The sequence below is a fragment of the Mycolicibacter arupensis genome, assembly GCF_002086515.1.
Classification (GTDB): Bacteria; Actinomycetota; Actinomycetes; order Mycobacteriales; family Mycobacteriaceae; genus Mycobacterium; species Mycobacterium arupense.
The window spans coordinates 1-41597 of the sequence record NZ_MVHH01000034.1 but is presented as its reverse complement, the minus strand read 5'-3'; the positions used below and the strand labels follow the sequence as shown (position 1 = coordinate 41597).

The following is a 41597-nucleotide window of genomic DNA, read 5'->3' as shown; positions in this document are numbered from 1 at the left end:
ATGGGCTGCCCTTTTTCGTGCGCGCGACACGGCCCGTGACGCGGGCCGACACGCACTGCCCGGCCCCGTCACGGGCCGTGTCGCGCGCACGAAAAAGGGCAGCCCATCGGCTGCCCTTTCACATCACACGTACCGTCGAATCGCCCTAAGGCTCGAACCGGCGACGGAACCGATCTTCCATGCGGCTGGAGAAGGTGCCGCTGCTGCCCTTGACCCGCCGCTGTGCGTTCCCGCCCTGCTTAGCCGCACCGTCTTTGCCGGCGGGGACGTGGTTACCGGTGATGGCGAACACCACCCCGCCGAACATGACCACGAAGCCGAGCACGCTCAGGATCAGGAATCCGGGATTGCTGGTGGTCGCATAGAACGGGATGCCGGAGACCAGCATCACCAGGCCGGCCACGAACAGTGTCAGTCCCTGCACCCGCCGCCGCGTGGTGGGGGTACGGAGGGCTCCGCCGCGAACGCTGGACGCGAACTTGGGGTCCTCGGCGTAGAGCGCGCTCTCAATCTCATCGAGCATGCGCTGTTCATGATCGGAGAGTGGCATTCGTCCCTCCTTGCCGACGGCCGCTCATTAACACTGCCCACGGCGGTATACGGACTGTTGCGGGCAACTCACACTGATAATACGAGGTAGGCCTGCGCCGTACCACAGGCTTCACCAGCCGATTGTAGCGGCGGTCCAGCAATGTCGACCAACAACGGCCGACGCCGCAGGCCCGAACCCGGATAATGAACTCCGACACTCGGGCAACGCGCACTTCTGTCGGGAAAGGAACCCGCACGTTGGTGACCTTCCTCCGCGATCTGTCGCCACGGGACATGGCAGACCACCTGGGCGAGGCGCTGCGTGTCTACGTCAGCGCGATGGGCTATCCCCCGGGCACCGAGAGCCAGCGCGCCGCGATGTGGCTCGATCACACCCGTCGTCGCGGGTGGCGCGCAGTGGCCGCCTTCGGGGACAGCGATGAGGACGGTATCGGCGAGATCGATGCGCAGGCACCGAGCCCGGCGGAGGTGGGCGGCGCCCGGCTACTCGGGGTGGCCTACGGCTACTGCGGGGCCCCCGAGCAGTGGTGGCAGCAACAGGTGGTGTTGGGCATGCAGCGGCGAGGCCTGCCCCCTGCCGACATCGCGCGGGTGATGAGCAGCTACTTCGAGCTCACCGAGTTGCATGTGGCGCCGCAGGCACAGGGCAGCGGACTGGGTGAGGCGTTAGCGCGACGCCTGCTGGCGGGCCGGCCGGAGGCAGGTGTGCTGCTGTCCACCCCCGAGACCGACGGCGAAGCCAACCGCGCCTGGCGGTTGTACCGGCGGCTGGGTTTCCTCGACGTCATCCGCGGTCATCACTTCGCCGGCGACCCTCGTCCGTTCGCCATCTTGGGCCGACCACTGCCGCTGTAGCCGCCAAGCGCCGCGTCGCCGTCGCTGCGGCCACCGGGTCTGGCACGATGACGTCGTGCATCTTCGGCGTTCGCTTTGGCCCGTTCGGGGACTCGTTCGGGGGCCCGCGGCGGCGCCCGCCTCCCGACGAGTCGGCTATCGCCGCCTGGTGGCGCTGCTCGCACTGCTTCTCGTCACCGCACCGTTGGCCGGGTGCGTACGCATCCGTGCCACCATCACCGTCTCCCCCAACGACCAGGTCTCCGGCCAGGTCATCGTCGCCGCGAAGCCGCGCAATGACGACGACACCGGACCCAAGCTCAGCGCCGACGTGCCGTTTCCCCAGAAAGTCGCGATCTCCAACTACAGCAGGGACGGCTACGTCGGCTCGCAGGCGGTGTTCTCCGACTTGACCTTCGCCGAACTGCCGCAACTGGCCGCCATGCACCGTGATGCGGCCGGGGTGGACCTGTCACTGCGCCGTGCCGGCAACCTGGTGATCCTGGAAGGCCGAGTCGACCTCACCACGCTCAACGACCCCGAGTCCGATGTTGAGTTGAGTGTGTCGTTCCCCGGAGAGGTGACCTCCACCAACGGTGAACGCATTGGCGGAGACACGGTGCGCTGGCGGCTCAAGCCCGGTGTGGTGAGCACCATGAACGCTCAGGCCCGCTACACCGACCCCAGCACGCGCGCCTTCGCCCATGCGGCCCTGTGGCTGATCCTGTCGACATTCGCCGCAGCCGGAGCGGTCGCGGCGCTCGCCTGGTACGGCCGGGACCGCTCCCCGCGCTTCAGCTCCCCCGACGACAGCGCCGCCTGAGCGCGCGTCAGCGCGCCTGCGGCGACCAATAGTCGAGCATCTCCGCGAACGTCCGAAACGCCGCCGCGGACACCCCGTAGGTGGCCTCAAAATGGATGCTGAGCGGAAAGCCCAGGTCAGCGACGCCGTCGATCACGCGTTTGTACAGATCGACCATCATCGTGCGGCGCTGGTCGGGTTCACTGTCGGCGAGCTTCCTGACAAAGTCCTGCTCGGCAGCCACCGCCGCGTTGCCCGGGTCCTGGATCAGCCAGTTGATCAGCCCGACCCGGTTCTCGAAGGACGGTACGAAACCGAACGACAGCAACAGCTCCGGTCGCGCATCGCTGTGCTTGGCGAAGTCGGTCAAGAACGGCACGATCGCATCGGAATACAGCAGCTGGGTCAGACCGAACGTGGCCCCGCGCTCGCATTTGAAGTTGAACCGGCCGATCTCGTCGGTCCGCGTCGGAATCAGGATGACGCCGCGATTGGCCACGTCGTCGCGGAAGGTCGCCAGCGCATCGGTCGGCGGCACCCCGGAACCCTCGCCGTCGGCCATGGTGCGCGGGACTCCGACGAAGACCACACCCTCGATGCCCGCACCGGTCAGTTCGCCCAGCCTGCCCCGCAACTGCGCCTCGTCGGAGAACGCGGTGACCTGAGTGCACAGCCCAGCCATACCCGGCAGCTCAGGCCGAATCGCGTTCCAGAAGTCCAGCACGTCGAGCTTGGGCTTCATCTCGATCGGGCGGTCGTCGTCCTCGACGATCATCCCCGGCATCAGGATGTGCCGGATCTGTCCCTGCAGGCCGGTCTCGGCCGCGCATCGCACAACCTTGTGCGCTTCCTCGATCGTCTGCTCGGGACCCCGCTCCACATTCGGTGGGACGAGCTCGAGTGCGACGGTGTTCAAGGTCACCTGGTAGCTCCTCATGCATGACGGTCGGCAGAAGGCCGACGGTGCCGCGGGATGCGACGGCCAAGCTTCAGCGGCCGCCCGGCCGTCACCGGCCTGAGTCCCCCCGGTCGTGGTGGCACACTCTACGCTGGACCCACGCTGGGGGTCCCCGGCCGGGCAGCACAGAAAGGGGCGCCGAGCTGAGTTTCAAGGCAACAGCAGCTACGACACCGTCCGCCGCCGAACTGGCCGACGCCGTCACCGAACAGCTGCGCTCCCACCTGCGCACCCGCCGCACCGAGACCGCCTACATCGGCGACGACTACGAGGCGTTGATCACCGGCCTCGAAGAATTCGTGCTGGTGGGAGGCAAACGGCTGCGCCCGGCGTTCGCCTACTGGGGGTGGCGCGCCATCACCGGTCGAGACGCCGACGCCGGTGAGTTGTTGCTGTTCTCGGCCCTCGAACTGCTGCATGCCTGCGCCCTGATCCACGACGACGTGATCGATGCCTCAGCAACCCGCCGCGGCAATCCCACCACCCACCGCAAGTTCGCCGAACTACACCGTGCCCGCGGCTGGCGGGGCTCCGCCGACCAGTTCGGGATGTCGGCGGCCATCCTGCTCGGCGACCTATCGCTGGTGTGGGCCGACGACATCGTCGCCGGCGCCGATCTGCCCGCCGACGCTCAGCGCCGGGTGCGCCGGGTGTGGTCAGACATCCGCACCGAGGTGCTGGGCGGTCAGTATCTCGACATCGTCGCCGAATCATGCGGTGTGGACTCGATCGCCTCGGCGATGCGGGTCAACACCTATAAGACCGCCTCCTACACCGTGGTGCGCCCGCTGCAGCTCGGCGTTGCCGCCGCGGCCGACAGGCCCGACATCGAGGCGCTGTTCTACGAGCTGGGCACCGACCTGGGGGTGGCCTTCCAGCTGCGCGACGACGTGCTGGGCGTCTTCGGGGATCCCGCGGTGACCGGTAAGCCCTCCGGCGACGACCTGCGTTCGGGCAAGCGCACCGTACTGCTGGCCGAGGCCGTCGAACTGGCCGACAAGTCGGACCCGGTGGCGGCCGACCGGTTGCGCACCGCGATCGGCACCGCCCTCACCGAGGATCAGGTCCGCGAACTGTGCGCGACGATCGAGGCGGTGGGCGCACTGGCAGCGGTCGAAGACCGTATCGACCTGCTGACCCGCCGCGCCATGGCCGCCCTGGAGGCCGCCCCCATCGACGAGGTCGCCAAAGCCGGACTGACCGACCTGGCCCGTCGGGTCGCCGACCGGTCCGCCTGAGGAGTCCCGAAACCATGTCGAACCCCAGCACCGCACCGGCCCCCGACGTGTCCGATCCCTCCCCGCGCGGCCTCGCCCGCCTTCGTCTGTTCGCCACGAGCGAGCAAGCGGGTGCCGCGTGGCTCGGCTGCCTGGGCGCATTGCTGATCACCCTGGGCGGGTTGGGCGCAGGGAGCACTCGCATCCAGGATCCGGTGCTGGATTCCCTGCACCTGTCGTGGTTGCGCTTCGGCCATGGGCTGGTGCTGTCCTCGGTGCTGCTGTGGGCCGGTGTCGCGGTGATGCTCCTGGCCTGGCTCGGCCTGGGCCGGCGGGTGATCGAGGGCACGGTGAGCACCTACACCCTGATCGCCACCACCGGCTTCTGGCTGACTCCCCTGCTGCTGTCGGTGCCGGTGTTCAGCCGTGACACCTATTCCTACCTGGCTCAGGGCGCCCTGCTGCGCGATGGATTCGACCCCTACCACGTCGGCCCGGTCGACAACCCCAACACGCTGCTCGACGACGTCAGCCCGATCTGGGCGGCGACGACGGCGCCGTACGGCCCGGCCTTCATCCTGGTCGCCAAACTCGTCACGATGCTGGTGGGCAACAACGTGGTGGCCGGCACCATGCTGTTGCGCTTGTGCATGTTGCCCGGTCTGGCGCTGCTGATCTGGGCCGCGCCACGGGTGGCCGCGCGAGTCGGCGGCAGCGCCCCGGCGGCGCTCTACCTGGCCGTGCTCAACCCGCTGGTGATCATCCACCTGATGGGTGGCGTGCACAACGAGATGCTGATGGTCGGCCTGGTGATGGCCGGAATCGCACTGACCCTGGAACGGCGACAGCTGGCGGGGATCACCTTGGTGGCGCTCGCGGCAGCGGTCAAGGCCACGGCGGTGATCGCCTTGCCGTTCCTGGTGTGGGTATGGATGCGTCGCCTTCAGCAGCGCGATGCAGGAGAGCCGACGCTGGAGCCGCAGGACGGGCAGCGCGGCTATCCGGCGCCCGTGGCCTTCCTGATCGCTGCGGCGTCTTCGGCGGGAATCGTCGTCGCGGTGTTCGCGGTGCTCTCGGCCCTGGCCGGGGTGGGCCTGGGCTGGCTGACCGCGCTGCTGGCAGGCAACGTCAAGATCATCAACTGGCTGACGGTGCCGACCGCCGCCGCCAATCTGATCCACGCAGTCGTCGGACTGTTCGCGCAGGTCAACTTCTATGCCATCCTGCACGTCACCAGGATCGGCGGAGTCGCGGTGATCGCGCTGATGCTGCCGCTGCTGTGGTGGCGGTCGCGGCACGACGACCGTGCCGCCGTTGCCGGAATCGCCTGGGCCATGCTGGTGGTGGTGCTGTTCGTCCCCGCCGCCCTGCCCTGGTACTACACCTGGCCGTTGGCGGTGGCGGCCACCGTGGTTCGTTCACCGACCGCGATCGCTGCGATCGCTGCGGCGTCGACCTGGATCATGGTGATCTTCAAACCCGATGGCTCCCACGGCATGTACACCTGGGTGCATGTGATCGGCGCGACGGGGTGCGCGGTGTACGCCTGGTACCGACTGTCAACGGCACAGCGGGCGCCGACACCCGACGCCGCGTGAAAGACCCCGCGTGAAACTCAGTACGCCATGGCCTGCGCCCGGCGCATCACCTCACGGGCCTGGTGCGCATGCAGCGCATCGATCGGGCGGGCGTTGGGAATAGATTCGCGGACGCCGTCGCGGGTCAACGACAGCGACTCATCCGGGGTGAACAGCCACCGCACGATGTCGGTCGACTGATAGCCGCCGTCGTGCAGCACGGCCAACAGGCCGGGCAGGCTCTTGAGAATGTCCCCCTCTTCGGTGAAGAAGTTCCGCGGCACCCTCAGCGACCCCGCCCGCCGCACGGCGATCAGGTGGTTGTCACGCAGGTACTGATGCACTTTGGTGACGGGCACCGCCAGCATCTCGGCGACTCGGGGCAGGTCGAAAGTGGGTTCGTCGGGGTCAAGCACGTCTTCGGAGGCCGGAATGCTGCTCACGACACAAGTTTAGAACCGCCGGACCGGCCGTCCGCACACCTACCATGACCAGGTGACTTCGATGTGGGACGGCGACGGCGTGGAGGGCGCGCTGCTCGACGGCCGGTACCGGGTGGGAGCCCGGATCGCCACCGGGGGAACCTCCACGGTGTACCGCGGCGTCGACGAGCGCCTGGACCGGCCGGTCGCGTTGAAGGTGATGGACCTGCGATACGCCGGCGATCAGCAGTTCCTGACTCGTTTCCAGCTCGAGGCCCGGGCCGTCGCCCGGCTCAAAGATCCCGGATTGGTGGCGGTGTACGACCAGGGATTCGGCACCCCGCGAGACCCCGGGCAGCCGTTTCTGGTGATGGAACTGGTCGAGGGCGGGACGCTGCGGGAGTTGCTCAACGAGCGGGGCCCCATGCCGCCACACGCGGTCGCCGCGGTGCTGCGGCCAGTGCTGGGGGCACTGGGCATCGCACATCGCGCCGGTCTGGTGCACCGCGACATCAAACCCGAGAACATCCTGATCTCCGACGACGGTGACGTGAAGGTGGTCGACTTCGGGCTGGTGCGCGCCATTGCCGCGGCGGGAATCACCTCGACCAACGTCATTTTGGGCACCGCGGCCTACCTGTCGCCCGAACAGGTCCGCGACGGCAACGCGGGCCCCGCCAGCGACGTCTACAGCGTGGGCGTACTGGCCTATGAACTGTTGACCGGCCACACTCCGTTCTCCGGCGACTCGGCGTTGACGGTGGCCTACCAGCGGCTGGATCACGATGTGCCCCCACCCAGCGCCGCCATTGATGGCGTTCCCGCCGAATTCGACGACTTGGTCGCGCACGCGACCGCGCGGGACCCGCAGGCCCGCTTCGCCGACGGCCTCGACATGGCCCAGGCCGTCGACGTGATCACCGAAAAGCTGGCACTTCCGCCGTTCCGGGTGCCCGCCCCCCGCAACTCCGCCCAACATGTCGCAGCGCCGTCGCGGGGACACGAACCGGTGGCGCCGCCGCGCCAGACGCTGCACATGACGCGCGCACCGCAGGACTGGGTGGACGACACCGATACGCACTATGACCTGGTGACGGGCCAATTCGGCGGCGTCGAGCTGAGCCGGTTCGTTCTTGAACGCCAGCACGCACGCCGCATGGTGGTGATCTGGCTGGCCGTGCTCTTCGCCGTCACCACCGTTATAGCGGCGCTGGCATGGACCTTGGGCAACAATCTGAGCGCCCTGCTGTAGGCGCTGCGGTGCCCGGACCTTCACATTGCGTCAGTGGTCGTGGATGCGGCGCAGTCACGACCACCGACGCAATTTCAGCATTGCGTCCGGAGTGGCGGCCTCAGCCGCGCAGCATCTCCGCGACCAGGAAGGCCAACTCCAGCGACTGTTGGGTGTTGAGCCGCGGGTCGCAGGCCGTCTCGTAGCGGCCGCCGAGATCGGCGTCTGAGATGTCTTGCGCCCCACCGAGACACTCGGTGACGTCTTCCCCGGTGAACTCCAGGTGGATGCCGCCCGGATGGGTGCCCAGTGCGTGATGCACCTCGAAGAATCCCTGCACCTCATCGACGATCCGGTCGAAGTGCCGGGTCTTGTGGCCGGTAGAGGCCTCATGAGTGTTGCCGTGCATCGGGTCGCACTGCCAGATCACCTGGTGACCGGTGGCCTGCACCTTCTCGATGATTCCTGGCAGCAGGTCGCGCACCTTGCTGTTGCCCATCCGGCTGATCAGGGTCAGTCGCCCCGGAACATTGTGCGGGTCAAGGCGTTCCACGTACTCGACTGCCTGGTCGGGAGTGGTGGTGGGACCGAGCTTGACGCCGATCGGGTTGGCGATCACCTCGGCCAGCGCGATGTGTGCATGATCGAGCTGGCGGGTCCGCTCACCGATCCACACGTAGTGCGCCGAGAGGTCGTAAAGCTGCGGGGTACCCGCGACGTCGGCCATCCGGAGCATGGCGCGCTCGTAGTCGAGCACCAGCGCCTCATGGCTGGCGTAGATCTCGGCGGTCTGCAGTTCCCGGTCTGCGACCCCGCAGGCGCTCATGAACTTCAGGCCCCGGTCGATCTCGCCGGCCAGCGCCTCGTAACGCGCTCCGGCCGGAGACGTGCGAACGAACTCCCGGTTCCAGTCGTGCACCAGCTCCAACGACGCCAGGCCCGACGACGTCAGTGCCCGCACCAGATTCATGGCCGCGCTGGCGTTGGCGTAGGCACGCACCAGCCGCGACGGGTCATGCTCGCGCACTGCGGCGTCCGGGGCCAGCCCGTTGATCATGTCCCCGCGGTAGGACTTCAGCCCCAGCGAGTCGATGTCGGCCGACCGCGGCTTGGCGTATTGCCCGGCGATGCGTGCCATCTTGACCACCGGCATGCTGGCGCCGTAGGTCAGGACCACCGCCATCTGCAGCAGAGTGCGGATGTTGCCCTTGATGTGCGGCTCGGTGTTATCGGTGAACGTCTCCGCACAGTCGCCGCCCTGCAGCAGGAACGCTTCCCCGCGGGCGACCTGGGCGAGCTGCTCCTTGAGACGCTCGATCTCGGAGGCCACCGTGATCGGCGGGACGCTCTCCAAGACGGTGCGCATGGCCTTGGCCTGGTCAGCCGGCCAGCTCGGCTGCTGCACGGCCGGCCGCGCCAGCGCGGCGTCGAGGCGCTCGCGCAGGTCAGCGGGCAGCGGCGGCAGCGCCGGCAGCTGGTCGATGGGTACGTCAACGGTCCAGTTCACCCGACCATGGTAGCCGGGTGCCGACCCGCCCTGATCAGGCCAGTTCGCTGCCGGTGCTGATGGGCCAACTCCTCAACGGTCCGCTCCGCGTCCCGCATCGTCGTGGGCCGTGATCACCTGGAAGCGGCGCAGCTGGTCGCGGGCATCGACCAGCGCATCGTGACTGCCCGGCGACCGCGGCGGCAGCGGCGGCTGGCCCCGGTCTTCCCACAGCTGCTTGAGTTCGCGGGTGAAGCGCGGGATCCGGGCCGGCAGATCCGGCATGGTGCCCCACAACTGGCAGAGCACCACGTGGTCGTAAGCCCCCACCCACGCCCACAATTCGATCGGCTCGCCGCGCTCGACGCCGAAGAAGTCCTCCAGGTCCTCGCGGATTCGGCGCCGGCTTCGCCAGACCTTCGACGCCGGCGACGGCAGCTTGGTCAGTACGTTGGCGCGCACCCACGACCCGGCGCGATCCGGGTCGAATTCGGTGGAGACCGCGTAATATTCGCGGCCGTCCTCGGCGACCACGCCGATCGAGATCAGCTCGATGGTGCGGCCGTCCTCGATGAATTCGGTGTCGTAGAAGAATCTCATCGCCACGGCCCGCCTGGGCGGTGGATACGCGGAATCGAGACCGGCATGGTGGGCGCGGACGCCTCCGAGACCGCGCGGTTGGGTCCGGACCCGCCAGACGATCCCGCGGCGGCAGGTGGCCTGCCGATCGGCACGTGCTGGCGGGGAACCATGAACCGCACCGTCGGCGCCGATGCGGCACGCACCTCGCGGTCGAGTTCGGCGTCGACGGCCTGCTCGTCAGGCACCTGAGGCCGGCCCGCGATCGCGTCCTGCAGCCAGAGTTTGGCCGCGATCACCGGGCGGCGCAGCCGACGCTCCCGTTCCAGCGCACGACGCAGCCGCGGCTGATCGGGCAGATAGCGCCACCGGGCCCACGGCGCGTGCGGCCGAGACAGCCGCACCGCGCCCACCACCAGCAGCGGAAAGAAGAACATTCCGATCAATCCGGTCCACACCTTGCCTTTCAGCAACACCATCACGCCCAGCGGCAGCGCCGTCACCAGACCCACGAAGACCCCGAGCCGTATCAACAGCGACGACGTATCGTGCCACGTCCCCACCAGAAACGTCAGCGGGTGAAAGCCCAGGACCAACAATCCCGTGACCGCGGTGGCGGCGAACACGGCGTCGACCGACGCCCGGCCGTCCTCCTCCCAGTACACGTCCGAGAGGTGCAGGATCAGCGCGTACTCGTCAAGCACCAGGGCCGCTCCGATCCCGAAGGCGATCGCGGCCAGGCTGAACGCCGGTTCATGTGCTCCGGCCCCCATCGACACCAGCGAGACCCCCGAGGCCAACACCAGCACGACGCCGAACACCACATGGTGGATGTGCTTGGAGCCGAAATGCAGGTTGCGCGGTTGCCACCACCGCGGCGTGCCGGGCTTGCCGGCCTGACTGCGGATGTAGCGCACCACGAATCGGGTCACCAGAAACGTGGCCAAGAAGGCCAACAGACAGCACAGCAACGGCAGTCTGCCGCGGCCGATGATGTCGTTGCGGAACCAGTCGAGCACCTAATGGAACGTACGCCCCCGCGCCACACCACGCCCGGAACGCCACCGGTATGCCTTGCTGCAACGTCGCCACCCGATAGGCTGTGCCACGACATGACTACATCGCGGCCGCCCGACCCGGGCCGTCGGCACGGGGGCATCAGCGGTAGGGCCGTTTGGTGGATCTTCACGCTGCTGGCGATTGCAGCCCTGGGCTACACGACGTGGCGGGCGCTGGGCAGCACGCCGTACCACATTGACGTCGACGTCTACCGGATGGCGGCGCAGGCTTGGCGAGACGGCCGCCCCCTCTACGGCGACGACTGGTTCGCCACCCAGATCGACGGAACCGTTCTGCCGTTCACCTATCCCCCGATCGCCGCGGTGTTGTTCGTGCCTTTGACCTGGGTGTCGCTGGGTGCGGCCACCGCCGCGCTCACCATCATCTCCACCCTGCTGCTGGTGGTATCGATCACCATCGTGCTCAGCGGCCTGGGGGTGCACCTCGATGCCGGGGCCCAGACCGGTCCGCAATGGTGGCACCGCGGTGTGCTGGCGATGGCGATCGTGGCGGCGGCCATCGCGTTGGATGCCGAGCCGATCTGGGCCAACTTCGACTTCGGCCAGGTCAATGCGGTGCTGATGACCCTGGTGATCGCGGACTGCGTGCCGCGACGCACAGCGTGGCCGCGCGGGTCGCTGCTAGGTGTCGCGGTGGCGCTGAAATTGACGCCGGCGGTGTTCCTGCTCTACTTCCTGCTGCGCCGCGACACTCGAGCCGCGGTCACCACAGTGGCCTCTTTCCTGGCGGCGACACTGGTGGGCTTCGCCATGGCCTGGAGCGACTCCTGGCAGTACTGGACACATACCGTCACCGACACCGACCGCATCGGTGGAGCAACCCTGAACACCAACCAGAATCTGGCCGGCGCGCTGGCCCGGCTACCGCTGAGCGAGAACCTTCGCTCCCTGCTGTGGCTGGCGGGCAGCCTGCTGGTGCTCGCGGTGTTGCTGTGGGCGGCCCGCCGGGTGCTGGCCGCCGGCGAGCCCGTTCTGGCGCTGGTCTGTGTGGCACTGTTCGGCCTGGTGGTGTCGCCGGTGTCCTGGTCGCACCACTGGGTGTGGATGCTTCCCGCGGTGGTGGTGACCGCGGTGCTGGCCTACCGGCATCGCCGGGTGGTGTTGGGCGCGCTCAGCGCCGCGGGCGTGGCACTGATGATGCGCAGTCCGATCGACCTGCTTCCCGAGCATCACGAGTCCGGTGCCGCGTGGTGGCGGCAGCTGGCCGGCATGTCCTACGTGTGGTGGGCGTTGGCGGTGATCGTCACCGCTGGTGTGGCGCTTCGGCCGCAGCCCCGGCCGAATCCGGATCAGCCCGCTGCCGTCTCCGGAAACCGGGCGACCGGCTGACCCGAAGCTCCGTCCTGCTGGGGGGCACCGTTTTTGATGCTGGCCGCATAGATGTCGACGTATTCCTGACCCGACAGCCGCATCAGCTCGTAGATCACCTCGTCGGTGACGGCACGCTCGATGAAACGGTTCTCGGCCATACCCTCGAAACGCGAGAAGTCCATCGGCTCGCCGAATCGGACCGTGACACGACCGAACCGCAGCATCTTGGTTCCCGGCGGGTTGACCACGTCGGTGCCGATCATCACGACCGGGATCACCGGGACTCCGGTGTGCAGCGCGAGGCGCGCCAATCCGGTCTTGCCCTTGTACAGCCGGCCGTCGGGCGAGCGAGTGCCCTCCGGGTAGATGCCGAGGAGCTTGCCCTGCGCCAGAATCCGCTGGGCGGTGGTCAGGGCCGCCTGGGCCGCGTCGGCGTTGTTGCGGTCGATGGGCACCTGTCCCACCGCGGTGTAGAACGACCGAGTGAGCCAGCCCTTGATCCCGGTGCCGGTGAAGTATTCCGACTTGGCCAGGAACGTGATCCGGCGACGGACCACCAGGGGCAGGTAGAAGCTGTCCATGACGGCCAGGTGATTACTGGCGAGAATCGCCGCACCGTCGTCGGGGATGTTCTCCAGGCCTTCGACCTTGGGACGCCCGATCAGGGCCAGCAGAGGCCCGAAGAATACGTACTTGACCAGCCAGTACCACATGGCCCCTCCCTCCTGCCCCGCCGCGGCGGCCGTGTTCGCGCCAACTTTACCGACCGAGCGTGGCAAGAGCCACACGGTGATTCGTCACATCGGGAATTCCGCGGAATTCCTCAGCTTTCGTGCTTGTCGTCTTCGACGCGCACCGGAATGTGCTGATAGCTGGGCCGTGCCGCGGGCCGCTCGCCCTCGCCATCGCCACCCGGCGGACCGGAGTCCGGTGGGCGCGGCGCACCGCCAGCGTCGGCGGCCTCTCCGACCACCGCCCGAATCACCTCGTAGAGCGCGACGCTGTGCTCGGCGACGATGGTGAGCAGCGGGTGCTCCTCGCCGGACACCAGCGCCGCCAACGCGCAGACCGGGCACCACACCTGTTGACACTTCCCCGGGCTGTCGGCGGAGGCCGCCAGCAGCGCGGCGGCCCGCACGGCCGGGTCAAGGCGATCCAGGATCGCCTGGGCGAGCTTGCGCAACTCGGGCCCGAGCTCACCCAGGTCGGGGTGCGCGCCATCGGTCAACGCCGCACCTCCTCATCGCCACTCGCCGGCCACAGTTGCGGATCCGGCTGGAAGCGCACCGTCAGTTCGCTGCCACGCAGCGTTGCGTCCACGACCGTGCACCGCCGCAGCACCGACGCCAACCGCACCCGACGTCTGGTGCCACCCGCACCGATGATCAGATCGTCTCCGGATCGCCCCAGGCTCAGCGCACCGGAATCGACCTGGGCTAACTCTAGCCGGAGCCGGTAGATGGCCCCCAGCCCGGAACCGGACTCCCGGTCGACCACGGGCCGCACCGGGGCCGGCGGCGCCGTGCCGTCACGTCGGCGACTGTTCGCCAGCAGATCGGCCAGGGCTTTGGGGCCGATGGGCTCACCCGCCAGGTGCGGGACCAGCACCATTGCCACGTCCCCGATGGCATGATCGATCTGCTCAAGGACACTGCGCTGCTCACCGATCCGCTCGGCGTACCAGTCGAACGCCGGGTGGGCCGGCAGATTGGTGTAGACGTACGAATCGTCCTGCAACAAAATCTGATTGACGATCAGCTCGGCCACTCGCACACCCGTCAGCGACAACGCCCCCAAGGTTCGGACGGCTTCGGCGGCCACCACACGCTCTGCGGTCAACACCAGGTGGGCCGCCACCGACGTCTCATCGGTCAGCCGTTCGGCAAGCCTTTCGGCAGTAAAAGCGATCCGCTCGACCAACTCGACCAGGGCGCTCGATCGGGGGTCCTCGGCGCCACTGAGCCGGCGGTGCCGCGGCCAGGACCTTTCGACGTAGAGCGCCACCGTCGCGGGCAGCGTCAGCATCCGCATGGCATCGGCGGTGGATGCACAGTCGACCAGCACCCGATCCCACAGCCCGCTGTCCGCCAGTTCGCCCACCTCATGCAGACCCAGCACTTCCTGCACCCCGGGCAGCGCCGAAAGCTCTTCGGGGGCAACGCTACCCAGGTCCGATTCCGGGAAACGCCCGGCCAGCACCTCAACCACGTCGATCCAGTGCCGCTCCAGCAATGCCACCGTGTCCAGCGCCAGCACATCCAGGGATCCGCCTGCGGATTCGTCGTCGAGGACCACCCGGAGGGGGTCTCGGCCGGCGCTGGGCGCTACCTGCAGACCGAGCACGTCGCCCACCGAGTGAGCCTGGTCGGTGGAGATCAGCAGAACCCGATCGCCGGCGCTGGCCTGCGCGACTGCCGTCGCCGCCGCGCACGTGGACTTGCCCACGCCGCCTTTGCCGACGAACAGACTGATGGCAGCCACGGGAAGCGCTGTCGCCGACGCTGGTTCAGGCGGCCTCACTCAGCCTCTGCTCGCTTCTTCAGGTCCTTGAGCGCGGTGTCGGTCAGCCGACGCTCCGCCTTGCGCTTGAGCAGTCCGATCATCGGAATCATCAGGTCCACCGACAACTCGTAGACGACTTCGGTCCCAGATCCCTTCGGCGTCAGGCGATATTCGCCGTCCAGCGCCTTGAGCAGCGAGCTCGACGCCAAGGACCAGCGCACCGATCGGCGATCGGCCGACCAGTCGTAGTCCAGGACCATGGTGTCCTTGAGCACAGCGGCGTCGAGCACCAACCGGGCCACCTTCGGATAGCCGTCGGCATCGGTCTCAAGCACCTCGGCCTCGGTGTACTCCGAGACCCAGTCGGGGTAGGCGCCGATGTCGGCGATCACCTTCATCACCGTGTCCGGATCGGCCGCGATGAAGATCGTCTGAGCTGTCTTGTCCGCCACGTGGTTACTTCCCTAACTCGCTCGCGCCTGCCACCGGCCCTCGGCACAGACGCTACCTCGCCGCCTGGGGCCCGGGCGGGTCAACTCACGGCGACCGGCGCGACCCCCACCGGCCGGGATCGCTCCAGGCGGTGCTTGACCTCGAAGGCCATCCGCTTGCCCGCCACCCGTCGACGGTGGTTGAGCTTGGCCAGGTTCAGCCGCGCCAGTTGCCGACCGGTCACGCCGGTGGGTTCGGCATGCAGAAAGTAGTGAAGCAGCACACCGTCGAGCATCGGCTCCAGCCAGATCTCCATAGTGCCGGTCAGCGGCCCACCCACGGTCCACCGAATGCCCTTGTCGGCACGGTCTTCGACCACCTCGAGCTGCAGGTCGGGCCACCACCGCTGCCAATTGGACCGATCCGCGACAGCCGTGCCCACCTGCTCGCCGGAAGCGGCGACGAACGTCTCGTCGGCGACCTGGATACTGTTCATGGCCCGCAAGCGTATCGAACACTTTTCCGGCGCTGGGGGTCCGTCGGCGGATTCGCCGGGGCCGCGGAGAGTGAACCTCGTCACGGTCGTCCCCAGGAGCCGACTAGGCTGTGCGGATCGACACCCAGGCTGGCAAGAGAGGTCATCGCAATGCGTGAGTTCAGTGTTCCCGCGTCGTTCACCGTCGAGGAGCACGACAACGTCGCCGCGGTCGTCTTCGAACACGAACGCAACAGTCCCGACTTCGTCATCTATCAGCGGCTCATCGACGGGGCATGGACCGACGTCACCTGCGCCACCGCCGCCGCACAGATCCGCTCGGCCGCACTGGGACTGATCGGCCTGGGCGTGGAGGCCGGCGACCGGGTGGTCATCTTCTCGGCGACACGCTACGAGTGGGCCATCTTGGACTACGCCATCTTGTCCATCGGTGCGGTGACCGTGCCGATCTACGAGACCTCCTCGGCCGAGCAGGTTCGATGGGTGATGCAGGACTCGAGCGCGGTGCTGGCGTTCGCAGAGACCGACGCCCACGCTCAGATCGTCAACGAACTCGCCGGAGACCTGCCGGCACTGCGGCGGGTGCTGACCATCGACGGTTCGGACACCCCGGCCCTCGACGAGCTCGCGGAGGCCGGTGCCGGCCACGACCCCGCGGAGGTCACCGCCCGCCTTGCAGCGCTGCGCTGCACCGACCCGGCGACGCTGATCTACACCTCGGGTACCACCGGCCGTCCCAAGGGCTGCCAGCTCACCCACTCCAACCTGCTCCACGAGGTTCGCGGCACGCAGGCGGCGCTGCCCACGCTGATGACCTCCGGCCAGCGCCTGCTGGTGTTCCTGCCGTTGGCGCACGTCTTGGCGCGCGCCCTGAGCATCGCGGGCTTCGCCAACAAGGTGACCGTGGGATTCACCAGCGACATCAAGAACCTGGTGCCGATGTTCTCGGTGTTCAAGCCCACCGTGGTGGTGTCGGTGCCGCGCGTGTTCGAGAAGGTCTACAACACCGCCGCGCAGAATGCCGCCAACGACGGCAAGGGCCGCATCTTCGAGATCGCCGCCCAGACCGCCGTGGACTGGAGCGAGGCCCAAGATCGCGGCGGCCCGGGCCTGCTGCTGCGCGCCAAGCACGCTGTGTTCGACAAGTTGGTGTACCACAAGCTGCGTACGGCGCTGGGCGGCAACTGCCGCGCCTCGGTCTCCGGCGGAGCGCCGCTGGGTGAACGGCTGGGCCACTTCTACCGCGGTGTCGGCCTGTCGATCTATGAGGGCTACGGACTGACCGAGACCACCGCCGCCATCACCGTCAACCCCGTCGGCGGGATGAAGGTCGGGACCGTCGGCACGCTGGTACCCGGCAACAGCATGCGTGTCGCCGAAGACGGTGAGTTGCTGGTGCGCGGCGGCGTGGTGTTCCACGGCTACTGGCGCAACGAGCAGGCCACCGCCGAGGCGTTCACCGACGGCTGGTTCCGCACCGGCGACCTGGCCGCCATCGACGACGAGGGCTACCTGAAGATCACGGGGCGCAAGAAGGAGATCATCGTCACCGCCGGCGGCAAGAACGTCGCACCTGCGGTGCTCGAAGACCAGTTGCGGTCTCACCCGTTGATCAGCCAGGCGATGGTCGTGGGCGACGCCAAGCCGTTCATCGGGGCGCTGATCACCATCGACCCCGAGGCCATCGAGGGCTGGAAGGAACGCCACGGCAAGTCCAGCACCGCCACGCCGGCCGATCTGGTGACCGACCCGGATCTGATCGCCGAGGTGGATTCGGCGGTCAAGCACGCCAATCTTGCTGTCTCGCATGCTGAGTCGATCCGAAAGTTCCAGATCCTGCCGGTCGACTTCACCGAGGCCACCGGCGAGCTGACCCCCACGATGAAGGTCAAGCGCAACGTGGTGGCCGAGAAGTTCGCCGATGCGATCGAGGCGATCTACAGCAAGGGGGCATAGGCCCGGGGGCGGCGCAGCTCGAAGCGCCGCATAAACCCCGCGGTTCAGGCCTGCAGCAGGTCAGCCATGCGGGCGGCCAGCGTGTCCCAGCGCCAGTGCCCGATCGCCCATTCCCGCCCCGCGGCACCCATTGCGGCGGCACGGTCGGGGTCGGCGAGCAGGCCCGCGACGGCGTCAGCGATCTGGTCTACGGCGCGACCGTCGACCACCAGCCCGGTCTGATCATGCAGCACCGTCTCCGGTGCCCCGCCCGAGTCGCCGGCGACCACCGGTACCCCGGCGGCCGACGCCTCCAGGAACACGATGCCCAGACCCTCCACGTCCAGCCCCGCGCCTCGGGTGCGGCACGGCATCGCGAAGACGTCGCCAAGCTGGTAGTAGGCCGGCAGCTCGGCGGCCGGAACACCGCCGGTGAAGGTCACCGCTTCGGTCACCCCGCATTCCTGGGCCAGCTGGTGCAGTCTCTCGGCGTAGGGTCCGCCTCCCACGATCACCAACGCCGCCCCATCGACACGTTGCCGGATGGCCGGCAGCGCCCGGATCAGCATGTCCTGGCCTTTGCGGGGCACCAGCCGCGATACACACACCACGGTGGGACGCTCGCCGAGCCCATGCCGGGCCCGTAGTTCGGCGCGGGCACCGGGGTCGGGCCGGAAGCGGTCGGTGTCCACCCCCGGCGGCAGATGCTCCAGCGCGGCGTTGGGCCCGAAGGCCGCGGCGAACCGGCCGCGGGTGTAGTGGCTGACGAAAGTGACGGTGTCGCAGGACTCGCCGATGCGGCGCAGCACCGAACGGGCTCCCGGCAGCATCGACCAGCCCACCTCATGGCCGTGCGTGCTGGCGAGCACCCGGGTGGCGCCCGCGGTGCGCGCGCGCTGCGCCAACAGCGCCAGCGGGGCGGCCGCACCGAACCAGACCGTCTGGGCGTCATGCTCGGCGATGAGCCTGCGCATCCGCGAGTCCACCGCGGGACCGGGCAACATCAGCGTGCCGGGGTGCCGCACCACCTGATAGCCGGAGGACTTCGCGGCGTCATCGAAGGCGTCTGCCCCCTTCCACTGCGGGGCGTACACCGTGACCTCGTGGCGCCCGGATCCGGCGATGCGGCGCACCAGCTCTTCCAGGTAGCACTGGATGCCGCCGGGACGCGGCGGAAAATCGTTGGTTACCAGCAGGACCCGGCTCACTGCAGGGATGCTAGCCAAGCGCCCCACGCGGCGAGCAACGTGGGCAGGTCGACGCCAAGCACCAGCGGCACGGCCACCGCCGGAGCGACATGAGCCGGACCGCAGGCGGACAGGTAGAGCTCCCGAAGTTTGGCGCTCCCGAATCGGTCGGCCACGAACACGGCGAACTGCCACGCGCGGTCGTAGGCCTGCACGCGGCGGAGTCCGGGAGCATCCAAGTCGGCATCCGAGGGAAGCACCACAGGTCCCGGCAGGGCGCCCAGCCGGTTCGGGGCGGGCCGCGCGACGAAGTCGGCCACACCTTCGGTGAGCCAGCGCGGTGCGTCGAGCGCCGTGTCGGTTCGGGCGGCGTAGTGAAAAAGCTCGTGGGTCAACACGATGCGCAGCGCAGGGGTGGTCATGGCCTCGGCACCGGGCGCCAGGACGATCCGCTGACCATCAGCGGTGCGGCGCTCCGGATCCACCCGGTCAGCGACCGCGACCGCGGCGACATCAGACCATTGAGCCACATCGGCGGTGTCATCGCCGGTGAGCTCAACGAACTGTCGATCGGTGCCGGTGGCCGTGACCTCAATGCGGTGGGTCCAATCGGTGCCCCAGAACGCTTCGACCGCTTCGACCGCCGATCCGATCTCGGCTGCCACGCGCGACAGCAACTCCTCGCCGGAACGGCCACCGAGATTCTCCAGGACTACGGTGCGGCCGTCCCCCACGATCAGCGGCGCCGCGATGTGACGGGCAGACGTGACCAGCAGCGCCGCGGCGCTGATCAGCTGGACCGCCAGCAGCGCCGCCAGCAGGCGGCGGGCCCGTCGGCGCTCAGTAACGGCGGGCGTTGTGGATCGGGCCGGACGAGTTCATCGGCACCACCCGGACCGGCTGACCGTAGGTGGACGAGTGGATCATCATGCCGTCGCCGACGTAGATGCCGGAATGGGAGGCGTCCGAGTAGAAGGTCAGCACGTCACCGGGCTGCAGATCCGACAGCGACACCGCTTGCCCACCGTTTGCCTGCGCCTGGCTGGAGTGCGGCAGGTTGATCCCGGCCTGGTGGAACGCCCACATCACCAATCCGGAGCAGTCAAAGCCACCCGGCGCGGCACCGCCCCAGACATACGGGGTGCCGACCTGGGTCAGGGCCGCCTGAACAGCGGTCGCGGCGGCTCCGCCGCCCCCTGCATCCATCGGCGAGGGCGCAGCAGCCCATGGCATCGGGAAACCGGGGAATCCGGGCGCCGGCGGCGCGCCCTCGGGGGCAGGGGCTCCCGGCTCCGCTTCGGGCGCGGGTGCGGCTTCCGGTCCGGCCATCGCGGTGCGCTGCTCGGGGGTGAGCGCGTAGTACTGGGACTTGACCACCGAAATCTGCAACTGCAGCCGGCTCTGGCGCGCCTGCAGTTCGGCGCGCACCGCGGCAGCCTGCTCTGCGGCCGTGCGGGCGTCATCAGCAGACTTCGCGGAGGCCTGCTCGGCCTGGTCGGCCTGCTCGTTGGCGACGCGGAAGCGGTCCAGCTGCACCGACATGTCGCCGGCGACCACGCGTTGCACGCCCAGCTTGTCGATCAGCTGTTGCGGCGACTCGGCGGTCAAGATGGCGTCGGCACCGCCGACCCGGCCACCCATATAGGTGGTGGCGGCGAATCGGTTGACGGCCGCACGATAGGTGGTCAGCTGTTCCCGGGCCGTGTCCAGTGCCGCCTGGTCGGCGGCGTGGGCGTTGTCCGCGGCCTGCTGGGCGGCGAGCTTCTCCTCAAGGTTGAGCTGCGCGGTGTGCATGGCTTCGGTGGTCTGCTCGGCCTGCCGGGACAACTCGCTGAGCTTCGCCAGCGCGTCATCCGCGGGGTCAGCGTGCACATTTCCGACCAAAACACAGCTCAGAGTTGTGATACCGGCCACAAGGCCCGCCGCGGCACCGAGGGCGGGGCGCCTCAGAGCACGCAGACGCCACTGCATACGTTCGAACTCCAAGATTGCATCCTTAACACTGCCCAGGGCGGCACGGGGGTAGTGCCGCCACCGTTAGTACGTAAGGTCTCGAATAGGTTACGAAATGGCAACGCCGTTGTCCATCACGAGTTGCCCACACTAACAGCCGGAATTGTGAAAGCTCTAAGGCCACTCGCGGGGCATTAGACCCTGGTCAGGCCACACCGGAGCGCGGTGTCGCACCGCGCTCACCGCGGATCGGAACCAACCTCAGCCGGGGTGCCATTCCGGCTTCGGCGAGCACGTCCAGCGCGGCCCGTTCATCTTCGAGCAGCTCGTTCGGCACGCCCAGCAGCACACTGACCACACAGTCCCGGCACGCCGGTCCGCGCACCGCGCAGTCATCGCAGTCGATCACCATCGGCTCTGGTTCGGCCCGGCGCGCGCCGGGTACGTCCGGATGCCCCGAGATGTGTCCCATGACGGTTCCTCTCCATCGGTTGCCCGCACGCTAACTGCGGCCACCGACAACCCGGTCCCGTCCGGCGGGCGTAGCGTCGTCTCCCCTGAGCTGTCGGTGCGCCCGCCTACGGTTGCGCCCATGACCATCGGCTCTGACGCACGGCAGCTGAGCTTCCCCCAACTTGCGGCCCAGTTCGATGCCGACCTCGACGCCACCCCGGCCAGCCTGCGCGACACCACGTTCGTGGTGGTGGACCTCGAGACCACCGGAGGCCGGGCCTCGCCCAGTGGAGACGACGCCGCGGATGCCATCACCGAGATCGGCGCGGTCAAAGTCCGTGGTGGAGTTGTCGAGGGCGAATTCGCCACCTTGATCAACCCCCAACGCGGGATTCCGCCGCAGATCGTTCGACTCACCGGCATCACCACCGCGATGGTGTACGAGGCACCCACCATCGATGCCGTCCTGCCCTCCTTCCTGGAGTTCGCCGGCTTCGGCCCAGCCGGAACTGGCTCGGTACTGGTCGCCCACAACGCCGGGTTCGACGTCGGGTTCCTCACCGCGGCAGCACGCCGCTGCGACCTGGCCTGGCCACGGCCACCGGTGCTGTGCACCGTTCGGCTCGCACGCCGGGTGCTCAGCCGCGACGAGGCACCCAGCGTCCGGCTCGCCGAGCTGTCCCGGCTGTTCGCGGTCAGCACCACACCCACCCACCGGGCACTAGACGACGCCCGCGCCACCGTCGATGTCCTGCATGCGCTGCTCGAACGGCTCGGCAACCAGCGAGTGCACACCTTCGTGGACCTGCGCGCCTATCTGTCGCACGCGACACCGGCGCAGCGCCGCAAGCGCGGCCTGGCGGCCGGACTGCCGCACCGCCCGGGGGTCTACCTGTTTCGGGGGCCGTCCGACGAAGTCCTCTACATCGGCACCTCGACCAATCTGCGCCGCCGGGTCGCGCAGTACTTCAACGGTTCCGAACGCCGGCGGCGCATCGCCGAGATGGTGGCGCTGGCCGTGCGGGTCGACCACGTCGAGTGCGCGCATCCGCTAGAGGCCGGGGTACGCGAACTGCGCCTGTTGGCCGCCCACGCCCCTCCCTATAACCGCCGTTCGAAATTCCCCCGACGATGGTGGTGGATCACCCTGTCCGACGAGGCCTTTCCCCGATTCACCGTGGTGCGGGCGCCCCGGAACGACCGCGTGATCGGTCCGTTCCGCTCGCGAGCCGAGGCAGCCGAGACGGCCGGCCTGCTGGCACGTTTCACCGGAATCCGAACCTGCACCGCGCGATTGAGTCGCACCGCCCGGCACTCCTGCCCGCCGGTGGAAGTCGGCCCCTGCCCGGCCGCGGCCGACAGCACCGCGCCCGAATACGCCGGGACAGTCCGACGGGCCACGGCACTGCTCGACGGTTCCGACAATGGCGCGCTGGGCGGCGCAGTTCAGCAGGTGACACGACTGGCCGATCGCGGCCACTACGAGAGCGCGGCCCGGTTACGCGACCAGACCGCGACCGCCATCGACGTGTTGTGGCGCAGCCAGCGCGCACGGGCACTGGCCGCCTTGCCCGAGCTGGTGGCCGCCGCCCCCGACGGCGCCGGCGGCTGGCAGCTGGCGGTGATCCGGCACGGCCGGCTGGCCGCGGCCGGGTGCGCCGCGCGCGGTGTCCCGCCGATGCCCGTCATCGATGCGATCACGCTGGGGGCCGAGACTGTGCTGCCCGAGCCCGCGCCGTTGGCCGGAGCACTGGTCGAGGAGACCCTGCTGATCGCCCGCTGGCTGGCAGCTCCCGGGGTGCGCCTGGTGCGTGTAGCACCACCGGCGACCGCCGCCGCCGAAGACAGTGGCTGGGCTTCTCCCCTGGCGTCCGCCGGGCCGTGGATGTCGTGGGCGGCGTTGGCCCGGTCGGCGCGTGTGGCCTCAGAGCTGGGCGCCGAAGCGGACCCAGCGGGCCAGCAACTGTTCGGCCGCGCCACTGTCAATGGCCTCGACCGCGCGCGCCAACCCGTCCTCCCACGCCGGCACCCACTCAGCGCTGCTGGATAACCCGGCGTGAGCAACGATGGCGCCGGCGGCGTTGAGCACCACGGCATCGCGCACCGCGCCCTTGGTGCCCGCGAGCACCGAACGCGCCTCCGCAGCGTTGGCCTGCGCGTCCCCGCCGAGCAACTCGCTCACCTCCGCCCGGGCGAATCCGAAACCGGCCGGGTCGAATGTCAACCGCTCGATGGTCCCGGCCTGCACGCGCCAGATCGTGCTGGTCGTGGTGGTCGTGAGTTCATCGAGGCCGTCGTCCCCGTGTACCACCAGCACGCTCGAGCGCCGCGCCGCGAAGACGCCGGCCATCACCTCGGCCAGCTCGCCGAATGCGCACCCGATCAACCCGGCCTGCGGTCGGGCCGGGTTGGTCAGCGGCCCCAACAGGTTGAACACCGTCGGCACGCCGATTTCTCGACGCGCCACCGAGGCGTGCCGGTAGGACGGCTGGAACTGCGGGGCGAAGCAGAACCCGATGCCGACCTCGGCGACGCTGCGCGCCACGTCCTCCGGCCCCAGGTCGATGCGCACTCCCAGTGCCTCCAGCGTGTCGGCGCCCCCGGACAGCGAGCTCGCAGACCGATTGCCGTGTTTGACCACCGGAACACCGGCGGCAGCCACCACGATCGCCGCCATCGTGGAGAGGTTCACGGTGTTCGCCCCGTCACCACCGGTGCCCACCACGTCGACGGTGTCGGTACCGATCGCGTCGGTGGGGACTTTGCGGCCGTGGGCCAGCATGACGTCGGCCAGTTCACCCACCTCGGCGGCGGTCGGGCCCTTCATCTGCATCGCCACGCCGAACGCCGCGATCTGGGCTGAGGTCGCGGCACCGGCCATGATCTGCTCCATCGCCCAGGCCGCCTGACCCCTCGCCAGATCCGCCCCCGACGTCAAGGCACCCAGTACCTGACGCCACTGCCCCATCTGCGCTTTCGGCTGCGCCTGACCACCTGGCTCGACCACGCGCCGATCGTCGCATGCCGGGTCCAGGGCGCCAAAGCCAGCAGGGAACTGCGGTGACGACACAGCCGACTAAGACTTAAGAGGAAATGTGTGCCCCGGGTGGAGATCTACAACTACATAGCGTCATACTTGCGGGGTGACGAGCGCTGTGGGGTCCTCGGGTACTGCCATTACTTCTCGTGTGCATTCGCTGAACCGGCCCAACATGGTCAGCGTCGGCACCATCGTGTGGCTGTCCAGTGAGTTGATGTTCTTTGCCGGTCTGTTCGCGATGTACTTCACAGCGCGTGCGCAATCCGGAGGCGCTTGGCCGCCACCACCAACCGAGTTGAACCTGGCCCTGGCGGTCCCGGTGACGCTGGTGCTGATCGCGTCCTCGTTCACCTGCCAGATGGGTGTGTTCGCCGCCGAGCGCGGCGACGTCTTCGGGCTGCGCCGCTGGTACCTGCTGACCTTCCTCATGGGACTGTTCTTCGTCTGCGGTCAGGCTTATGAGTACTCGCACCTGGTCGAGCACGGCACCACCATTCCGTCCAGCGCGTACGGCACCGTGTTCTACCTGACCACCGGGTTCCACGGTCTGCACGTCATCGGCGGTTTGGTCGCCTTCATCTTCTTGATGCTGCGGACCACGATGACCAAGTTCACCCCGGCTCAGGCCACCGCATCGATCGTCGTGTCCTACTACTGGCACTTCGTCGACATCGTGTGGATCGCCCTGTTCGCCACGATCTACTTCATCCGATGAGCAACCGCCCGATGAACAGGAGTGTCCGGTTGAAGACACTGAAGAAGTGGGCCCGACCTGGCAATAACCAGACCGTCGCCGGCCGTCGCCTGCGCCGTCGGATCTCCGGCGGACTGCTGCTGCTGGTCGCCCTGGCCCTGGCCGGGGGCATGGCCACGCTGCTGACACCGACCCCGCAGGTCGCCGTCGCCGACGAGTCGAACTCGGCCCTGCTGCGTACCGGCAAGCAGCTCTTCGACACCTCGTGCATCACCTGCCACGGCGCCAACCTGCAGGGTGAGCCCGGCCGCGGACCCAGCCTGCTGGGCGTCGGCGAGGCCGCCGTCTACTTCCAGGTCTCCAGTGGCCGGATGCCGGCGATGCGCGGCGAAGCGCAGGCTTCCCGCAAGGATCCGATCTTCGACGAGTACCAGATCGATGCCCTGGGCGCCTACGTCCAGGCCAACGGCGGCGGCCCCACCGTGGTTCGCAACGCCGACGGCAGCATCGCGCAGGCTTCGCTGCGCGGCGACGACCTGGGCCGCGGTGGCGACCTCTTCCGGCTCAACTGCGCGTCGTGCCACAACTTCACCGGCCGGGGCGGCGCCCTGTCCTCGGGCAAGTACGCGCCCGATCTGGATCCGCCCAACGAGCAGCAGATCCTGACGGCCATGCTGACCGGGCCGCAGAACATGCCGCGCTTCTCCGACCGTCAGCTCTCCATGGAAGAGAAGAAAGACATCATCGCCTACGTGAAATCCGTTACCGAGGAACGTGATCCGGGCGGCTACGGGCTCGGCGGCTTCGGCCCGGCGCCCGAGGGCATGGTGATTTGGATCATCGGCATGGTCGCTGCCATCGCCGCGGCAATGTGGATCGGGGCACGCTCATGAGCAGCAACGACAAGACTGACATCCCGGACGACGCCACATTGGCGACGATGACCACCGACGAGCTGCTTGCTCTCGGCGGACGCATCGACGGTGTCGACACCGTCTTCAAGGAGCCCCGCTGGCCGGTCGAGGGAACTCGGGCCGAGAAGCGCGCTGAGCGCCGCGTCGCGGCCTGGTTCCTGGCAGCCGGTGGTTTCGGCCTCGCGCTGCTGCTGATCTTCCTGTTCTGGCCGTGGGAGTACGCGCCGCTGGAGTCCCCCGACGGGCTGGCCTACTCGCTGGCGACGCCGCTGTACGGCCTGACTTTCGGGCTCTCGGTGTTGTGTATCGCTGTCGGCGCGGTGATGTTCGTCAAGAAGTTCATCCCCGAAGAGATCACCATCCAGGAGCGGCACGACGGCAGCTCTTCTGAGCTGGACCGCAAGACCGTGGGCGCTCAGCTCACCGATGCCTTCGAAGGCTCGACCATCGGGCGGCGCAAGCTGCTCGGTGCGTCCCTGGGCGTCGGATTCGGCGCCTTCGGCCTGGGCACCCTGGTGGCCTTCACCGGCGGCCTCATCAAGAACCCCTGGAAGCCGGTCGTTGAGACCGCCGAGGGCAAGAAGGCCGAATTGTGGACCTCCGGGTGGACTCCGCGCTACCACGGCGAGACCATCTACCTGGCCCGCTCAACCGGCCTGAGCACCAACTCGCCGTTCGTCAAGATGCGCCCCGAGGACCTGGACGCCGGCGGTATGGAGACGGTGTTCCCGTGGCGGGAGTCCGACGGCGACGGCACCACGCCGGAGTCGCAGGAGAAGCTCACCGAGATCATGATGGGCGTCCGCAACCCGGTGATGCTGATCCGTATCCGGCCCGATGACATGGCCAAGGTGGTCAAGCGCAAGGGCCAGGAGAGCTTCAACTACGGCGACTTTTTCGCCTACACGAAGATCTGCTCGCACCTGGGTTGCCCGTCCTCGCTGTTCGAGCAGCAGACGTACCGCATCCTGTGCCCGTGCCACCAGTCGCAGTTCGATGCCCTGACCTACGCCAAGCCGGTCTTCGGTCCGGCCGCGCGTGCGCTGGCACAGCTGCCGATCACCATTGATGCCAACGGGCATCTGGTCGCCAATGGCGACTTCGTCGAACCTGTCGGACCGGCCTTCTGGGAGCGCACCTCATGAGCCCTGCAATCGGCGACCTGCTCGCCCGCCAAGCGGACGACATCGACACCCGCTACCACCCCGCGGCCGCCCTGCGCCGCCAGTTCAACAAGGTCTTTCCGACGCACTGGTCGTTCCTGCTCGGTGAGATCGCGCTGTACAGCTTCATCATCCTGTTGCTGTCCGGCGTCTACCTGACCCTGTTCTTCGACCCGTCGATGGCCGAAGTGATCTACCACGGCGTCTACCAGCCGCTCAACGGCGTGCAGATGTCACGTGCCTACGAGTCGGCCCTGGACATCTCCTTCGAGATCCGCGGCGGTCTTTTCGTCCGTCAGCTGCACCACTGGGCCGCGCTGATGTTCTCGGCGTCGATCATGGTGCACCTGGCCCGCATCTTCTTCACCGGCGCATTCCGCCGCCCGCGTGAGGCGAACTGGGTGATCGGCTCGCTGCTGCTGATCCTGGCCATGTTCGAGGGCTACTTCGGCTACTCGCTGCCCGACGACCTGCTCTCCGGCATCGGCCTGCGTGCGGCGCTGTCCTCGATCACCTTGGGTATGCCGGTGATCGGCACCTGGCTGCACTGGGCGCTGTTCGGCGGCGACTTCCCGGGCACGATCTTGATCCCCCGCCTGTATGCACTGCACATCCTGCTGATCCCGGGCATCATCTTGGCCCTGATCGGCGTGCACATGGCGCTGGTGTGGTTCCAGAAGCACACCCAGTTCCCCGGACCGGGCCGTACCGAGACCAACGTGGTCGGCGTGCGGGTGCTGCCGGTGTTCGCGATCAAGTCCGGTGCGTTCTTCGCGATGATCACCGGAATCCTGGGCCTGATGGGCGGACTGCTGCAGATCAACGCGATCTGGAATCTGGGCCCCTACCGGCCTTCGCAGGTGTCGGCGGGCAGCCAGCCGGACTTCTACATGATGTGGACCGAAGGTTTCGCCCGGCTCTGGCCCGCGTGGGAGTTTTACCCCTTCGGCCACACCATTCCCGCGGTCGTCGGCGTCGCCTTGGCTATGGGCGCGGTCTTCGCCCTGCTGATCATCTACCCGTTCCTGGAGAAGAAGTTCACGGGCGACTACGCGCACCACAACCTGCTGCAGCGTCCCCGGGACGCTCCGGTCCGTACCGCGATCGGTGCCATGGCGATCAGCTTCTACATGGTGCTGACTCTGGCAGCGATGAACGACATCATCGCGTGGAAGTTCCACATCTCCCTGAATGCGACCACCTGGATCGGTCGTATCGGGATGGTGGTGCTGCCGCCGCTGGTCTTCTTCGTCACCTACCGGTGGTGCATCGGACTGCAGCGCAGCGACCGTGACGTGCTCGAGCACGGCATCGAGACCGGCATCATCAAGCGGCTGCCGCACGGTGCTTACATCGAGCTGCACCAGCCGCTGGGACCGGTCGACGACCATGGCCACCCCCTCCCGCTGGAGTACGCCGGTGCCCCGCTGCCCAAGAAGATGAACAAGTTGGGATCGGGCGGTGCCCCCGGTCGGGGCAGCTTCTTGACCCCCGACCCGGCCGACGAGGACGCGGCGCTCACCGAGGCCGCCCACGCCAGCGAGCATCGTGCGCTGACGGCCCTGGCCGAGCACCAAGGCGGGAACACCAACGGACACCACTAGGTCTGACAACGGCGACCCGCTTCGCCCGGCTCCGCCGCGCTCGCGATCGCCTAGGTCTGACAACGGCGACCCGCTGCTTCGCCCATCGGGCAGCCTGCGCACTCTGTTGCGCGGGCTGCCCGTTTTGGTTGGTGCGGCCCCGGATTTCGATCCAGATCAGGTGCCCGACGATCCCGTCGAACTGTTCATCCAGTGGCTGCTGCATGCCGTGGAGTGCGACATCGTCGAGCCCCATGCGATGACCTTGTCGACCGTAGGCGCCGCGGCCGGGGAGGCCGGGCCACGGCCTTCGGCGCGGGTGTTGATCCTCAAGGACGTCGATGCCGCCGGCTGGAACTTCGGGATCAGTTCGGCCAGCCGCAAGGGCGCCGATCTGGCCCGCAATCCGGCTGTCTCCCTCACGTTTTACTGGCCCGCGCTGGGCCGTCAGGTCAGGGTCGACGGAGTTGCGATTCCTGACCCGCCGCAGGTGACCGCAGAAGATTTCCTGGCCCGCTCCGAGGGTGCGAGGGCGATGGTGCTCACCGGGCGCCAGAGTGAGCCCTACTCCGATCCGGAAGAGATCAGCGAGGCCCTGTCCAAGGCGCATCTGGAGCTAGAACACTCCCCCACCGTGGTTCCAGTCGAATGGGGTTCGTATGCGGTGCGCGCCGATTCCGTGGAGTTCTGGCAGTCCGACGCCGGGCGCCGGCACCGCAGGGTCCGCTATGAACGCGACGGCGGACGCTGGTCGACCACGCTGCTGTGGCCCTAGCTGCGACGTCCCGGTGGCTCAGCCGAACCGAGACGGCAGTTCCAGGACCTCACCGAGCCGGCGCAGGTACAGCCACGGGATCACCGGCATGGCGAGGGTGGTGACCCCGGCCAGTCCGTAGCAGACCCATGAGCCGGTGTCCTTGCCGACGGCCATCAGATAGGTGGCCAAGGCCACGGCGGTCAACGCACCGCCGACCGTGGCGGCAAGCAGCGTGGCGCCACGCAGCAGCACCCGGTCCACCTGCGCTTGGTTCGGCAGTGTCTGGCGTGCGGCGGCCGCCCGCCGACCCGGCGCGTCAAATCCGCGTTGCGGCAACGGGGCGTCCTGGCGCAGTGGCTTGGCCGGCGCCTGAGGCGGGAAGCCGGGGGGCCGCGGCGGGCTGGGCTGGCGTGCCCGCAGCAGCACCGGGATGGCCCCCAGGATGACCAGTGCGGACACCCCGATGACGATGTAGAGCAGGCCGCTGTGCGAACTCTCGGACGGCTGGTGGAACCCCCGCCCCAGGTCCACCAGCGCCACGGTGGCCGCCACGCTCATGCCCAGCCACGTCAACCAGATCGCGGCACACACACCCAGCAGGATGCGGTCGATGAATTCCGGGGACTGTCCCGGCCCAATGAATCGATCTACCATTTCTCCGCCGGTCATCCGCAATTCGTCGCCGGTGCGTCATTGCTGTTGGAGAACAACACCCTACCGTCACTGCTGGTGATCGAGCAGTTGAGCTTGCTCAGCCGCAACATGCTGGTGGCCTCCACCGAACCGATCTCCGACTGGGAGATCGGGGTGAGCGTCAACGACCACGGGATGTAGGCGTTGCGCTGGGTCCGGCGCTGCCCGGAAGCATCCACGTAGGTGATCGTGATCTGGTCGAACGGCGCCTTGGTGCCGGTGACCGAATACGTGACCTGCAGTGGCTTCGCCTGGGTGGTCGTGGTGGGCTCCTGCGTGGTGGTCGAGGGCTCGGGCGCCGGCTCCTCGCTGGGGGGCGGCGGAGGCGGCGGCTCCTCGCTCGGAGGCGGCGGAGGCGGCGGCTCCTCAGTGGAGCTGGGGGGCGCCGGCGGGGGTGGTGCAGTCGTGGTGCTCGATCGGGGCAACTCGTCCTGCACCGGCGGCACCGAGACGGTACTGCTCGAGGTGGCGGGCGTGGCCAGATCGCGGGTCTCGGTACGGGCGAAGAGCAGAGCCACCGACACCACCAGGGAGACGGCGGCCAGGATCACGGTGACGCCGACCACCCACGGCCACCGCGGCGTCTTGGCGTCCGGGTCGGACTCCTCGGGCGCGTCGTAACTGTCGTAGTCGTAGAGCCGCGGGTCCACCGGAACGTAGGGGGCACTCAGGAACTGCTCGGACTCCGGCGCCGAGTACGCCTGCGAGTAGGCGGTGTTGTCCCGCGTTGCCGCGGAGGGTTCGGCGGCGACGTCGTCGATCGGCTGGATGTCGCCGCCTGCGGCCGCGTCGGAACTCGGCTGAACGTTGCCGGAGTGCTCGTCTCCAGAGCCCGCCTCCGGGGGATTCGGCCCGCTCATTCCCGCCTATCCTGTTCAAACAGCCGCGCATGCGGCGCCACTTCGCCTCCGGCCCAGATCAACCACCGATGGTCATTGTGCATCGGCAACCCTACCCAAGCGGGGTCGACACGGCGGCTGCGGAGCAGATGTGGTCAGTGTTTCTCGGCGCCGACGTAGTACTCGAACACCAGCCCGGCCACGCTCGACAACACGAACACCACTCCGGCGGCGATCAGCCACGGCAGCCAGAAGCCGATTCCGACGGCGGCCACCGAACCGGACAGGGCGATCAGGATCGGCCACCAGCTGTGCGGGCTGAAGAAGCCCAATTCGCCTGCGCCGTCGCTGACTTCAGCCGCCTCGTAATCCTCGGGCCGGGTGTCCAGCCGGCGTGCGACGAACCGGAAGAAGGTGGCCACGATCATGGCCATCATGCCCGTGAGGAAGATTGCGGTGGTACCAGCCCACTCCACACCGCCGGTGGCGTACTTAGCGGTCATCACCGCGTAGATCACGCCGACGGCGAGGAAGAACACGGCGACGAACTCGAACAGCCTGGATTCGATGCGCATTGGAGGTTGTCCCTACTTGTTGCTGGCTTGGGGGGCTAGCAGGCCACGGCGGCTCTCGAACGGGAACGTGGTGGTGGCCAGCGGTTCCTGCTTGATCGCCTCGAGCGCCTCGGCATTGGTCTTTCCGGCGATGCGCTGATCCATGTAGGCCTTGAAGTCATTGGGCGAGACCACCCGGACTTCGAAGTTCATCATCGCGTGGTAGGTGCCGCACATCTCAGCGCAGTGACCGACGAACGCGCCTTCCTTGGTGATCTCGGCGACCTGGAAGGTGTTCACCTGGTTGTTGCGCTCGGGCCAAGCGATGACGTCACGCTTGAACAGGAACTCGGGAACCCAGAAGGCGTGGATCACGTCGGCGGAGTTGAGCACGAATTCGATGCGCTTACCGCTCGGCAGGACCAGCACCGGGATCTCTCCGGTGGTGCCCACCGTCTCGATCTTGTCGAAGTTCAGGTAGGTGCGGTCCTCGGTGTTCAGACCCTGGACGGGGCCGACCAGCTCCTCGCCGTGGGCGTCGACGCCCTCGGGCTTGGAGGTCATCGCTTCCTTGCGCACCTGGTCGACGCCGTCGTAGCTCAGGGTGTGATCGTGGAAGTCGATCTTCTGGTAGCCGAACTTCCAGTTCCACTGGAACGCGGTGACGTCAACGACCACCTCGGGGTCCGGCTCGTGGTGCAGCATCTTCTCCTGGACCACGACCGTGAAGTAGAAGATCACCGCGACGGCCAGGAACGGCAGGACGGTGAGTCCCAGTTCCAGCGGCATGTTGTAGCCGAACTGGCGCGGCAACTCGGTGTCGGTGGCCTTCTTGCGGTGGAAGATCATCGTCCAGAAGATCATTCCCCAGACGAGCCCGCCGATCACCACCGAAGCGATCACCATGCCGATCCACAGCTGGTAGTTGGCCTCGGCCTCGGGCGTGATGCCCTTGGGCCAGCCGAAACCGACGATGTCGGTCCAGTCGACGCTGCAACCGCTGAGCGTCACCGCCAGCAGTCCGAGCACGCTGACCGCGGTAAGCGGTCGAAGCAGACGGCGATGTGCAACGCCCTGCCCGCGACGTGTCACGTTGGTGCCTCCTCGAGTCACAGAACGGGCCGACTGACCCGGCGGAGCAGTCGAATACTACGCAGCGTAGACCACCCGCGTGATCAAGGTTCGACGTACCTGCCGGTTGGCGGCCGCGATGTGTTGACCACAACATCGGACTCCCCCGTACGCACCGGCCCTGTGCAGGCACGGGCCGATACCGGTGCGGCATACTGGGACCCGATGTGTGGACTGCTGGCTTTCGTGTGTGCCCCGGCCGGCACCGACACCGCCCGTCCGCGGTCGGCCGCGGATATGGAGACAGTCGCCGGCGCGGTATCGCGTGCGACTCACCTGATGCGTCACCGCGGACCCGACGAGCCAGGCGGTATCTGGGCCGGCGATCGCGTGGTCTTCGGCTTCAACCGGCTGTCGTTTATCGACATCGCCCATGCCCACCAGCCCATGCGGTGGGGCCCACCGGAGGCCCCGGACCGCTACGAACTGGTGTTCAACGGCGAGATCTACAACTACCTGGAGCTGCGGGCCGAGCTTGCCGCCGAGCACGGTGCGCTGTTTGCGACCGACGGCGACGGCGAGGCGATCGTCGCGGGCTACCACTACTGGGGCGTCGACGTGTTGACGCGGCTGCGCGGGATGTTCGCCTTTGCGGTGTGGGACACCGTCGCCGGGGAGCTGTTCTGCGCCCGCGACCCGTTCGGCATCAAACCGCTGTTCATGGCCTCCGGTCCGGGCGGCACCGTGGTCGGCAGCGAGAAGAAGTGCCTGCTGGACCTGGCTGAGGTGGTGGGCTTCGACGCCGGAGCTTCAGGCATCGACCCGCGCGCCGTCCAGCACTACACGGTGCTGCAGTACGTGCCCGAGCCCGAGACGCTGCATCGCGGCGTACGGCGGCTGGAATCGGGCTGTTACGCCCGCATTCGGCCCGGCGGTATTCCCGAGACCACCCGGTACTTCCGGCCGCGGTTCGACGCCACCCCGATCACCCGCGACACCGAGCAGGCGCGGTACGACGAGATCACCGCGGTGCTGGAGGATTCGGTCGCCAAGCACATGCGAGCCGATGTCACCGTCGGGGCGTTCTTGTCCGGCGGCATCGACTCCACCGCTATCGCCGCGCTGGCGATGCGCCATAACCCCAAGCTGATCACCTTCACCACCGGGTTCGAGCGGGAGGGCTTCTCCGAGGTGGACGTCGCCGCCGCGTCCGCCGAGGCGATCGGGGCCCGGCACGTGGTCAAGGTGGTCAGCCCGGCCGAGTTCGTCGCCGCACTTCCGGAGATCGTGTGGTACCTCGACGACCCGGTCGCCGACCCGGCGCTGGTGCCGCTGTACTTCATCGCCGCAGAGGCCCGCAAGCACGTCAAGGTGGTGCTGTCGGGCGAAGGCGCCGACGAGTTGTTCGGCGGCTACACGATCTACCGCGAGCCGCTGTCGCTGCGCCCGTTCGATTACCTGCCGGCGCCCCTGCGCCGGTCACTGGGCAAGGCGGCTCGGCCGTTGCCCGAGGGCATGCGCGGCAAGAGCCTGTTGCACCGCGGTTCGCTGACGTTGCAGGAGCGCTACTACGGCAACGCGCGCAGCTTCTCCGATGAGCAACTGCGGGCGGTGCTGCCCGGCTTCTCCCCCGACTGGACGCACACCGATGTCACCGCTGCGCTGTATGCGGAGTCGGCCGGCTGGGATCCGGTGGCCCGGATGCAGCACCTCGACCTGTTCACCTGGCTGCGGGGCGACATCTTGGTCAAGGCCGACAAGATGACGATGGCCAATTCACTGGAGCTGCGGGTGCCGTTCCTTGATCCCGAGGTGTTCGCCGTGGCCTCGCGCCTTCCGGTGTCGGCCAAGATCACCCGCACCACGACCAAGTACGCGCTGCGCCGCGCGCTGGAGCCGATCATTCCCGCGCATGTATTGCATCGGCCCAAGCTCGGCTTCCCAGTGCCGTTGCGGCATTGGTTGCGCGCAGGCGAGCTGGTGGAGTGGGCGTACGAGATGGTGGATACCACCGGCGCGGGTCACCTGATCGATGTGGCTGCGGTGCGCACGATGCTCGACGAGCATCGGACCGGCATGGCCGATCACAGTCGTCGGCTCTGGACGGTGCTGATCTTCATGCTGTGGCACGCGATCTTCATCGAGCACAGCGTGGTGCCCGCCATCAAGGAGCCCAACTACCCGGTGCGGCTTTAACAGGCCAACAGACAGAGAATCGCACTGCGGGAATCCCGCAGTGCGATTCGCTGTCTGCTCGGCAGGTTACTTGAGCGCGGCGCCGATCTCGGCCGCGGCGTCCTCACCGTAGGCGTCAGCCAGACGGCTCACCGCGGCGTCACGGTCCCACACCCATTCCTGAGTTCCGGTGGACTCCAGCACCAGCACGGCCACCAGGGAGCCGAGCTGAGCTGAACGCTCCAGGCTCAGGCCGGCGCTGCGGCCGGTGAGGAAGCCGGCGCGGAAGGCGTCACCGACACCGGTCGGGTCGGTCTGGGACTTCTCCGGCACCACGTCGACGTGAATCCGGGTGCCGTCCGGGGAGACGATGTCCACACCGTCGCCGCCCAGCGTGGTCACCCGCAGCCCGACCTGCTTGGCGACCTCGTCTTCGGTCCAGCCGGTCTTGGACAGCAGCAGGTCCCACTCGTAGTCGTTGGTGAACAGGTAGGTGGCACCGTCGATGAGTTTGCGGATCTCCTCACCGGTCAGCCGCGCCAGCTGCTGCGACGGGTCGGCGGCGAACGCCAGACCGAGCTTGCGGCATTCCTCGGTGTGCAAGAACATCGCCTCGGGGTCGTTGGCGCCGACGATCACCAGCTCCGGCTTGCCGGCGGCCTCGACCAGCTTGGCCAGCGAGATGTTGCGGGCTTCCGACATGGCACCCGGGTAGAACGAGGCGATCTGGGCCATGTCCTGGTCGGTGGTGCACACGAAGCGGGCGGTGTGCGCGCTCGTCGAGGTCAGGACGTGGTCACAGTTGACGCCGTGGGACTCCAGCCACTGCCGGTAGTCGGCGAAGTCGGCTCCGGCGGCCCCGACCAGCGCGGCGTCGCCACCGAGCACGCCGATGGCGAAGGCGATATTGCCCGCCACGCCGCCGCGGTGCACCACCAGGTCATCGACCAGGAAGCTCAGCGAAACCTTCTGCAGGTGATCGGCCAGCAGCTGCTCAGAGAACCGACCCGGAAAGCGCATCAAATGGTCGGTCGCGATCGAACCGGTCACCGCAATCGTCACAGAACTGTCCCCTCGTTTCGTCACCATGGTCCTGGATGTGGGTACCCACGGTAGCGGTCCGGTGTCACCGGCGGACCGCCGGGCAGCGCGGAGCGCCCAGCGTCGCGGTGAAGATCAGGCGCTCAGTTGAACGAGTCGCCGCACGAGCATGAGCCGCCGGCGTTGGGGTTCTCGATGGTGAAGCCCTGCTTGTCGATCTGGTCGGCGTAGCCGATCTCGGCGCCCTGCAGGTACGGGGCGCTCATCCGGTCGACGGTGAGCGTCACGCCGTTGAACTCCGCCACCACGTCACCGTCGAGGCTGCGGTCGTCGAAGAACAGGTTGTAACGCAGGCCGGCGCAGCCACCCGGCTGGACCGAGATCCGCAGGGTCAGGTCGTCACGGCCTTCTTGTTCCAGCAGCGCCTTGACCTTGGCCGCGGCTTCATCGGTCAAGACCACGCCGTGAGACTCGGTGGTCGACTGATCCTGAACAGTCATTGCGTCTCCCTATTGCGGTTGATTATGGGGTGAGCCCGCCACGCTGCGTGGCATTCCGACCCACCGCAACAACGATACCCCGCACCAACATGTTCCCTACCGACGCGGCGAATCGGGCGTCTCCGGGGGGCGACCACTGAGCTGTGACGCCGTGACGCCGCTGAGGCCGATCAGCTGGTTGGCGGCATCGATCAGCGCCAGCCGCACCGAGCCCGCGTAATCGGCGAGCGCCCGCGCGGCCAGCACCCCGGCCGCCCGCACGGCCGGCTCGTCCAGGTCGATCTGCCCGGCGAACACCAGCAACGGAATGTCGCGGGCCCGGGCCGCGGCGGCGAGGGATCCGATCACCTTTCCGTGCAGCGACTGCTGATCGAATCGGCCCTCTCCGGTCACCAGGACGTCGGCGTCGGCGAGCGCCTCCTGCAGCCCGGTGTGGCCCGCCACGATCTGCGCGCCGGACTCAACAGACCCACCCAGGGCCAGCACCGCCGCGCCGATCCCGCCTGCTGCCCCGGCCCCCGAGGCGGCACTGACGGCCCACCCCGCGGCGGCGTCGAGCTCGCTCGCCCAGGCGGCCAGACGGCTTTCAAGAACGGCCACGGTGGCCGCGTCGGCGCCCTTCTGCGGCCCGAATACCCGGGCTGAGCCCCACGGACCCAGCAGCGGGTGCTCGACGTCGCAGGCGGCGATCAGTTCGATACCCGCGAGCCGCCGCCGTGCGGTGGCCAGCCCGCCCAGAACATCGACCATGCCGCGGCCCCCGTCGGTACAGGAACTGCCCCCCAGGCCAATGACGATCCGTTGCGCCCCGGCGTCCAACGCCGCGGCCACCAGTTGACCCACTCCGGCGCTGTGGGCCAGTAGCGCCGTCTGAGGCGAGGGCGCTTGGCCGAGCAGCCCCAGACCGCACGCCTGCGCACACTCCAGATAGGCCGTCTTGCAGGTGTCGTCCCACACCCACTCGGCGTCCACCTCTTCTTCAAGAGGTCCGCTGACCCGCGAGCACACCACGGTGCCCAGTTCGGCGGCCAGCACCGCGACGAACCCCGGGCCGCCGTCAGACTGCGGTGCGATCGTCAGCCGGTCGTGGGGTCGGCTGCGGTGCCAGCCGGTCGAGATCGCCGCGGCGGCCTGCACCGCGGTCAGGCTCTCGCCGAAGCAGTCCGGTGCGATCAGCACCCGAAGCGCCCGCGGCCCTGGACCGGCCGAACCTGCGGCACCCGGGTCAACGGCCATACCTGCAGGGTATCGAGGCGCGCGGACGGCAGCGCAGGCCGGGCGGGCCGGGCAAGTAATCTGGCGGGCGTGAAGTTGCCGGGGCGCAGAAAAGACGAGTCTCAGTCCGCTGAGTCCGTGGTCTCCGCCGTCGCTGTCGACGGCACCGAATCCGCGGCGTCCGCTCGTTCAGGCGGCACCGCCCCCAAAGGCCGTCCCACCCCCAAACGCAACGCCGCGGCCAAGCGGCGCGGCCCGGTGGCACCAGCCCCGATGACTTCCGCGGAAGCCCGGGCCCGACGCAAGTCGCTGGCCGGCCCGAAGCTGTCCAAAGAAGAGCGTCGAGCCGCCAAGGCGGAGCGTCGGGAGCGCATGTCCGACCGCCGGGAACGGATGCTGGCCGGCGACGAGTCGGCCCTGCTGGAACGCGACCGAGGCCCGGTGCGCCGGTACGTCCGCGACATCGTCGATGCCCGCCATAACCTGCTGGGCCTGTTCATGCCGGTGGCACTGGGCCTGATGTTCATCATGATGGCGGCCCCGCAGATCCAGTACTACCTCTCCCCGGCCATGATGCTGCTGATGGTCGCGATGGCCGTCGATGGTGTGCTGGTGGCCCGCAAGGTGGGCCGGATGGTCGATGCCAAGTTCCCCGAGAACGTCGAGAGCCGGTGGAAGTTGGGGCTCTACGCCGCCAGCCGGGCGTCGACACTGCGGCGCATGCGGGCACCGCGCCCGCAGGTGCGGCGCGGCGAGCAGCTCGGCTGAGTTCGCGCACTTCGCCACCAGCGATGGATTTTCCTTCGGTCCGCCCGCCCGATCCAACCGCCGCGGCCGCCGCCCGCGACCGGCAGAACTGTCTGACCAAGCCAGCGGGTTCACTGGGCCGGTTGGAGGCCCTGTCGGTGTGGGCCGCATCCTGCCAAGGCCTCTGCCCGCCCAAGCCATTCGAGCGCGTCCGGATCGTGGTGTTCGCCGGAGATCACGGCGTGACCCGGGGACGGGTGTCGGCCTATCCGGCGGAGGTCACCGCGCAGATGGTCGCCAACATAGACAGCGGCGGCGCCGCGATCAACGCACTGGCTGCCATCGGCGGGGCCACGGTGCGGGTGGTGGACATGGCTGTCGCTTCGGATCTGCCCGGGGGCGCGCTGGGCGCCTACAAGGTGCGCCGCGGCAGCGGTGACATTACGCGCGAAGACGCCCTGACCGCTGAAGAGACCAACGCCGCAGTCGAGGCAGGCCGGCGTATCGCCGACGAGGAAGTCGACGGCGGGGCGGATCTGCTCATCCCCGGCGATATGGGGATCGGAAACACCACCGTCGCTGCCACGGTGACCGCGGCGCTGACCGGCGCAGAGCCCACCGATGTGGTGGGTCACGGGACGGGGATCGACGACAGCGGCTGGGCGCGCAAGGCCGCGGCGGTGCGCGACGCACTGTTCCGGTCGCGTCCGCACCACGCCGATCCGTTCGCGCTGCTGCGCTGCTGCGGCGGAGCAGACCTGGCGGCGCTGGCGGGTTTCTGCGCCCAGGCCGCGGTGCGGCGTACGCCGGTGCTGCTCGACGGCCTGGCCTCGACGGCTGCTGCCCTGGTGGCCGACCGGTTGGCACCCGGGGCCCGGGCCTGGTGGCAGGCCGGTCACCGCTCGCCGGAGCCGGCGCACGCGCTGGCCTGCGCCGCGCTGGGACTGGAGCCGATTCTCGACCTGCAGATGCGCTTGGGTGAGGGCACCGGGGCCGCCGTGGCGCTGCCGGTGCTGCACGCGGCCGTGGCGGCGCTGTCGTCGATGTCCACCTTCGCCGAGGCGGGGGTGTCGGGTCCCACCGGTGAGGCCGGCGGGTGATCCGGTCGCTGGCCGCCGCGGTGGCGTTCGGAACCGCCCTGCGGCTGCCCAGTGGGTTCGCCGGGCCGCCGGGACGCGGTGCGCTGACGACACTTCCGCTGGTCGGCGCCGGTCTGGGCGGGCTCGCCGCTGCTGTGGTGTGGGCAGGCGGGGCGGCATTCGGCCCGGGCAGTCCGGTTTCGGGGCTGCTGGCCGTGGCGGCCCTGCTGGCGGCGACCCGCGGTCTACATATCGACGGGGTCGCCGATACGGCCGACGGTCTCGGGTGTTACCGGCCCGCTCCCCGGGCGCTCCAAGTGATGCGCGAGGGCTCAACGGGCCCGTTCGGTGTGGTCGCCGTGGTGCTGGTGATGGGGCTGCAGGCGACGACCTTTCCGCTGCTGAACGCCGGGCAGCTGGTGGTCGCGGTGTGCGCGGGCCGGGTGGCCGCCGTGCTGGCCTGTCGCCGCTCGGTGCCCGCCGCCGAGGGCAGCATGTTGGGGGCCACGGTGGCCGGAACTCAGCCGCTGGCGGTTGCTGTCGCGTGGGTGTTGGTCCTGGTGGCGGCGTCGGTGCCCACCGGTGCGGCGCCGTGGCACGGGCCGGTGGCCGTCGCGGTGGCCTTGGTGGGCGGCCTTGTCCTGCTCAGACGCTGCGTGCGCCGACTCGGTGGAGTCACTGGCGATGTGCTGGGGGCGGTCATCGAGTGGACGACAACGCTGGCGGCTGTGTCGATGGCGGCCTTCTAAAGCGCCTCCGGGGCAACCATTCTCCGGCGTTGTACACATTTCTCCCCCCAAATGCATACCTGGGAGATAGGTCTGTAAAAATGGAGCGACATTAACTTTCTGGTCCGCAGGGAGAGGGAGTCGACGGCGCGCCATCAGAGGTACAGCAAGCGAAGTCGCGAGTCGCGCAAGGCCATGGACAACGGTCCTACGGGTGATGACCTCTACCCCGATCGCGATGAACGCGGGCTCGAGCAGTGGCCGCGAGCAGCCCACGACGGCGGCGAGCCACCTCATCCGGCGCCGCCAACGCGCCCCTCTCCGCAGCCTCGTAGCCGCAGTGGGATCCGGCAAGTGCAGTAGTCGACTACTGCATGCCCCGCCTTTCGGCGACCGTAACGTCGGCGCTGACAGTGATGGGAATTCTTGCGCTGGGAGTGGATCATGCCTGTTCGTCGGCACACCAGAAAAGCTCTCCGCCAACGCCGACTGACGGGCCTGGGCTGCGCCGCCGGCGCCCTCCTGGCATGGGGTCTTGGACCCGTAGGCAGCGCACCGGCCCAGGCCGATCCGTTCGACTGGTTCGTCGACTGGTTCGATCCGACGAGCTGGTCATGGCTCAGCGTCGACAGCAACGCCGACCTCAACCTGACGGACCTCGGGCTCTCAGCGGCCGCCGCCGACCCCGCCCCGACCACGGCGGAGTGGTTCGACACCTGGATCTACACCCCGATCCACGACGCCGGCCAGGACTGGCTGGCCACCCCCTCGGGCATCGCGATCAGCGACTGGATCAACACTGCGTTCGGCAATGGCCAGCTGCTGATCGGCAACGGCGCCGACGGCATCGACGGCGGCACCAACGAGCAGGCCATGGGCGGCGCCGGCGGACTGTGGTTCGGTGACGGCGGCGACGGCGGCACCGCATTCGGCGGTTGGGGCGGCAGCGGCGGCAACGCGGGATTCTTCGGCAACGGCGGAGACGGAGGACACGGCGGCGGTTTCGGCTCCGGCGACTATCCCGGAGACGGCGGAGACGGCGGCAACGGTGGCACCTTCATGGGCCATGGTGGCGCCGGCGGAGACGGCGGCGACGGGGCCGCCGGGTTCAGCGGCGCCTATGGCGGAGACGGCGGCACCGCGGTGGCCTGGCTGTTCGGCAACGGCGGAGCCGGCGGGCTGGGCGGAGACGGCGGCAACGGAGCGGCCGGTGCGGTGGGCGGCGACGGCTGGTACGGCGGCGACGGCGGCAGGACCCTCGCACTGTTCGGTGACGGCGGCAACGGAGGAGCCGGCGGCAATGCCGGCAACGGTGGCTCCGCGGGCACCGTCGGCGATGGCGGTGACGGCGGCTACGGCGGACTGGGCGGCAACGGGGGTGCCGCTGTCACGGGTGTGGGCGGCGGCGGCGGAGCTGGTGGAAACGGCGGCAACGGCGGCAATGGCGGAACCACCTCCGGCAACGGCGGCAACGGCGGAGTGGGCTGGTTTGGCGGCAGCGGCGGGAGCAACCTCTACGAGAAGTTGTCCGGGGTCGGCGGTGCGGGCGGTCAAGGCGGTGACGGAGGAAACGGCAGCGGGGACGGCCACACCGCAGGGCGCGGCAACGGCGGTGGCGGTGGCGGTGCAGGCGCGATCGGCGGGGCAGGCGGCGACGGCGGCGCGGGCGGCGACGGCAGCGGGGGCGCGATCGGTGCCGTAGGTGGCCGCGGCGGTTGGTCGGGATTCGGACTCGCCGGCACCGGGGCCGGCGGCAATGGTGGTCACGGCGGCGCTGACGGCGGCGGAGTGGGAGGAG

At 68.6% G+C, this 41597-nt stretch carries 39 protein-coding genes and 2 pseudogenes; 18 read left to right on the top strand and 23 right to left on the bottom strand.

Translation table 11 applies throughout. The annotated features are described in order from the left end of the window. Window positions 1-145: 145 nt before the first annotated feature. Window positions 146-550: a DUF3040 domain-containing protein gene (locus BST15_RS15100; RefSeq protein WP_046190032.1), complete on the bottom strand. Its 405-nt coding sequence runs from the start codon at window positions 548-550 to the stop codon at window positions 146-148. A gap of 239 nt (window positions 551-789) precedes the next feature. Between BST15_RS15100 and BST15_RS15095 the strand changes: the two genes are divergently transcribed. Further along, complete coding sequence (locus BST15_RS15095; protein WP_082104062.1) at window positions 790-1407, top strand: GNAT family N-acetyltransferase; 618 nt, start codon at window positions 790-792, stop codon at window positions 1405-1407. Between the two features lie 148 nt (window positions 1408-1555). Then, the gene (locus tag BST15_RS15090; RefSeq protein ID WP_272937517.1) at window positions 1556-2209 is read left to right on the top strand and encodes an LppM family (lipo)protein; all 654 of its coding nucleotides are present in this window, start codon (window positions 1556-1558) and stop codon (window positions 2207-2209) included. A 7-nt stretch (window positions 2210-2216) separates the two neighbouring features. Here BST15_RS15090 and BST15_RS15085 read toward each other — a convergent pair whose 3' ends face one another. After that, on the bottom strand, window positions 2217-3110 hold the full coding sequence (locus BST15_RS15085) for a mycobacterial-type methylenetetrahydrofolate reductase (RefSeq protein WP_046190054.1): 894 nt from the start codon (window positions 3108-3110) through the stop codon (window positions 2217-2219). Window positions 3111-3334: 224 nt separating this feature from the next. Here BST15_RS15085 and idsA2 point away from each other — a divergent pair, with 224 nt between their 5' ends. Together idsA2 and BST15_RS15075 are read left to right on the top strand one after the other, a co-directional pair. Then, window positions 3335-4384: a bifunctional (2E,6E)-farnesyl/geranyl diphosphate synthase gene (idsA2, locus tag BST15_RS15080; protein ID WP_188108797.1), complete on the top strand. Its 1050-nt coding sequence runs from the start codon at window positions 3335-3337 to the stop codon at window positions 4382-4384. A 14-nt stretch (window positions 4385-4398) separates the two neighbouring features. Next, window positions 4399-5961 carry an alpha-(1->6)-mannopyranosyltransferase A gene (locus BST15_RS15075; protein ID WP_046190034.1) on the top strand — a complete coding sequence of 521 codons (1563 nt, stop codon included), beginning with the start codon at window positions 4399-4401 and terminating at the stop codon, window positions 5959-5961. A gap of 17 nt (window positions 5962-5978) precedes the next feature. Here BST15_RS15075 and BST15_RS15070 read toward each other — a convergent pair whose 3' ends face one another. Further along, on the bottom strand, window positions 5979-6383 hold the full coding sequence (locus BST15_RS15070; protein ID WP_046190035.1) for an Rv2175c family DNA-binding protein: 405 nt from the start codon (window positions 6381-6383) through the stop codon (window positions 5979-5981). Window positions 6384-6444: 61 nt separating this feature from the next. Here BST15_RS15070 and BST15_RS15065 point away from each other — a divergent pair, with 61 nt between their 5' ends. After that, entirely contained in the window at window positions 6445-7614 is a 1170-nt protein-coding gene (locus BST15_RS15065) for a protein kinase domain-containing protein (RefSeq protein ID WP_083071037.1), read from the top strand. A gap of 100 nt (window positions 7615-7714) precedes the next feature. On the opposite strand, the gene BST15_RS15060 is transcribed toward BST15_RS15065, so the two are convergent. The 3 genes from BST15_RS15060 to BST15_RS15050 form a co-directional block, all read right to left on the bottom strand. Further along, window positions 7715-9100 (bottom strand): class II 3-deoxy-7-phosphoheptulonate synthase, encoded by a 1386-nt coding sequence (locus BST15_RS15060; protein ID WP_046190036.1) that lies wholly within the window; start codon window positions 9098-9100, stop codon window positions 7715-7717. Between the two features lie 72 nt (window positions 9101-9172). Further along, complete coding sequence (locus BST15_RS15055; RefSeq protein ID WP_046190037.1) at window positions 9173-9679, bottom strand: polyadenylate-specific 3'-exoribonuclease AS; 507 nt, start codon at window positions 9677-9679, stop codon at window positions 9173-9175. After that, entirely contained in the window at window positions 9676-10677 is a 1002-nt protein-coding gene (locus BST15_RS15050) for a hypothetical protein (protein ID WP_046190038.1), read from the bottom strand. Before BST15_RS15050 ends, BST15_RS15055 begins: the two co-directional genes overlap by 4 nt. 93 nt (window positions 10678-10770) lie before the next feature. Between BST15_RS15050 and BST15_RS15045 the strand changes: the two genes are divergently transcribed. Then, window positions 10771-12066 carry a glycosyltransferase 87 family protein gene (locus tag BST15_RS15045; protein WP_046190039.1) on the top strand — a complete coding sequence of 432 codons (1296 nt, stop codon included), beginning with the start codon at window positions 10771-10773 and terminating at the stop codon, window positions 12064-12066. Here BST15_RS15045 and BST15_RS15040 read toward each other — a convergent pair. The 5 genes from BST15_RS15040 to BST15_RS15020 form a co-directional block, all read right to left on the bottom strand. After that, on the bottom strand, window positions 12027-12761 hold the full coding sequence (locus tag BST15_RS15040) for a lysophospholipid acyltransferase family protein (RefSeq protein WP_046190040.1): 735 nt from the start codon (window positions 12759-12761) through the stop codon (window positions 12027-12029). The two genes, BST15_RS15045 and BST15_RS15040, sit on opposite strands and share 40 nt — an antisense overlap. A gap of 110 nt (window positions 12762-12871) precedes the next feature. After that, window positions 12872-13276, bottom strand: coding sequence for a hypothetical protein (locus tag BST15_RS15035; RefSeq protein WP_046190041.1), 405 nt, complete (start codon window positions 13274-13276; stop codon window positions 12872-12874). Then, window positions 13273-14529 carry an ArsA family ATPase gene (locus BST15_RS15030; protein ID WP_234708283.1) on the bottom strand — a complete coding sequence of 419 codons (1257 nt, stop codon included), beginning with the start codon at window positions 14527-14529 and terminating at the stop codon, window positions 13273-13275. The genes BST15_RS15035 and BST15_RS15030 overlap by 4 nt, the downstream gene beginning before the upstream one ends. Window positions 14530-14564: 35 nt before the next feature. Further along, window positions 14565-15002, bottom strand: a complete 438-nt coding sequence (locus BST15_RS15025; protein WP_046190043.1) for an SRPBCC family protein — start codon at window positions 15000-15002, stop codon at window positions 14565-14567. 80 nt (window positions 15003-15082) lie between these two features. Then, window positions 15083-15478, bottom strand: coding sequence for a hypothetical protein (locus BST15_RS15020; RefSeq protein WP_046190044.1), 396 nt, complete (start codon window positions 15476-15478; stop codon window positions 15083-15085). Window positions 15479-15628: 150 nt separating this feature from the next. Here BST15_RS15020 and BST15_RS15015 point away from each other — a divergent pair, with 150 nt between their 5' ends. Then, entirely contained in the window at window positions 15629-17434 is a 1806-nt protein-coding gene (locus BST15_RS15015) for an AMP-dependent synthetase/ligase (protein WP_046190045.1), read from the top strand. A 44-nt stretch (window positions 17435-17478) separates the two neighbouring features. On the opposite strand, the gene BST15_RS15010 is transcribed toward BST15_RS15015, so the two are convergent. The 4 genes from BST15_RS15010 to BST15_RS14995 all read right to left on the bottom strand — a co-directional run bounded on the left by BST15_RS15010 (window position 17479) and on the right by BST15_RS14995 (window position 21025). Further along, complete coding sequence (locus BST15_RS15010) at window positions 17479-18621, bottom strand: glycosyltransferase family 4 protein (RefSeq protein WP_046190046.1); 1143 nt, start codon at window positions 18619-18621, stop codon at window positions 17479-17481. Continuing rightward, window positions 18618-19421: a hypothetical protein gene (locus BST15_RS15005; RefSeq protein WP_083071036.1), complete on the bottom strand. Its 804-nt coding sequence runs from the start codon at window positions 19419-19421 to the stop codon at window positions 18618-18620. The genes BST15_RS15010 and BST15_RS15005 overlap by 4 nt, the downstream gene beginning before the upstream one ends. A 19-nt stretch (window positions 19422-19440) precedes the next feature. Next, the gene (ripC, locus tag BST15_RS15000; RefSeq protein WP_046190048.1) at window positions 19441-20571 is read right to left on the bottom strand and encodes a peptidoglycan hydrolase RipC; all 1131 of its coding nucleotides are present in this window, start codon (window positions 20569-20571) and stop codon (window positions 19441-19443) included. Between the two features lie 187 nt (window positions 20572-20758). Continuing rightward, window positions 20759-21025: a hypothetical protein gene (locus BST15_RS14995; RefSeq protein ID WP_046190049.1), complete on the bottom strand. Its 267-nt coding sequence runs from the start codon at window positions 21023-21025 to the stop codon at window positions 20759-20761. On the opposite strand from BST15_RS14995, the pseudogene BST15_RS14990 reads away from it, so the two are divergent. After that, window positions 21005-22993, top strand: a pseudogene (locus BST15_RS14990) (DEDD exonuclease domain-containing protein); the annotation flags it as partial. The gene BST15_RS14995 and the pseudogene BST15_RS14990 sit on opposite strands and share 21 nt — an antisense overlap. Here the strand turns inward: BST15_RS14990 and trpD are convergent. Next, entirely contained in the window at window positions 22931-23974 is a 1044-nt protein-coding gene (gene trpD, locus BST15_RS22405) for an anthranilate phosphoribosyltransferase (protein WP_046190908.1), read from the bottom strand. The pseudogene BST15_RS14990 and the gene trpD overlap by 63 nt on opposite strands. A 175-nt stretch (window positions 23975-24149) precedes the next feature. On the opposite strand from trpD, the gene ctaE reads away from it, so the two are divergent. From ctaE to BST15_RS14960, 5 genes are all read left to right on the top strand, one after another. Next, window positions 24150-24761, top strand: coding sequence for an aa3-type cytochrome oxidase subunit III (ctaE, locus tag BST15_RS14980; RefSeq protein WP_046190904.1), 612 nt, complete (start codon window positions 24150-24152; stop codon window positions 24759-24761). Next, entirely contained in the window at window positions 24758-25633 is an 876-nt protein-coding gene (qcrC, locus tag BST15_RS14975; RefSeq protein WP_083071034.1) for a cytochrome bc1 complex diheme cytochrome c subunit, read from the top strand. The genes ctaE and qcrC overlap by 4 nt, the downstream gene beginning before the upstream one ends. Next, on the top strand, window positions 25630-26799 hold the full coding sequence (qcrA, locus tag BST15_RS14970) for a cytochrome bc1 complex Rieske iron-sulfur subunit (protein ID WP_046190903.1): 1170 nt from the start codon (window positions 25630-25632) through the stop codon (window positions 26797-26799). Before qcrC ends, qcrA begins: the two co-directional genes overlap by 4 nt. Further along, window positions 26796-28421: a cytochrome bc1 complex cytochrome b subunit gene (qcrB, locus tag BST15_RS14965; RefSeq protein ID WP_046190902.1), complete on the top strand. Its 1626-nt coding sequence runs from the start codon at window positions 26796-26798 to the stop codon at window positions 28419-28421. The genes qcrA and qcrB overlap by 4 nt, the downstream gene beginning before the upstream one ends. 106 nt (window positions 28422-28527) lie before the next feature. After that, window positions 28528-29175 carry a pyridoxine/pyridoxamine 5'-phosphate oxidase gene (locus tag BST15_RS14960; RefSeq protein ID WP_272937516.1) on the top strand — a complete coding sequence of 216 codons (648 nt, stop codon included), beginning with the start codon at window positions 28528-28530 and terminating at the stop codon, window positions 29173-29175. 18 nt (window positions 29176-29193) lie between these two features. Here the strand turns inward: BST15_RS14960 and BST15_RS14955 are convergent, their stop codons facing one another. The 4 genes from BST15_RS14955 to ctaC form a co-directional block, all read right to left on the bottom strand. Next, window positions 29194-29826: a DUF2561 family protein gene (locus tag BST15_RS14955; protein WP_370759847.1), complete on the bottom strand. Its 633-nt coding sequence runs from the start codon at window positions 29824-29826 to the stop codon at window positions 29194-29196. After that, window positions 29823-30710, bottom strand: coding sequence for an MmpS family transport accessory protein (locus tag BST15_RS14950; RefSeq protein WP_046190900.1), 888 nt, complete (start codon window positions 30708-30710; stop codon window positions 29823-29825). The genes BST15_RS14955 and BST15_RS14950 overlap by 4 nt, the downstream gene beginning before the upstream one ends. 134 nt (window positions 30711-30844) lie before the next feature. Continuing rightward, entirely contained in the window at window positions 30845-31264 is a 420-nt protein-coding gene (locus BST15_RS14945) for a cytochrome c oxidase subunit 4 (protein ID WP_046190899.1), read from the bottom strand. 12 nt (window positions 31265-31276) lie between these two features. Beyond that, complete coding sequence (ctaC, locus tag BST15_RS14940) at window positions 31277-32356, bottom strand: aa3-type cytochrome oxidase subunit II (RefSeq protein ID WP_046190898.1); 1080 nt, start codon at window positions 32354-32356, stop codon at window positions 31277-31279. A gap of 183 nt (window positions 32357-32539) precedes the next feature. Between ctaC and asnB the strand changes: the two genes are divergently transcribed. Next, window positions 32540-34510, top strand: a complete 1971-nt coding sequence (gene asnB / locus BST15_RS14935; protein WP_046190905.1) for an asparagine synthase (glutamine-hydrolyzing) — start codon at window positions 32540-32542, stop codon at window positions 34508-34510. 66 nt (window positions 34511-34576) lie between these two features. Here asnB and BST15_RS14930 read toward each other — a convergent pair whose 3' ends face one another. The 3 genes from BST15_RS14930 to BST15_RS14920 form a co-directional block, all read right to left on the bottom strand. Next, window positions 34577-35551, bottom strand: a complete 975-nt coding sequence (locus BST15_RS14930; protein ID WP_046190897.1) for a carbohydrate kinase family protein — start codon at window positions 35549-35551, stop codon at window positions 34577-34579. A gap of 122 nt (window positions 35552-35673) precedes the next feature. Further along, window positions 35674-36030, bottom strand: coding sequence for a HesB/IscA family protein (locus BST15_RS14925; RefSeq protein WP_024440524.1), 357 nt, complete (start codon window positions 36028-36030; stop codon window positions 35674-35676). Window positions 36031-36126: 96 nt separating this feature from the next. Further along, window positions 36127-37266, bottom strand: coding sequence for a glycerate kinase family protein (locus BST15_RS14920; protein WP_046686414.1), 1140 nt, complete (start codon window positions 37264-37266; stop codon window positions 36127-36129). A gap of 69 nt (window positions 37267-37335) precedes the next feature. Here BST15_RS14920 and BST15_RS14915 point away from each other — a divergent pair, with 69 nt between their 5' ends. The 4 genes and pseudogenes from BST15_RS14915 to BST15_RS22145 form a co-directional block, all read left to right on the top strand. Beyond that, window positions 37336-38013, top strand: coding sequence for a DUF3043 domain-containing protein (locus BST15_RS14915; protein ID WP_046191423.1), 678 nt, complete (start codon window positions 37336-37338; stop codon window positions 38011-38013). A gap of 23 nt (window positions 38014-38036) precedes the next feature. Further along, window positions 38037-39092: a nicotinate-nucleotide--dimethylbenzimidazole phosphoribosyltransferase gene (gene cobT / locus BST15_RS14910; RefSeq protein ID WP_046191422.1), complete on the top strand. Its 1056-nt coding sequence runs from the start codon at window positions 38037-38039 to the stop codon at window positions 39090-39092. Next, entirely contained in the window at window positions 39089-39820 is a 732-nt protein-coding gene (locus BST15_RS14905) for an adenosylcobinamide-GDP ribazoletransferase (RefSeq protein WP_046191421.1), read from the top strand. Before cobT ends, BST15_RS14905 begins: the two co-directional genes overlap by 4 nt. Before the next feature lie 423 nt (window positions 39821-40243). Then, window positions 40244-41597 (top strand): annotated as a pseudogene (locus tag BST15_RS22145) (PGRS repeat-containing protein); the annotation flags it as partial.

Coding starts and splice junctions, on each gene's coding strand:
- asnB (WP_046190905.1), top strand. CDS start 32,540: ATGTGTGGACTGCTGGCTTTCGTGTGTGCCCCGGCCGGCACCGACACC.
- ripC (WP_046190048.1), bottom strand. CDS start 20,571: ATGCAGTGGCGTCTGCGTGCTCTGAGGCGCCCCGCCCTCGGTGCCGCG.
- BST15_RS15020 (WP_046190044.1), bottom strand. CDS start 15,478: ATGAACAGTATCCAGGTCGCCGACGAGACGTTCGTCGCCGCTTCCGGC.
- BST15_RS15055 (WP_046190037.1), bottom strand. CDS start 9,679: ATGAGATTCTTCTACGACACCGAATTCATCGAGGACGGCCGCACCATC.
- BST15_RS15040 (WP_046190040.1), bottom strand. CDS start 12,761: ATGTGGTACTGGCTGGTCAAGTACGTATTCTTCGGGCCTCTGCTGGCC.
- BST15_RS15045 (WP_046190039.1), top strand. CDS start 10,771: ATGACTACATCGCGGCCGCCCGACCCGGGCCGTCGGCACGGGGGCATC.
- BST15_RS14920 (WP_046686414.1), bottom strand. CDS start 37,266: ATGGCCGTTGACCCGGGTGCCGCAGGTTCGGCCGGTCCAGGGCCGCGG.
- trpD (WP_046190908.1), bottom strand. CDS start 23,974: ATGGGGCAGTGGCGTCAGGTACTGGGTGCCTTGACGTCGGGGGCGGAT.
- BST15_RS14995 (WP_046190049.1), bottom strand. CDS start 21,025: ATGGGACACATCTCGGGGCATCCGGACGTACCCGGCGCGCGCCGGGCC.
- BST15_RS14955 (WP_370759847.1), bottom strand. CDS start 29,826: ATGACCGGCGGAGAAATGGTAGATCGATTCATTGGGCCGGGACAGTCC.
- BST15_RS14950 (WP_046190900.1), bottom strand. CDS start 30,710: ATGAGCGGGCCGAATCCCCCGGAGGCGGGCTCTGGAGACGAGCACTCC.
- BST15_RS15075 (WP_046190034.1), top strand. CDS start 4,399: ATGTCGAACCCCAGCACCGCACCGGCCCCCGACGTGTCCGATCCCTCC.
- qcrC (WP_083071034.1), top strand. CDS start 24,758: ATGAGCAACCGCCCGATGAACAGGAGTGTCCGGTTGAAGACACTGAAG.
- qcrA (WP_046190903.1), top strand. CDS start 25,630: ATGAGCAGCAACGACAAGACTGACATCCCGGACGACGCCACATTGGCG.
- BST15_RS15100 (WP_046190032.1), bottom strand. CDS start 550: ATGCCACTCTCCGATCATGAACAGCGCATGCTCGATGAGATTGAGAGC.
- BST15_RS14945 (WP_046190899.1), bottom strand. CDS start 31,264: ATGCGCATCGAATCCAGGCTGTTCGAGTTCGTCGCCGTGTTCTTCCTC.
- qcrB (WP_046190902.1), top strand. CDS start 26,796: ATGAGCCCTGCAATCGGCGACCTGCTCGCCCGCCAAGCGGACGACATC.
- BST15_RS15015 (WP_046190045.1), top strand. CDS start 15,629: ATGCGTGAGTTCAGTGTTCCCGCGTCGTTCACCGTCGAGGAGCACGAC.
- BST15_RS15065 (WP_083071037.1), top strand. CDS start 6,445: ATGTGGGACGGCGACGGCGTGGAGGGCGCGCTGCTCGACGGCCGGTAC.
- BST15_RS14925 (WP_024440524.1), bottom strand. CDS start 36,030: ATGACTGTTCAGGATCAGTCGACCACCGAGTCTCACGGCGTGGTCTTG.
- cobT (WP_046191422.1), top strand. CDS start 38,037: ATGGATTTTCCTTCGGTCCGCCCGCCCGATCCAACCGCCGCGGCCGCC.